The organism is Streptomyces sp. NPDC048411 (assembly GCF_040704695.1).
In the GTDB taxonomy this organism is placed as follows: domain Bacteria; phylum Actinomycetota; class Actinomycetes; order Streptomycetales; family Streptomycetaceae; genus Streptomyces.
In genome coordinates, this window is the sequence record NZ_JBEZKL010000040.1 from 1 (window position 1) to 53,096 (window position 53,096).

At 70.5% G+C, this 53,096-nt stretch carries 60 protein-coding genes and 2 pseudogenes; 19 read left to right on the forward strand and 43 right to left on the reverse strand.

Annotated elements, in window-relative coordinates; genetic code table 11:
• Positions 1–316: 316 nt before the first annotated feature.
• From ispF to AB0915_RS16545, 3 genes are all read right to left on the reverse strand, one after another.
• Positions 317–814 carry a 2-C-methyl-D-erythritol 2,4-cyclodiphosphate synthase gene (ispF, locus tag AB0915_RS16535; RefSeq protein ID WP_366691762.1) on the reverse strand — a complete coding sequence of 166 codons (498 nt, stop codon included), beginning with the start codon at positions 812–814 and terminating at the stop codon, positions 317–319.
• Positions 804–1,550, reverse strand: a complete 747-nt coding sequence (gene ispD, locus AB0915_RS16540) for a 2-C-methyl-D-erythritol 4-phosphate cytidylyltransferase (RefSeq protein WP_366691763.1) — start codon at positions 1,548–1,550, stop codon at positions 804–806. The genes ispF and ispD overlap by 11 nt, the downstream gene beginning before the upstream one ends.
• A 290-nt stretch (positions 1,551–1,840) precedes the next feature.
• Positions 1,841–2,323, reverse strand: coding sequence for a CarD family transcriptional regulator (locus tag AB0915_RS16545; RefSeq protein ID WP_006380568.1), 483 nt, complete (start codon positions 2,321–2,323; stop codon positions 1,841–1,843).
• 611 nt (positions 2,324–2,934) lie between these two features.
• Here AB0915_RS16545 and AB0915_RS16550 point away from each other — a divergent pair.
• A complete protein-coding gene (locus tag AB0915_RS16550; RefSeq protein WP_366691764.1) occupies positions 2,935–3,591 on the forward strand; it encodes a DUF461 domain-containing protein in 657 nt (218 codons plus the stop codon).
• 93 nt (positions 3,592–3,684) lie between these two features.
• On the opposite strand, the gene AB0915_RS16555 is transcribed toward AB0915_RS16550, so the two are convergent.
• Positions 3,685–4,365: a response regulator transcription factor gene (locus AB0915_RS16555; protein WP_030977814.1), complete on the reverse strand. Its 681-nt coding sequence runs from the start codon at positions 4,363–4,365 to the stop codon at positions 3,685–3,687.
• Positions 4,362–5,633: an ATP-binding protein gene (locus AB0915_RS16560; protein ID WP_366691765.1), complete on the reverse strand. Its 1,272-nt coding sequence runs from the start codon at positions 5,631–5,633 to the stop codon at positions 4,362–4,364. Before AB0915_RS16560 ends, AB0915_RS16555 begins: the two co-directional genes overlap by 4 nt.
• A 196-nt stretch (positions 5,634–5,829) precedes the next feature.
• On the opposite strand from AB0915_RS16560, the gene phoU reads away from it, so the two are divergent.
• The gene (phoU, locus tag AB0915_RS16565) at positions 5,830–6,507 is read left to right on the forward strand and encodes a phosphate signaling complex protein PhoU (protein ID WP_358860341.1); all 678 of its coding nucleotides are present in this window, start codon (positions 5,830–5,832) and stop codon (positions 6,505–6,507) included.
• A 537-nt stretch (positions 6,508–7,044) separates the two neighbouring features.
• On the opposite strand, the gene AB0915_RS16570 is transcribed toward phoU, so the two are convergent.
• Together AB0915_RS16570 and AB0915_RS16575 are read right to left on the reverse strand one after the other, a co-directional pair.
• Positions 7,045–7,746, reverse strand: a complete 702-nt coding sequence (locus AB0915_RS16570) for a response regulator transcription factor (protein ID WP_366691766.1) — start codon at positions 7,744–7,746, stop codon at positions 7,045–7,047.
• Positions 7,746–8,960 (reverse strand): sensor histidine kinase, encoded by a 1,215-nt coding sequence (locus AB0915_RS16575; RefSeq protein ID WP_366691767.1) that lies wholly within the window; start codon positions 8,958–8,960, stop codon positions 7,746–7,748. Before AB0915_RS16575 ends, AB0915_RS16570 begins: the two co-directional genes overlap by 1 nt.
• A gap of 188 nt (positions 8,961–9,148) precedes the next feature.
• On the opposite strand from AB0915_RS16575, the gene AB0915_RS16580 reads away from it, so the two are divergent.
• Together AB0915_RS16580 and AB0915_RS16585 are read left to right on the forward strand one after the other, a co-directional pair.
• The gene (locus tag AB0915_RS16580; RefSeq protein ID WP_366691768.1) at positions 9,149–10,090 is read left to right on the forward strand and encodes an ATP-binding cassette domain-containing protein; all 942 of its coding nucleotides are present in this window, start codon (positions 9,149–9,151) and stop codon (positions 10,088–10,090) included.
• Positions 10,087–10,872, forward strand: a complete 786-nt coding sequence (locus AB0915_RS16585) for an ABC transporter permease subunit (protein ID WP_366691769.1) — start codon at positions 10,087–10,089, stop codon at positions 10,870–10,872. The genes AB0915_RS16580 and AB0915_RS16585 overlap by 4 nt, the downstream gene beginning before the upstream one ends.
• Positions 10,873–11,022: 150 nt before the next feature.
• Here AB0915_RS16585 and AB0915_RS16590 read toward each other — a convergent pair whose 3' ends face one another.
• Positions 11,023–12,330 (reverse strand): MFS transporter, encoded by a 1,308-nt coding sequence (locus AB0915_RS16590; RefSeq protein WP_366691770.1) that lies wholly within the window; start codon positions 12,328–12,330, stop codon positions 11,023–11,025.
• Between the two features lie 206 nt (positions 12,331–12,536).
• Between AB0915_RS16590 and AB0915_RS16595 the strand changes: the two genes are divergently transcribed.
• Positions 12,537–13,295 (forward strand): phosphoglyceromutase, encoded by a 759-nt coding sequence (locus tag AB0915_RS16595; protein ID WP_366691771.1) that lies wholly within the window; start codon positions 12,537–12,539, stop codon positions 13,293–13,295.
• 82 nt (positions 13,296–13,377) lie between these two features.
• Here the strand turns inward: AB0915_RS16595 and AB0915_RS16600 are convergent.
• Positions 13,378–13,927, reverse strand: a pseudogene (locus AB0915_RS16600) (site-specific integrase); the annotation flags it as partial.
• Here AB0915_RS16600 and AB0915_RS16605 point away from each other — a divergent pair.
• On the forward strand, positions 13,913–14,191 hold the full coding sequence (locus AB0915_RS16605) for a hypothetical protein (protein ID WP_366691820.1): 279 nt from the start codon (positions 13,913–13,915) through the stop codon (positions 14,189–14,191). The pseudogene AB0915_RS16600 and the gene AB0915_RS16605 sit on opposite strands and share 15 nt — an antisense overlap.
• 184 nt (positions 14,192–14,375) lie before the next feature.
• On the opposite strand, the gene AB0915_RS16610 is transcribed toward AB0915_RS16605, so the two are convergent.
• A complete protein-coding gene (locus AB0915_RS16610; RefSeq protein ID WP_366691772.1) occupies positions 14,376–16,586 on the reverse strand; it encodes a VCBS repeat-containing protein in 2,211 nt (736 codons plus the stop codon).
• A gap of 371 nt (positions 16,587–16,957) precedes the next feature.
• Here AB0915_RS16610 and AB0915_RS16615 point away from each other — a divergent pair.
• Positions 16,958–17,122, forward strand: a pseudogene (locus tag AB0915_RS16615) (leucine zipper domain-containing protein); the annotation flags it as partial.
• 131 nt (positions 17,123–17,253) lie between these two features.
• On the opposite strand, the gene AB0915_RS16620 reads toward AB0915_RS16615, so the two are convergent.
• The 3 genes from AB0915_RS16620 to AB0915_RS16630 form a co-directional block, all read right to left on the reverse strand.
• Positions 17,254–17,811, reverse strand: a complete 558-nt coding sequence (locus AB0915_RS16620) for an AAA family ATPase (protein WP_366691818.1) — start codon at positions 17,809–17,811, stop codon at positions 17,254–17,256.
• Between the two features lie 552 nt (positions 17,812–18,363).
• Positions 18,364–18,804, reverse strand: coding sequence for a hypothetical protein (locus AB0915_RS16625; protein WP_366691773.1), 441 nt, complete (start codon positions 18,802–18,804; stop codon positions 18,364–18,366).
• A gap of 75 nt (positions 18,805–18,879) precedes the next feature.
• Entirely contained in the window at positions 18,880–19,581 is a 702-nt protein-coding gene (locus AB0915_RS16630; protein WP_366691774.1) for an AAA family ATPase, read from the reverse strand.
• 135 nt (positions 19,582–19,716) lie between these two features.
• Here AB0915_RS16630 and AB0915_RS16635 point away from each other — a divergent pair, with 135 nt between their 5' ends.
• Positions 19,717–19,965, forward strand: coding sequence for a hypothetical protein (locus AB0915_RS16635; protein WP_366691775.1), 249 nt, complete (start codon positions 19,717–19,719; stop codon positions 19,963–19,965).
• Positions 19,962–20,204, forward strand: coding sequence for a hypothetical protein (locus AB0915_RS16640; protein ID WP_266983174.1), 243 nt, complete (start codon positions 19,962–19,964; stop codon positions 20,202–20,204). The genes AB0915_RS16635 and AB0915_RS16640 overlap by 4 nt, the downstream gene beginning before the upstream one ends.
• 10 nt (positions 20,205–20,214) lie before the next feature.
• Here the strand turns inward: AB0915_RS16640 and AB0915_RS16645 are convergent, their stop codons facing one another.
• The 3 genes from AB0915_RS16645 to mshA all read right to left on the reverse strand — a co-directional run bounded on the left by AB0915_RS16645 (position 20,215) and on the right by mshA (position 23,223).
• A complete protein-coding gene (locus AB0915_RS16645; protein ID WP_366691776.1) occupies positions 20,215–21,003 on the reverse strand; it encodes a hypothetical protein in 789 nt (262 codons plus the stop codon).
• Between the two features lie 278 nt (positions 21,004–21,281).
• Positions 21,282–21,791: a YbjN domain-containing protein gene (locus tag AB0915_RS16650; protein WP_366691777.1), complete on the reverse strand. Its 510-nt coding sequence runs from the start codon at positions 21,789–21,791 to the stop codon at positions 21,282–21,284.
• A 79-nt stretch (positions 21,792–21,870) separates the two neighbouring features.
• Positions 21,871–23,223 (reverse strand): D-inositol-3-phosphate glycosyltransferase, encoded by a 1,353-nt coding sequence (mshA, locus tag AB0915_RS16655; protein ID WP_366691778.1) that lies wholly within the window; start codon positions 23,221–23,223, stop codon positions 21,871–21,873.
• Positions 23,224–23,407: 184 nt separating this feature from the next.
• On the opposite strand from mshA, the gene AB0915_RS16660 reads away from it, so the two are divergent.
• The 3 genes from AB0915_RS16660 to AB0915_RS16670 all read left to right on the forward strand — a co-directional run bounded on the left by AB0915_RS16660 (position 23,408) and on the right by AB0915_RS16670 (position 27,140).
• Positions 23,408–24,193, forward strand: coding sequence for a class I SAM-dependent methyltransferase (locus AB0915_RS16660; protein WP_366691779.1), 786 nt, complete (start codon positions 23,408–23,410; stop codon positions 24,191–24,193).
• A 217-nt stretch (positions 24,194–24,410) separates the two neighbouring features.
• On the forward strand, positions 24,411–25,472 hold the full coding sequence (locus tag AB0915_RS16665; RefSeq protein WP_366691780.1) for an NlpC/P60 family protein: 1,062 nt from the start codon (positions 24,411–24,413) through the stop codon (positions 25,470–25,472).
• A gap of 327 nt (positions 25,473–25,799) precedes the next feature.
• On the forward strand, positions 25,800–27,140 hold the full coding sequence (locus AB0915_RS16670) for a fused response regulator/phosphatase (protein WP_366691781.1): 1,341 nt from the start codon (positions 25,800–25,802) through the stop codon (positions 27,138–27,140).
• Here the strand turns inward: AB0915_RS16670 and AB0915_RS16675 are convergent.
• From AB0915_RS16675 to AB0915_RS16690, 4 genes are all read right to left on the reverse strand, one after another.
• Positions 27,122–27,457, reverse strand: coding sequence for a DUF2516 family protein (locus tag AB0915_RS16675; RefSeq protein WP_366691782.1), 336 nt, complete (start codon positions 27,455–27,457; stop codon positions 27,122–27,124). The genes AB0915_RS16670 and AB0915_RS16675 overlap by 19 nt on opposite strands.
• A 113-nt stretch (positions 27,458–27,570) precedes the next feature.
• Positions 27,571–28,209 (reverse strand): hypothetical protein, encoded by a 639-nt coding sequence (locus AB0915_RS16680; RefSeq protein ID WP_366691783.1) that lies wholly within the window; start codon positions 28,207–28,209, stop codon positions 27,571–27,573.
• Positions 28,210–28,236: 27 nt separating this feature from the next.
• Entirely contained in the window at positions 28,237–28,677 is a 441-nt protein-coding gene (locus AB0915_RS16685; RefSeq protein ID WP_366691784.1) for a helix-turn-helix transcriptional regulator, read from the reverse strand.
• 364 nt (positions 28,678–29,041) lie between these two features.
• Entirely contained in the window at positions 29,042–30,166 is a 1,125-nt protein-coding gene (locus tag AB0915_RS16690) for an NAD(P)/FAD-dependent oxidoreductase (protein ID WP_366691785.1), read from the reverse strand.
• A gap of 53 nt (positions 30,167–30,219) precedes the next feature.
• Between AB0915_RS16690 and AB0915_RS16695 the strand changes: the two genes are divergently transcribed.
• The 3 genes from AB0915_RS16695 (at position 30,220) to AB0915_RS16705 (ending at position 33,666) form a co-directional block, all read left to right on the forward strand.
• A complete protein-coding gene (locus tag AB0915_RS16695) occupies positions 30,220–30,912 on the forward strand; it encodes a TetR/AcrR family transcriptional regulator C-terminal domain-containing protein (protein ID WP_366691786.1) in 693 nt (230 codons plus the stop codon).
• A 359-nt stretch (positions 30,913–31,271) separates the two neighbouring features.
• Positions 31,272–32,477, forward strand: a complete 1,206-nt coding sequence (locus tag AB0915_RS16700; RefSeq protein ID WP_366691787.1) for an FAD-dependent oxidoreductase — start codon at positions 31,272–31,274, stop codon at positions 32,475–32,477.
• A gap of 292 nt (positions 32,478–32,769) precedes the next feature.
• Positions 32,770–33,666: an RNA polymerase sigma-70 factor gene (locus AB0915_RS16705; RefSeq protein ID WP_366691788.1), complete on the forward strand. Its 897-nt coding sequence runs from the start codon at positions 32,770–32,772 to the stop codon at positions 33,664–33,666.
• On the opposite strand, the gene AB0915_RS16710 is transcribed toward AB0915_RS16705, so the two are convergent.
• The 8 genes from AB0915_RS16710 to AB0915_RS16745 all read right to left on the reverse strand — a co-directional run bounded on the left by AB0915_RS16710 (position 33,649) and on the right by AB0915_RS16745 (position 38,382).
• On the reverse strand, positions 33,649–33,816 hold the full coding sequence (locus AB0915_RS16710; protein WP_366691789.1) for a hypothetical protein: 168 nt from the start codon (positions 33,814–33,816) through the stop codon (positions 33,649–33,651). The two genes, AB0915_RS16705 and AB0915_RS16710, sit on opposite strands and share 18 nt — an antisense overlap.
• A gap of 70 nt (positions 33,817–33,886) precedes the next feature.
• Positions 33,887–34,339: a pyridoxamine 5'-phosphate oxidase family protein gene (locus AB0915_RS16715; protein ID WP_366691790.1), complete on the reverse strand. Its 453-nt coding sequence runs from the start codon at positions 34,337–34,339 to the stop codon at positions 33,887–33,889.
• Between the two features lie 211 nt (positions 34,340–34,550).
• Positions 34,551–35,177 (reverse strand): glyoxalase, encoded by a 627-nt coding sequence (locus tag AB0915_RS16720; protein WP_366691791.1) that lies wholly within the window; start codon positions 35,175–35,177, stop codon positions 34,551–34,553.
• Between the two features lie 5 nt (positions 35,178–35,182).
• Positions 35,183–35,647: a helix-turn-helix transcriptional regulator gene (locus tag AB0915_RS16725; protein WP_366691792.1), complete on the reverse strand. Its 465-nt coding sequence runs from the start codon at positions 35,645–35,647 to the stop codon at positions 35,183–35,185.
• 183 nt (positions 35,648–35,830) lie between these two features.
• A complete protein-coding gene (locus tag AB0915_RS16730; protein WP_366691793.1) occupies positions 35,831–36,241 on the reverse strand; it encodes a VOC family protein in 411 nt (136 codons plus the stop codon).
• A 290-nt stretch (positions 36,242–36,531) separates the two neighbouring features.
• The gene (locus tag AB0915_RS16735) at positions 36,532–36,948 is read right to left on the reverse strand and encodes a VOC family protein (RefSeq protein WP_366691794.1); all 417 of its coding nucleotides are present in this window, start codon (positions 36,946–36,948) and stop codon (positions 36,532–36,534) included.
• Between the two features lie 10 nt (positions 36,949–36,958).
• Positions 36,959–37,393: a helix-turn-helix transcriptional regulator gene (locus AB0915_RS16740; RefSeq protein ID WP_366691795.1), complete on the reverse strand. Its 435-nt coding sequence runs from the start codon at positions 37,391–37,393 to the stop codon at positions 36,959–36,961.
• A 104-nt stretch (positions 37,394–37,497) separates the two neighbouring features.
• Entirely contained in the window at positions 37,498–38,382 is an 885-nt protein-coding gene (locus AB0915_RS16745) for a sigma-70 family RNA polymerase sigma factor (protein ID WP_366691796.1), read from the reverse strand.
• Between the two features lie 103 nt (positions 38,383–38,485).
• Between AB0915_RS16745 and AB0915_RS16750 the strand changes: the two genes are divergently transcribed.
• Positions 38,486–39,253 (forward strand): NAD(P)H-binding protein, encoded by a 768-nt coding sequence (locus AB0915_RS16750; protein WP_366691797.1) that lies wholly within the window; start codon positions 38,486–38,488, stop codon positions 39,251–39,253.
• A 294-nt stretch (positions 39,254–39,547) separates the two neighbouring features.
• Here AB0915_RS16750 and AB0915_RS16755 read toward each other — a convergent pair whose 3' ends face one another.
• Positions 39,548–40,198, reverse strand: a complete 651-nt coding sequence (locus AB0915_RS16755) for a TetR family transcriptional regulator (RefSeq protein ID WP_366691798.1) — start codon at positions 40,196–40,198, stop codon at positions 39,548–39,550.
• 96 nt (positions 40,199–40,294) lie between these two features.
• On the opposite strand from AB0915_RS16755, the gene AB0915_RS16760 reads away from it, so the two are divergent.
• Complete coding sequence (locus AB0915_RS16760; protein ID WP_366691799.1) at positions 40,295–40,507, forward strand: hypothetical protein; 213 nt, start codon at positions 40,295–40,297, stop codon at positions 40,505–40,507.
• Positions 40,508–40,824: 317 nt separating this feature from the next.
• On the opposite strand, the gene AB0915_RS16765 is transcribed toward AB0915_RS16760, so the two are convergent.
• The 3 genes from AB0915_RS16765 to AB0915_RS16775 all read right to left on the reverse strand — a co-directional run bounded on the left by AB0915_RS16765 (position 40,825) and on the right by AB0915_RS16775 (position 43,788).
• Complete coding sequence (locus tag AB0915_RS16765) at positions 40,825–42,075, reverse strand: GNAT family N-acetyltransferase (RefSeq protein WP_366691800.1); 1,251 nt, start codon at positions 42,073–42,075, stop codon at positions 40,825–40,827.
• Between the two features lie 72 nt (positions 42,076–42,147).
• A complete protein-coding gene (locus AB0915_RS16770) occupies positions 42,148–43,122 on the reverse strand; it encodes an asparaginase (RefSeq protein ID WP_366691801.1) in 975 nt (324 codons plus the stop codon).
• A gap of 48 nt (positions 43,123–43,170) precedes the next feature.
• On the reverse strand, positions 43,171–43,788 hold the full coding sequence (locus tag AB0915_RS16775; RefSeq protein WP_366691802.1) for an ABC transporter substrate-binding protein: 618 nt from the start codon (positions 43,786–43,788) through the stop codon (positions 43,171–43,173).
• Between the two features lie 117 nt (positions 43,789–43,905).
• Between AB0915_RS16775 and dtd the strand changes: the two genes are divergently transcribed.
• On the forward strand, positions 43,906–44,355 hold the full coding sequence (gene dtd, locus AB0915_RS16780) for a D-aminoacyl-tRNA deacylase (protein ID WP_366691803.1): 450 nt from the start codon (positions 43,906–43,908) through the stop codon (positions 44,353–44,355).
• 46 nt (positions 44,356–44,401) lie between these two features.
• Here dtd and AB0915_RS16785 read toward each other — a convergent pair whose 3' ends face one another.
• The 3 genes from AB0915_RS16785 to AB0915_RS16795 form a co-directional block, all read right to left on the reverse strand.
• Positions 44,402–45,367: a folate-binding protein gene (locus tag AB0915_RS16785; RefSeq protein ID WP_366691804.1), complete on the reverse strand. Its 966-nt coding sequence runs from the start codon at positions 45,365–45,367 to the stop codon at positions 44,402–44,404.
• Positions 45,368–45,425: 58 nt separating this feature from the next.
• On the reverse strand, positions 45,426–45,908 hold the full coding sequence (locus AB0915_RS16790) for a Fur family transcriptional regulator (protein WP_366691805.1): 483 nt from the start codon (positions 45,906–45,908) through the stop codon (positions 45,426–45,428).
• 65 nt (positions 45,909–45,973) lie between these two features.
• Positions 45,974–46,546, reverse strand: a complete 573-nt coding sequence (locus AB0915_RS16795; RefSeq protein ID WP_037695873.1) for an FABP family protein — start codon at positions 46,544–46,546, stop codon at positions 45,974–45,976.
• A gap of 608 nt (positions 46,547–47,154) precedes the next feature.
• Between AB0915_RS16795 and AB0915_RS16800 the strand changes: the two genes are divergently transcribed.
• Positions 47,155–47,517, forward strand: coding sequence for a DsrE family protein (locus AB0915_RS16800; protein ID WP_366691806.1), 363 nt, complete (start codon positions 47,155–47,157; stop codon positions 47,515–47,517).
• A gap of 31 nt (positions 47,518–47,548) precedes the next feature.
• Here AB0915_RS16800 and AB0915_RS16805 read toward each other — a convergent pair whose 3' ends face one another.
• The 8 genes from AB0915_RS16805 to AB0915_RS16840 form a co-directional block, all read right to left on the reverse strand.
• Complete coding sequence (locus tag AB0915_RS16805) at positions 47,549–47,809, reverse strand: DUF3099 domain-containing protein (protein ID WP_366691807.1); 261 nt, start codon at positions 47,807–47,809, stop codon at positions 47,549–47,551.
• 146 nt (positions 47,810–47,955) lie between these two features.
• Complete coding sequence (locus tag AB0915_RS16810) at positions 47,956–48,243, reverse strand: DUF1416 domain-containing protein (protein ID WP_018490348.1); 288 nt, start codon at positions 48,241–48,243, stop codon at positions 47,956–47,958.
• 49 nt (positions 48,244–48,292) lie between these two features.
• Positions 48,293–49,138: a sulfurtransferase gene (locus tag AB0915_RS16815; RefSeq protein ID WP_366691808.1), complete on the reverse strand. Its 846-nt coding sequence runs from the start codon at positions 49,136–49,138 to the stop codon at positions 48,293–48,295.
• Between the two features lie 137 nt (positions 49,139–49,275).
• On the reverse strand, positions 49,276–49,383 hold the full coding sequence (locus tag AB0915_RS16820) for a putative leader peptide (protein ID WP_358860293.1): 108 nt from the start codon (positions 49,381–49,383) through the stop codon (positions 49,276–49,278).
• 216 nt (positions 49,384–49,599) lie between these two features.
• Positions 49,600–50,289: a DUF2993 domain-containing protein gene (locus AB0915_RS16825; RefSeq protein ID WP_366691809.1), complete on the reverse strand. Its 690-nt coding sequence runs from the start codon at positions 50,287–50,289 to the stop codon at positions 49,600–49,602.
• Positions 50,290–50,425: 136 nt separating this feature from the next.
• Entirely contained in the window at positions 50,426–51,841 is a 1,416-nt protein-coding gene (locus tag AB0915_RS16830; protein WP_366691810.1) for a hypothetical protein, read from the reverse strand.
• Positions 51,842–51,851: 10 nt separating this feature from the next.
• Positions 51,852–52,106, reverse strand: a complete 255-nt coding sequence (locus AB0915_RS16835) for a MoaD/ThiS family protein (protein ID WP_030925031.1) — start codon at positions 52,104–52,106, stop codon at positions 51,852–51,854.
• A 41-nt stretch (positions 52,107–52,147) separates the two neighbouring features.
• Positions 52,148–53,041: an alpha/beta fold hydrolase gene (locus AB0915_RS16840; RefSeq protein WP_366691811.1), complete on the reverse strand. Its 894-nt coding sequence runs from the start codon at positions 53,039–53,041 to the stop codon at positions 52,148–52,150.
• Positions 53,042–53,096 lie beyond the last annotated feature (55 nt).

A 53,096-nucleotide genomic window follows, 5' to 3' on the forward strand; every position in this document is an offset into this window, starting at 1 on the left:
TCCGCGTTGCCGGCTTCCGCGCCAGTCCCGAGGAGACGCCCCGGAGGGGCCCCACCCACCCCACCACCCGGCGGACGCGGCGGCACCCCCGGGGCACGGCACCGAAAATCCAGCCCGTCCGGCGATTGAGGACGGAACCGGTCACCCCGGACCCGGGGACGAGAACCGCACCGCCCGCCAGGGCGACCCCTCACCCCGGACCCGGGGACGAGAACCGCACCGCCCGCCAGGGCGACCCCCCACCCCGGACCCGGGGACGAGAACCGCACCGCCCGCCGGGGCAACCCCCCACCCCGGACCCGGGCGCCGCACCCGGTCAGCCCGCCCGGTAGACCAGCGCCGTCGCGAGCCCCGCGAGCCCCTCCGCACGGCCGGTGAATCCGAGCCCGTCCGATGTGGCGGCGGAGAGCGAGACCGGGGCGCCCACCGCCGCCGACAGCACCTTCTGCGCCTCGTCGCGCCGCTTGCCGATCTTCGGTCGTACGCCGATGACCTGTACGGCGACGTTCCCGATCTCGAACCCCTCGGCCCGTACGATCCGCGCCGCCTCGGTCAGCAGCGTGACGCCCGCGGCGCCGGACCACTCGGGGCGCCCCGTCCCGAAGTGCTGTCCCAGGTCACCGAGCCCGGCGGCCGAGAACAGCGCGTTGCAGGCGGCGTGCGCCACGACGTCGGCGTCGGAGTGGCCGGCGAGACCGGGGCCCTCGTCCTCCCAGAGCAGGCCCGCGCACCACAGCTCGCGGCCCTCCTCGAAGGCGTGGATGTCCGTGCCGATGCCGACCTGCGGAATCACCGGCGCGTGCTCAGAACCCATCGTTCGCCCTCCTGCGTGCGAGAACCGCCTCGGCCAGCACCAGGTCGAGCGGCCGGGTCACCTTGAATGCCTCTTCGTGCCCGGGTACGACCACGACGGGCGCCCCGAGCTGTTCGACCATGCCCGCGTCGTCGGTGGCACCCTCGCCGTCGACGGCGGCGGTCTCGTGAGCGCGGACCAGGGTGTCCCGGTCGAAGCCCTGCGGGGTCTGCACGGCGCGCAGCCTGGCCCGTACGGGCGTGCCGAGCACGGGCTCCGGGTCGCCGGGCGCGCCGGGCTCGACCTCCTTGACGGTGTCGGCGAGCGGCAGCGCGGGGACGACGGCGGGTGCACCGTCGCGCACGGCCTCGATCACCGCGTCCACGGTGTCGACCGGCACCAGCGGGCGTGCCGCGTCGTGGACGAGGACGGCGGAGATGTCCTCGGGGAGCGCGGCGAGGCCGAGGCCGACCGATTCCTGGCGGGTGTCACCGCCCGGCACGACGAGGTAGTCGGTGCGCTCGGGCAGGGCGTGTTCGTCCAGCAGGTTCTTGACCTCGGGCGCGCCGTCCGGCGGGGCGACGACGACGACGAGGGAGACGGACCGGGACGCCGCCATGGCCCGTACCGCGTGGATGAGCATGGGCGTGCCGCTCAGCGCACGGAGCGCCTTGGGGGCGCCCGGGCCGAGCCGTACGCCTCGGCCGGCGGCGGGAATCACCGCGGCGGTGCGGTACGGACGCGATTGATCAGACATCGGTTGCACTCCGAAGCATCAGCATGTTTGTTTCCACGGCCGACATGGGTATGGCCACAAGCGAGCCGGGCGCGACGCCTTGACTCGGCCGGGACCCTTTCCGTGACACCCGGTCGAGTTGGGGCAGACCGCAGCGGCTGCTCGGGGTCGGCCTTGCAAGATCGCGAGCAAAGTATCGATGGGATAGCCGGATCCGAATCCGGACATGCCGCAGCGCCCGACGACACACCGTGAATACGGCTGGTCAGCGGGCACCGCGGCACATTTATTTACGACCGGTGCGATCCGGGTCAGGACGCGAGGACCTCGTCGAGCAGAGCCTCGGCCTTGTCTTCGTTCGTGTTCTCCGCGAGAGCGAGCTCACTCACCAGGATCTGGCGAGCCTTGGCGAGCATCCGCTTCTCACCTGCGGAGAGTCCGCGCTCACGCTCACGACGCCACAGGTCGCGAACGACTTCGGCGACCTTGATGACGTCGCCGGAGGCGAGCTTCTCCAGATTTGCCTTGTAGCGCCGGGACCAGTTCGTCGGCTCTTCGGCATACGGTGCGCGCAGCACCTCGAAGACCCGGTCCAGGCCTTCCTGCCCGACTACGTCGCGCACGCCCACGAACTCCGCATTGTCCGCCGGGACACGAACCGTCAAGTCACCCTGGGCGACCTTGAGCACCAAGTAGGTCTTGTCCACGCCTTTGATCTGGCGAGTTTCGATAGCCTCGATCAGCGCGGCCCCGTGATGGGGATAGACCACGGTGTCGCCAACCTTGAACGTCATGTGACAGGTACCCCTTCCGTGGCTATCAAGAGTAACACGAGAACAGCTTCTCCTGAATGGCGTTTTCGCAGGTCAGGGCATATCTCGGGGCTTGACAACAGCAACGCGGACGTGCTGCGGAAGGCTTCGGGAAGGTGGTATTCGCAGGTCGGAGCGGCTGTACGGGCAGGGTGAAACACCCGCGCCACACACGCCCGAACCCCCTCCGAAGTGACCGAACGTCCCGGTTTGCCGGATTCCAGATGGTGAACTTTCCGTACTCCGTTCGGAGACCGATCACCCGCACGGACGTAAGTGCCGATGACCAATGGAATTGATCAACGGCAGGGGTTGCGGAGATTATGCGCAAGGAATGCGCCACGGTCCGAGGAATTGATCAAGCCTGTTATGTGAACAGCACACGAATCGCGGGGGCGGGGCGGCATACCGCCGGGTCGGTGGCCCGACCGCGGACACGGCTCGTGATGCCCGGGGGGCGGTAGGGGCGGGTCGGGTGCGGGGCGGGGACGACGGCTCGGTAACCTAAGCCCGCTGACACACCCTTAGGGCGGCTTTACGTCGCTCGCCCCTCCAGTCCGTGAAGTCCGTACGTTCAAGGAGTTGCCGCAGCCGTGAGCCGCAGCCTTCGACGCGGCGCCCTTGCCGCCACTGCCATCGTGATCTCGATCGGTGCACTTTCCGCGTGTGGTGCCGGCAATGACGCGCAGACGCTCGGGATCAAGCCGGACAGCGCTGCCACCACCATCGGTGACATCCGGATCCAGAACGCGAACGTCATCACCCAGCCCGAGCGCAACGCCGCCGGTCCGGCCGTCGTCACCGCGACGCTGTTCAACAACGGTGCAGCACAGCAGACGCTGGACGCGATCACCCTGCCCGGCACCAGCGCGACGGTGCAGCTGCACGCCGCCAAGGGTGCGGGACCGATCGTCGTCCCGGCCGGGGGCAAGGTCGTCCTCGGCGGCAAGGGCAATGCCGCCGCCGTGATCGAGAACGGCCGCGAGGCCGCGCGGAACGGCAACGTGCAGTCGGTCGTCTTCAAGTTCAGCAGGACCGGCGACGTCCCGCTCGGCGTGTTCGTCGTCCCGGCCACCAGCTACTTCACGGGCTTCGGCCCGAGCTCGCTGCCGGCGGTGCCGTCCGAGACGCCCGCGACGACGCCGTCCGGGTCCGCGACGCCGGGCGCGCCGTCGGGCAGCCCGTCCGAGTCGGCGAGCGGCGCGGCAGGCCCGACGGACGCCGCGTCGGCTTCGCAGTCGGCCGGCTGACGTCCGCGGATCCGCACGACGGAGGCGCCTCCCGGGCGGGAGGCGCCTCCGTCGTATGTGATCCGCCCGGCCGCCTGCCGTACGGACCCGGGTTTACGGCTCGAACTTGTAGCCCAGGCCGCGCACCGTCACCAGGAAGCGCGGCGCCCCCGGGTCGGGCTCGATCTTGGCACGCAGGCGCTTGACGTGGACGTCGAGGGTCTTGGTGTCGCCCACGTAGTCCGCGCCCCAGACGCGGTCGATCAGCTGCATCCGGGTCAGCACCCGGCCCGCGTTCCGCAGCAGCATCTCCAGCAGGTCGAACTCCTTGAGCGGGAGGTCGACCTTGCCACCGGAGACCGTGACGACGTGGCGGTCCACGTCCATCCGGACCGGGCCCGCCTCCAGGGCGGCCGGGGTGACCTCCTCCGGCTCCCCGCGGCGGCGCAGCACCGCGCGGATGCGGGCGACGAGCTCCCGCGAGGAGAACGGCTTGGTCACGTAGTCGTCGGCTCCTATTTCCAGGCCGACGACCTTGTCGATCTCGCTGTCCTTGGCCGTGACCATGATCACGGGGACGTTGGACCTGCTGCGCAGCTGGCGGCAGACCTCGGTGCCGGGCAGGCCCGGCAGCATCAGGTCGAGGAGGACGAGGTCGGCGCCGTTGCGCTCGAACTCGTCGAGCCCGTCGGGGCCCGTGGCCGCGATCGCGACCTCGAAGCCTTCCTTGCGGAGCATGTAGGACAGGGCGTCGCTGAAGGATTCCTCATCCTCGACGACAAGCACTCGGGTCACGGAAGGACCTCCGGGGCAGTTGGTTCGAGAGTGTCGGGGTCGGCGGTCCGGTAGGTCCCGTCGTCACCGTTGACGATGAGCGGTCCGCCCGATGTGCGGTCTCGGTCCCGTACGGAACCCGCTTCGGGCAGCCGCAGGGTGAAGGTGGAGCCCTGTCCCTCCGAGCTCCAGACCGTGACCTCCCCGCCGTGCGAGGCGGCCACATGTTTGACGATGGCGAGGCCGAGACCGGTGCCACCAGTGGCCCGTGAGCGGGCCGGATCGACGCGGTAGAAGCGTTCGAAGACCCGCTCGCGGTCCTTCTCCGAGATGCCGATGCCCTGGTCGGTCACGGCTATCTCGATCTGGTCCCCGCCCGGTACGGCCAGGCGCCTCGCGGCGATGCCGACGCGGGTGCGGGCGGGGCTGTAGTTGACGGCGTTCTCCACGAGATTGCCGAGCGCCGCGGCGAGCTGGCCGCGGTTGCCCCAGATCCGGAGCGCCGCGGTGCCGCCGGCGGCCATGGTGATCTGTTTCGCGCCGGCCTGCTGCCGGCAGCGGTCGATGGCCTCGGCGACCAGTTCGTCGACCCGGACCGGCTCGGCGTCCTCCAGCGGGTCGTCGTTCTGAACCCGGGAGAGGTCGATGATTTCCTGCACGAGGTTGGTCAGCCGGGTCGCCTCGATCTGCATCCGGCCCGCGAACCGCTCGACCGCCTCCGGATCGTCGGACGCGTCCATGACGGCTTCGGAGAGCAGCGAGAGCGCACCCACCGGGGTCTTGAGCTCATGGCTGACGTTGGCGACGAAGTCGCGTCGTACCGCTTCGATACGGCGGGCCTCGGTGAGGTCCTCGACCAGCAGAAGCACCAGCCGGGAGCCCAGCGGGGCGACCCGTGCCGAGACTGCGAGAGCCTCGCCCCGGCCCGTACCGCGCCGGGGGAGGTCCAGCTCGACCTGCCGTATCTCCCCGTCCCGGCGGGTGTCCCTGGCCATGTGCAGCATGGGTTCGACGGCCAGCCGGCCGCCCCTGACCAGTCCCAGCGCGTACGCGGCGGAGCTGGCCTTGACGACACTGTCGCTCTCGTCGAGCACGACCGCGGAGGAGGAGAGCACGGAGAGCACCGTGTCGACCCCGGGGGGCAGTGCACCGTTGCTGTCGGGCCGCAGGGACGTGCGCGTGGGTCTCTTCAGGTCGCGCTCGCTCCAGCGGAACGCCAGCATGGCGATCACGCCGGTACACAACCCGGCGATCGCTGCAGCTGCGGCGACCGCCGCGTTCACGTCCATACGTCAAGGTTAAGCGGGTGCGGCAGCGCTCTCCCAGCCATCCGAGGGCGTACTCGAACACTCGTCGCCCAGAGTTCACCGAGGGGCAAGGGCCGGTTCACTTGGTCGGCCGGATCCGGACGCGTACGCCCCACAGGGTGAGAGCGTGGGGTCCAGATCTGGCCCCGGCCTTAGTGAGGACTGGAGAGGGACTTCCATGCGTGACGCTTACCACGAGGAACTCGACTCGATCGGAGAGGGCCTGGTCGAGATGGCCCGGCTGGTCGGATCGGCGATCGGCCGGGCGACGACGTCCATGCTCGACGCCGACCTCAAGCTCGCGGAGAGCGTGATCGCCGCGGACCAGAAGGTCGACGACCTCCAGCACGACCTGGAGGCGCGGGCGATCGCCCTCCTCGCGCGCCAGCAGCCCGTGGCGACCGATCTGCGGATCGTGGTCACCTCGCTGCGGATGAGTGCCGACCTGGAGCGCTCGGGCGACCTGGCCCAGCACGTGGCGAAGCTGGCCCGGCTGCGCTTCCCGCAGTCGGCGGTGCCGAACGACCTGCACGCCACCATTCTGGAGATGGGGCAGCTGGCGCAGCGCCTGATGGCCAAGGCCGCCGAGGTGATCATCACGAAGGACGTCGACCTGGCGCTCCAGCTGGAGCAGGACGACGACGAGATGGACCTGCTGCACCGCACGCTGTTCCAGCACCTGATGGACGACCGCTGGAAGCACGGCATAGAGACCGCCGTCGACGTGACGCTGCTCGGCCGTTACTACGAGCGCTTCGCCGACCACGCGGTGTCGGTCGCCAAGCGGGTCGTCTATCTGGTGACGGGTGAACACGCGGACGACATCCAGAATGCGGCGTCGGTAGAGGGCGCGTAACGGGTAGGGGGACGGCGCGTTTTGCGCGGGTGTGCCTTGGATGCGCCGTCTGTGCGCCGTTGATGGGGCAGCCGGAGTGGGCATGAATGGGGTGGGGCGGCAGGCGGTACGCCTGGTGGTACGCCCCGGTCGTACGTCGCTGTCGGTCGTACGGCCCTGCCGTACGCCTGGATGTACGTCCTTGAGGAGGAACGATGGCCGACTCCCCCATGACCGACCCACAGCGGGAGACACCCGCTGAAGTGGTCCATCTGACGGTGCTCGGTGCCTGTGGCTGCGGATCGGGCTGCGGGTGCGGCTGCCAGTCGGGCGCACCGTGCCAGTGCGGCGGCTGCTCCGGCTGACCGGACGCCATGGGACCGGCGCCCCGTGCGGGGCGCCGGTCCCATGCGTTTCAGGCAGTGCCGTTTCAGGCGATGACGGGCTCCGGGGCGCGGCGGATACGGGCCACCGCGTGGCCGACGGCAGCACCGCCGCCCCCGCGGGCAGCCGGCTCCGGTCATCCACGCAGCCGGCTTCGGCAGCTGACAACCGTGTTCAGCGCGGGGTGACCAGTCCGGCCCGGTAGGCGGTGATGACGAGTTGGACGCGGTCGCGTGCGTCGAGTTTGGTCAGCAGGTTCCCGACGTGCGTCTTGGTGGTACCGGGGGTGATGTGCAGCCGGGTCGCGATCTCCGTGTTGGTGAGGCCCTGGCCGATCAGGGTGAGCACTTCGCGCTCGCGTGGGCTGACGCCTCGTAGGTTCTCCTCCCGGCCGGGAGGCGCTGATGCCGGTGCTGCCGTGCCCGTTGAGGCGGGCCGGTCGGCGAACTCCTCGATGAGCCGGCGGGTGACCTGAGGTGCGAGCAGTGCCTCGCCGGAAGCGACGACCCGGATCGCGGTGAGGAGTTCGTCGGCGGGGGCGTCCTTGAGGAGGAAGCCGCTGGCGCCGCCGCGCAGCGCGGCGAAGATGTACTCGTCCATGCCGAAGGTCGTGAGCATCAGCACCCGCACGCCGGGGGCGGCGGCCGTGCGGCCGGCTTTGCCGGTGATGAGGCGGGTGGCCTCCAGCCCGTCCATGTCGGGCATGCGGATGTCCATCAGGACGACGTCGGGCCGCTCCCGCCGGGCGAGTTCGACTGCGGCCAGGCCGGTGCCGGCCTCGCCGACCACGGTGAAGCCCGGTGCGGCGGAGACGATGCCCTTGAAGCCCGTGCGGACGAGGGTCTGGTCGTCGGCGACCACGACGCGGACGACCATCAGGCGTTCCCTTCGGCTCCGGCCATGGGCAGCCGTGCGGCCACCCTGAATCCCCGCCCCGGCAGCGGCCCGGCGCTGAACTCCCCGCCGTACAGGCCCACCCGCTCACGCATCCCGGCCAGGCCCTGCCCGTTCCGGCTCGGGGCAGCCGCGCCCGCGCCGTCATCGACGACCTCCACCGTGAGTTCGCTCTCCTGGTATCCGACGGTGACTTGGCACTCCCCGGTGCCGGCGTGCTTCACGACATTGGTCAGCGCCTCCTGGACGATCCGGTAGGCGGACAGTTCGATCCCCGGGGGCAGCTCACGCCGTCGGCCGAGGACCCGCAGGTCGGCCTTGACGCCTGCCTCGGCCGTCCGGGTGATCAGCCGGCCCAGCTCGCCGAGCCTGGGGGCGGGCAGCACCGGCAGGCAGTCGTCGGTGCCGCCCTCGCGGAGCACGGAGAGCAGCCCGCTCAGTTCTCGCAGGGTGTCCCTGCCGACCGCCTGGATCGTGGTCAGCGCCGCCTTGGCCTCCTGCGGGTGGTCGTCGATCACGAAGTGGCCGTACCCGGCCTGCACGGTCACCACACTCATGCTGTGCGCGATCACGTCGTGCAGCTCCCGGGCCAGCCGCAGCCGCTCCCGGGTCCGCTCCGTCAATGCGTCGCGGGCCTGATACGCACGCAGCTCGGCCGCATAGGCGCGGTGCCGTCCGACGGCGTATCCGACCGCCCAGAAGGTGGTCTGGGCGGCCAGCGCGATGGGGATGTTGTGCCGCAGCTCGCCGGATCCGAAACGGGCGGCGGCCACGCCCGCCAGACCCGCGCCCAGTGCCAGCAGAGCGGTCCGGCGGTTGCGGGTGGCCGCGACGAGGTAGAGCAGCAGTGCGGAGGCCACCACGATCTGGGTGCCGACCACGCGGGCCATGGATGTCTGGCCGAGGACGGCGACGACCACGGTCCAGCACGCGAACACGGCGGCACAGACGGACAGCGGGAAGCGGCGGCGCAGCGCCACGGACACCCCCACGACCACTGTGGCGGCCAGCGCGACGACGAACATGGCCGCAGTGGGCCGGGGATACCCCCGGTGGTGTGGGTCGAAGACGCGGTAGGTGTCCCGTGCGCCCTGCCATGCGACGTACGTCAGCAGCGCTCCGGTGAGGGCGTCCAGGACGGTCCAGTGGCCGGGGCGCAGCCTCTTCGTCAGCGGCGGATGCGGCGCGTTGGGCATCGCCCCAGCGTAGCGACGGCCCGCTCGCACGCCCTCCGCCCGCGGGCATACGCCCCTGGTCGTAGACGGCCCGGCGGACGCGATGGATCTCCGACCGTGGCCAGAGGCCCGGCGGTGGCCGGAACGGCACGGTGGGGAGCGGCAAGCAAACAGCTGCCGGTCACCGCTCGCGGAGCGAAGGAGTGTTCATGATCGAGGTCGAAGGGCTGGTCAAGCGCTACGGGTCCACCACTGCCGTGGACGACCTCACGTTCGAGGCCGGTCCGGGACGGGTGACCGGCTTCCTCGGCCCGAACGGGGCGGGGAAGTCCACCACGATGCGGATGATCCTGGGCCTGGACGCGCCCACCGCCGGGCTGGCCCTGGTGGGTGGCCGCCCCTACCGTTCGCTGGCCCGGCCGCTGCGTGAGGTCGGCGCGCTGCTCGACGCGCACGCCGTGCACCGGGGGCGCAGCGCCCGTGCCCATCTGGCGAGTATCGCGGCGAGCAACGACATCCCCGCCCGGCGGGTCGGCGAGGTCCTCGAAATGACCGGGCTGGCCGACGTGGGCCGCCGCCGGGTGGGCGGGTTCTCGCTGGGCATGAAGCAGCGTCTGGGCATCGCCGTGGCACTGCTCGGCGACCCGCCGGTGCTGATGTTCGACGAGCCGGTCAACGGCCTGGACCCGGAGGGCATCCTGTGGATTCGCACCCTCATGAGATCGCTCGCCGCCGAAGGGCGCACGGTGTTCGTCTCCAGCCACCTGATGAGCGAGATGGCGCTCACCGCCGACCACCTCGTCATCGTCGGCGGGGGCAGGCTGATCATCGACACCAGCACCGAAGAGTTCATCCGCGGCAGCGCGCGCGGCGCGGTCCTGGTGCGCACGGCCGACAGCGCCGCGCTGACCAGGCTGCTCACCACCCACGGCGCCCAGGTCATCCCGGAACCGGACGGCGTCCTGGCCGTGGCCGGACTTCAGCCCCAGGACATCGGCGACCTGGCGGCCGCCAACCGCCTGACGATCCACGAACTGTCCACCCGGCAGGCCTCGTTGGAGGAGGCCTTCATGGACATCACCGCCGACAGCGTGCAGTACCGGGCCGGCGCCACCGCCGGCACCTCCCGCCGAAAGGACCAGCACCAGTGACACCCCTCGGCCCAGGCCTGCTCACCTCCGAGTGGATCAAGCTCCGCAGCGTCCGCTCCACCTACCTGACCCTGCTCGTCGCGATGGCTGCGGCGACGGTCGTCGGCATCCTCGACTACCATTCCCTGGACGGCAGTTGGGACACCATGACCGCCCCGGAACGGGCCCGCGTCGACCCGGTCCGCTACGGCTTCAGCGGCGGGTTCTACTTCGCCGTCCTCGCCCTCGGCACGCTCGGTGTCCTGGCGACCGGCTCGGAGTACAGCAGCGGCCTGATCCGCACCACCTTCACCGCCACCCCGCACCGTGGCGCCGTCCTGACGGCGAAAGCCGTCATCACCGGCGCGCTCACCCTGGCGGTGGGGGAAATGCTCGCCTTCACCACCTATCTCCTCGGCCGCAGCGCGCTGTCCGGCAGGCACCTCGCGATGGGGCTCGCCGACCCGGGCGTGTTCCGGGCGGTGGCATCCACTGGTCTGTTCCTCTGCGTCATGGCACTGCTGGGGCTGGCCCTCGGGGCGATCCTGCGCAGCCAGGCAGGCGCGATCACCACCCTGTTCGGCCTGTTCTTCATCCTTCCCATGCTCGCCTCCACGCTCGACAACTGGAGTACGACGCCCGGCACATGGACGCTGCAGTCGGCCTTCGAAGCGCTCAGCGGCACGGTGGCGCGCCCTGGCCCGGACTCCCACTCCGCGGGGCTCGCCTTCGCCGTCTGCGGGGTGTACCTCGCGGTCCTCGGGGGCCTGGCGGCGGTCATGGTGAAGCGTCGCGACGCCTGACAGGCGTCTTGCCGGTCCTGCCCCTGGACGCGGGCAAGCACCGCGCGGCGGGCTGCCAACGGGGGTCGGGGGCTGCCGGCCGTGCGGGCTCCCCGTACCCGGGCCGGGCTCCCGTGATCCAAGCCCTCCGCGCAGCTCGCCCCACCCCCGTCAGACCGCGCGCTCCACCGCACCCTGCGGGGCTCCCGAGGACGTGTCCGGCTCGGCCTCCGCAGCCGTCACCGTCACCACCTCGGTCACCTTCTCCTCCGCCGGAAGCCCGCGCATGAGCACCCAGTACCCGAGCGCCGCGACCGTCCCGAGCACCCCGCACATCCCCCACAGCCACGTCGCCCCGTAGTGGTCGATCACCAGACCGGACATCAGCGGAGCGACCAGCGCGGCCGCCGACCACGACAGCGTGTACATGCCTTGGTAGCGGCCTCTGCCGTGGGCCGGGGAGAGGCGGACGACCAGGCTGCTCTGGACCGGTGCGTTGATGATCTCGCCGACCGTCCAGACACAGATCGTCAGCGCGTACACGGCGACCGACCCGGCGAACGCGGTCAGCCCGAATCCGTACCCCGCCAGCAACGACGACACGACCAGCAGGCGGCGCGGGTCGCGCTTCTGGATGAAGCGGGTGGCGGGGATCTGGAGCGCCACGATCAGCACACCGTTGACGGCGATCGCGGTGCCGAAGTCGGAGCTGGAGAGCCCGTCCGTACCCATCGCCACCGGCAGCCCCACGTACCCCTGCTGGAAGATCAGCGCGACCACGAACGACAGTCCGACGACGCTCATGAAGCGGCCGTCGCGCAGCACGGTGGAGAGCCGGACCTCGGGCTCGGCCGCCGCGCCCTTCGCGATCCTCGGTGTCCGCTCCGGCCGGGACTCCGGCACCTTCAGGAAGACGACGAGCGCGCAGAACAGCGTCATCGCGGCCTCGGCCATGAACCCGGCCCGGTAGCTGTACTCAGCGATGAACCCCGCACCCGCGGACGACACCGCGAAGCCCAGGTTGATCGCCCAGTAGTTCAGCGAGAACGCGCGCACCCGGTCCTCGGGCCGGACGATGTCGGCCATCATCGCCTGCACGGCGGGCCGGGACGCGTTGCTCGTCATGCCGACGAGGAAAGCGACCGCGGCGATCGCGACCGGGTGGACCATGAACCCGAGCAACGCGACCGACGCGGCGGTCGAACTCTGCGCGATCAGCATGGTGGGCCGCCGCCCGAGCCGGTCCGTCATCACCCCCGCGCCGAGCGAGGAGACGACCCCGCCGAGCCCGTGCAGCGCGACGACAAGCCCCGCGTACGAGGCGGAGTAGCCCCGGTCCAGGGTCAGGTAGAGGGCCATGAAGGTGGCGACGAACGCCCCGAGGCGGTTGACCAGGGTGCTGGTCCACAGCCACCAGAACTCCCTGGGGAGACCGGACACGGACTCGCGTGCGGCCCGTCTGAGACCGGCGACAGACATAACGGTTCCCCCCGGGGACGTACGGAACGGGTTCGAGCGGTAAGTGGCCCGATGGCTATAAGGACATTACGAACCTCTGCTTCCGGACCGCCACTCGTTTGACGGCTGCCGTCAATCGAAGCCGCCCCACCCGCCACTCCCACGCCCCCTGTCCGCCCTGTGACCGGCTGCGCGAAGCCCGCACGGGTTCGATTACGCTCGGACTCATGGCCGACGCACCGTACAAGCTGATCCTCCTCCGCCACGGCGAGAGCGAATGGAACGCGAAGAACCTGTTCACCGGTTGGGTGGACGTCAACCTCACCGAGAAGGGCGAGAAGGAGGCAGTCCGCGGCGGTGAGCTGCTCAAGGACGCCGGTCTGCTCCCCGATGTCCTGCACACCTCCCTCCAGAAGCGCGCCATCCGCACCGCGCAGCTCGCGCTGGAGGCCGCCGACCGCCATTGGATCCCGGTCCACCGCTCCTGGCGCCTGAACGAGCGCCACTACGGCGCCCTGCAGGGCAAGGACAAGGCGCAGACCCTGGCCGAGTTCGGCGAGGAGCAGTTCATGCAGTGGCGCCGCTCGTACGACACCCCGCCGCCCGTCCTCGAGGACGGCGCCGCGTTCTCGCAGAGCGACGACCCGCGCTACGCGTCGATCCCGCGTGAGCTGCGTCCGCGCACCGAGTGCCTCAAGGACGTCGTCGAGCGCATGCTGCCGTACTGGTACGACGGCATCGTCCCGGACCTGCTGGCCGGCCGCACGGTCCTGGTCGCCGCCCACGGCAACAGCCTGCGTGGCCTGGTCAAGCACCTCGACGGCATCTCGGACGCCGACATCACGGGCCTGAACATCCCGACCGGCATCCCGCTCGCCTACGAGCTGGATGCTGACTTCCGCCCGCTGAAGCCGGGCGGCACGTACCTCGACCCGGACGCGGCGAAGGCCGCCATCGAGGCCGTGAAGAACCAGGGCAAGAAGTAGCTTCACACGTGATCAAGCCCCCTGCCTGCGGTTTCTCCGCCGACAGGGGGCTTGTCGTTGTTCTGGGGCCGTCTGTGGGCCGTCAGGGTGTCTCGGGAGGCGTCTTGGGCCCTGGGTAGATCGAGACGATGGCCTTCCGCGTGCGCTCGCGGCTGGTCGGCATCAAGTGGGCGTGCACCCGCAGCGTCAGGCCCGGGTCAGAGTGGCCCAGGTACTCCGCCAATGCCTTGATGTTCTCCCCGGCGTCCAGCAAGACCGAGGCGTAGAAGTGTCACAGGGCATGCATTCCGTGCTCGCGGGCCGCCACGTGGCTCTTCGCGCCTGCCTCCCGCTCGGGGATGACGCCTGCAACAACGAGGGCGGGCTTCCACTGGTCGGTGTTGAACATGTTCCGCCAGACGTGGTTGCCCAGGGGCGCCGTGAAGAGAAGTCGTTTCGTCACGAGCGGCCCGTTCGCCGTCTTCCACGGCAGTGTGATGTCCACCGGGCGGGAACTGCTTCATGTGAGCGCGTAGAGCATCCGCTACCGGACCCGGTAGGAGTACGTCCCTGAGCTTGCCGCCCTTGGGCGGGGCGAACACGGGCTTGCTGCGGCTCAGCTTGAGTTGCTGGACGACGTGCACGGTGTCCGCCCGAACCCGAGGCTGGACGAGCGGGAGGTGCTGTCGGCGATGCTGGACCGCGAACCGCACCTGGCCACCGACCGGCCAAGCCTGCTGGTGATCGCGGGCAAGGACTTCGCCTCCAAGGAGTTCGAGGCCGATCTGGCCTTCAGGGGCGCGGAGTTGCTGCGTCCTTCATTCAAGCGCGAGAAGAAGCGCAAGGGCGAGAGCCTCCTGAAGTCGGTGCGGCAGCTGATCGAGTCGGTCAACGTGCGGCCACGGCCACGGGCATAGGCGAGGAAGACCCCGCCTGGCGGTTCTCCGTCCGTCCCCCGGTTCCCGAGTACGGGCGTTGTACGCCCGCGGAGCGGACGATTGTGGCTGACATTCCCCGGGGCGGGGGATGTCTCGCGATACGGACGCGGTCCCGCCCCGACCGCGCCCCGGAGCGGGGGCGCGGCCAGGGCGGTCGGGGCTGTCAGGCGATGAGGTTGCCCCGGTCGTTCACGTACGGCAGGGACGCGAGCTGCCTGCGCCGCAAGGGAGCGCTCACGCTTCCCGTACCCCCGTAGAGGTACTGCGACGCCGCGCTGAAGGCGAGGAGGTCGGGGCGGCCGTCGCGGTCGCCGTCGCCGATGCCGGCGAGCTGGCCGTACTCGTTCCAGCCGGCGCCGACCTTCGTACGCGGCGCGAAGGTCCCGTCGCCCTTGCCCAGGTACAGCCAGAGGACACCGGCCTTGTCCCGGGCGAGGAGGTCGCCCGCCGGGGCGCCCGCGATGTTGCCGACGGCCGCGAGCTCGTTGTAGATCCCCCAGCCCGCGCCGATCTTCGTCCGCGCGGCGAACGGGGTGGTGGCGGAGCCGGTGCCCTTGTAGAGCCAGAGCACCCCGGCGGTGTCGGTGGCGAGCAGGTCGGGACGCCCGTCCCCGTTCAGGTCGCTGCCGCCCGCGATCTTGTCGTAGATCTGCCAGCCCGCGCCGACCTTCGCCCGGGTGGCGAAGCCGCCGCGGCCCGTCCCCTGGTAGAGCCACAGCACGCCGGCCTTGTCCCGGGCCACGAGGTCGCCGAACGCCGAGCCGCCGAGGTTCCCCGTCGCCTCGATCCGGTTGTAGATGTCCCAGCCGCCGCCGATCAGCTGGCGCGGCTGGGCCGTCAACTGGCCGTGCTCCTCGTAGAAAGTGGTGTCGCTCCGCCACAGGCGGCCGGAGCCGTCGCGGGAGAGCACGTCCGGGCTGCCGTTGTCGTCGAAGTCGTGCGGCGCGGTCTTGCGGGCGACGGTGAACGTGCCGAAGGCGGTCGCGGCCGGGCCGATGCCGTTGAGCGGCCGGGCGGTCAACTGCCAGGTGTAGTCACCGTTGTAGGCGCTCGCGTAGTCCGGTCCGATCTCACCGTCCCAGTGGAACGTCACGCTCGGGGCGTACGGGTGGCTGGTCGAGAACTCGCGGGTCTTCCCGGTCCGGACGTGGCGCAGGGTGACCTGCACGTCGACGTTGCTCCGGGACAGCCCCCAGGTGAGGTCCACCTCCCCGCCGTTCTTGTCGAGGTCGACAACGGCGGGGACGGTGTTGTCGGTGATGACGACGTGGGTGGGCTCGCCGGTGGTCGCCACCAGGGTGACGGACGGCACCCCGCCCGCACCGGGCACGATCTTGTAGAGGCCCTCGCCCTGGGCGAGGGTGCCTCCGCGTACGTACAGGCCGTCGGGGGCGGCCGCGGACGAGGTGAGGTGGTCGAGCAGCTTCACCTTCGTCCCGGTGGCCGGGTCGTACGCGGTGAGGGCGTGCAGCGGGTTCGTACCGCCGTCGGAGAGGCCGCCCGCCTCGCCGTACACCACCCAGCCGCCGACCAGGCCGATCTGGAGGTCGCCGGCCCACGCGTCCTCGACCGGGACCTCGCGGACGGTGCCGGTGGCCCGCTCCATGAGGAACACCGCCGGCTGGTCGGTGGCGTCGCCCTCGGTCCAGGCGACGTGCGTCTCCGAGACGGCGACATCGCCGTTGGAGGAGCCTGGCGTACGGTCGTGGATCTCGTCGACGACGCCCGTGGCGAGGTCGAGCAGGCCCCACTTCCCCACCGTGCCGACGGTGAACGTGACCAAGGCGTCCTCCGGGGTGCCCGGGGCGACTGCGATGCCGCTCGCACCCGCCGGGAGACCCGTGACGGTCACGGTGCCGTTCCCCTCCGAGGGGTGCGTGTGCTTCCGCAGCACCTTGCCGTCCGAGGACGTCGTGAAGACCGCGTTCGCCGCCGACCCGGCGTACACGGCACCGCCGAAGGCCGATCCGACGGGTACGTCGAGCACCGACATCGTGCTCAGGTTCCGGAGCGTGACCTGGTAGAGCATGGGAAAGACCAGGTAGTCCGTGGTCCGCGAGGACCGCAGGACGGCTCTGGACGACCCGTAGCCCTGCGAGGAACCGTTCGAGTACCGCGTCCAGGTCTTGTCGAACGTTCCCTCGGTCCGCGACAGGAAGCCGGTCAGTCCGGCATCGGTCAGCTTGGAGTTCTTCGGAAAGCTGATGACGTCGGCGGCGGTGTTCGCCGCGTCCGCCGTAGCCATCGCCGCCGCGTCCGACGTGGTGGTGGCGGCGTTCGCCGGGACGGACAGCGCGCCAGCACCGAGCGTGACGGCGAGAACGGCAGTGGTGGCGGCGAGGAGCCGCCGCCGGGTCGAGCGGGTGTGAACCACGTTCAGTTCTCCCTAAAAGCACCAGGCGCACCATGCGCCACACCTGTGTGACTCCTGATGGAGCGAAAAGTTGTACGAGAACCTGGCTCCCGTCCACCATGCCCCGAGGCTCGCCGCCCGGCGTGCTCCTCTTGCTTGTTCCGGCGGCCTTCCGGCAGCAGTCGGGGCCCGGTCTCTGGGCCCTCTCTGGGCCCTCCGAAGGCCACCAGGAACGACGGACAACGACCAGTGATGACCACCCGACGGCAGGTCAGTCAGGGTGCGTGGCCCTCTGACCAGGGGCAAATAATGGGCCCGCCAGACCCAGGGCAAGAAGAAGTAGCACGCCGAAAGCAAGCCCCCTGCCTGCGGTTTCTCCGTGGGTAGGGGGCTTGTTGCTGCCCTGGGGCCGTCGCTGGGCCGTCAGACGCCGTGTCGTGCAGGACCTGCGTCCTGTGGCGCATGTGGCCAAGGAGCTGGGAGTCTCGCGGCAGTGCGCCCACCGATGGGTGGCCCGCTTCCGGGCCGAGGGCTGGGACGGTCTGCGTGCCCGTTCCGAGGGGACGCAGCGGGGAGCCACAGGAAACGACGGGCCCGGCTGCGCTCTGTCCCAGGTCGGAGTCTCGGCAGGTCGGCCAGGGGCCGCATACGCCGTCTTCCGAACTGGGTACCTTTGAGCGGCGCTCGGTCACCGGATCAGGGCGACGACGGCTGCCTCGATGGGTTCGATGTCCGGATCACCATCAGCTGAGGTATCGACTTCAACGACGGCATCGACTCCACCCGGCGGATCGAAAATCGACCGCTTCATCTCGCCTCGCTGGAACTGAGATGAGAGCTGTCGGTCGACTCCCCCGCCTTTGGCCGCCCGGGCGCGGAGGCGCTCGCCGATGACCGAATCGCGGGCGACGACGTGAACAGCGAGCACTCGGGCGTCACATGCGAGTAGCGCATCCAGCAGCTTGCGCGACAACACGGAGGACTCCACGACGAAGCTCACCCCTGAGGAGGCGAGGAGCCGGGCTGCGTTGACCATCACGGCCTCAGCGCGGAGGCTCAAAGGACCGCCGGCGATGTGGAAGTCCGGGTTGAGCTGAACACCGCCGTCCTCGGCGACGGAAGCGGAGGACAGCCCGAGACCGACCTTGATCTCATCCCGGGTCAGGAACGGCACACCGAGGCGGCGCGCCGTTGCGCAGGCAACGGTGGTCTTTCCGGCCCCCGGGGACCCGCATACGGCGACCACCAACGGCCGTTCCGACCTCAACATCCGCCGATACTGCCGGATCTTGACCGTGCTGTCTACGAGCCGATCATGGCCGGCCGAGCAGCCCCCAGCGACCGCACCCGCCCGTAGTTCGCATCGAGGGAGCCCAAGGAACGGTGCTGTGGCCGTGCCACTCTCGCGCCAGAACGGACGGGGACTCACGGGGAACCGGGGTCCCCAGGGGTGAGTTCGGCCGGACTCTGCCCACGGTACGGAATCCGCAAGTCAAGCGCGTGATCGCCCCACCTCGTTCCTCAAGCGGTGATCGACCGCGGCCTGACCAGGCACCCGGGCCCCTGAAGTCTCCCGCTGCAAGCCCGATCCTCGCGGCCGGCGCCGCCTACGCGTCCGGATCCGGGAGCGACCGGCGCCACCGTCAACCGGAGGCCCGATACGCCCTCGTCACCAGATCCACCAAGTAGGTCCGCTCGGTCGAGCCCCCTGCCTGCGGTTCCTCCGCAGGCAGGGGGCTTGGTGCCGCACTGGGCATTTCAAGACCTCTGCCCGACGCCCGGCGAGTCGTTGGCCCGGTTATCGAACGCAGGAAATCTCAGCCAGCCATTCCGGGGCGTAGCACTTGACGAACGACCACTTCTGGTCCGAGTACTGGTCGTCCGTACTGTCGGTGTACACCTCAAGCCTGCCCTGCGGCGTCAAGCGGTAGTAGTCGCGGATCGAGTCTCCCTCCACGGTGGGATGGGTCACCTTCAGTTCTGCGCTCTCACCGCTCTCGAGGGCTCGCCGGAGGCAGACGATTTCCCGCACTGCCTCCTTCTGTATTTCCTCACCCTGATCCAGGCGCACCTCGCCACAACGCGAAAACTCGGTTCTGGACTCCCAGCGTTCCTTGACCGGATCGTTCACCATGCCGCAACCGGCAGCCAGCAAGGACATGGCCGTTACCGCGACGAGCCGCGCGCGGACCGAATCAGCTGCCGCACAGCGGCGATTGGCCCTTTTCTCACGTGTCATCCCGCGCCCCTTTCCGGCCGTTGGACGAGGCTCCGGAGAAACCGGTTCCGTGCGCTTGCGTGCCGGACCGAGCGGTCAGCCACGGTCGATCGGGGTGTGTGGTGACGCAGAGACCGCTGGTAGATCCGGCGCCCCTGTACGACAGTTGAACTGATCGGACAGCTCCCGCTCCGCTCCCTCCGCACCCAACGCCCGCCCGATGCGCGCCGCCAGCGTGTCCCACGGGCGGCAGGCGACCACCGGCAGAGCGTGCAGGCGGGCCTGGTCGCCGAGCCACCGCGAGTACTCCGCGCTGACCTGCGCCCGATGCCGCTGCTCTCCGCTGCCGGGCTCCCGGGAGGCGTAGTTGGCGGCGATCCGGTCCGGGTCCGCCTCGTGCAGGAACACCGCCCGCACGAGGCGGCCCGCCACCCGGCCCTCGTGGATCGCCGCCGCAGCGGCGGCCGGGGTGAGGTAGTCGCCCTCGACCACGGCTGGGACGTCGACGGTCAGGCGGTTGCGTACGACTCCCAACACCGCGGGCTCCAGGGCCCTGGCGGTGGCGATCTGGAGGTCCAGCACCTGCTCCGTGGCGAGTTGCGCGGTGTCGGGGATGTCATCGAAGTGGTGGAGAGCGGGGTGGTGTTCAGCCGTCGTCATGGCCTCGACGGCGCTCACTACGTCGTCGAACTCGACCACGAACCGCTTGGCCTCATCGGCCAGTTGCGCTGCGACCCGGCTCTTGCCGACGCCCGACGCCCCGCCGAGAAGCAATATGTCCCACGATGTTCCTGTCACGGGGCGAACGTATCGCGTGGGCTCCGTGTCGGCTGTGCGCCCTGGCGCTACCGTGGCGCGAGCACCGGCCCGCGCATGGACGGAGCCGACCGGACGGGCCGTGCGAAGAGAGCAAGGAGAGCGGGGAGAGCAATCATGGGCGAGCCCCTGAAGACCTACGTCGGCGGTGCCGAAGTCGACGTGCCCAACAGCATTCCGGACATCCGGGCCACGCTGCCCGAGGAGAGACGCGAGGAGTTCGACCGCGCCATCAATGGGGCCGGAGTGCACGAGATCCAGGCCGTGATGCGGCACTGGATGCTGGAGGCCGTGCCCGATCCCGAGGCCGAGCGGATCCTGGACCGGCTGGCGCGGGACGAGGCCGAGAGGCGGAGCGTCGCTTGAGCTTCCGTATTTCCTACGCCCCGCCCGCCGACGACACCCTGGCCAAGATGCGCGAAGGCGACACCTTCCGGGACGAGATGGCCCGCACCCTGGGGAGCGATCCGTACGGGCACGGGTCGTCCGCCGTCAAGAGTGAGCACGACCGGCGTGAGGCCACGGTCGCCGGGGCCATCGTGCTCTATTACGTCTCCGGGTCCGTCCTCACCGTTACCGTGGTGCGGCTGGTCCCGCTTCCCTGACTTCCGCCGCTCAGGCGAGCTTTGCGAGCTGCGCGTCGACCACCGCGGTCGGCAGTTCGAAGTCCTGGCCCGTGCCGGAAGCGGCCAGGTTGAGAGCGCTGAACGACGCGACCGTGGCGCCCTGGCGTGCCACGATCAGCTTGAGCGGGGCCTTCTCGCCGTCCTGTTCCACCGTCAGCGTCCAGGCGGCGGCCTCCTCACCGCCCGAGATCTTCTCCTCCTTGATCGTGACGACCTTCTGCTTCGTCCCGCCCGCGGTGAGGGTGAAGCCACCGGAGCACGCGGTCGCCGCGGTACGCAGGCTCCCGACGGTGTCCTGGGCGCCCTTGCCGTCGTACGAGGCGAGGGACGTCAGCGTCGTCGTGATGTCGAAGGCGGCGGTGAAGGCCTCGCCCGCGTCCGCGCTGTCCAACTTGTCCTTCTGGCCCTTCTTGGGCTCGCTGATCACCTTGCGCCGGTTGACCGCCGCGGGCGTGCCGAGCTCGGCGCCCATCAGCGCGTCGGCGAGAGGCTCACAGGCCTCCTTGTCCGCGGTGACGTCGGAGGCCGAGACCACATCGGCCTTGCCCGTATCGGCGACCTTGTACCCCTTGACGTCACCCTGGACCAGCGCGGCCTTGTCCAGCTCGGCGGCGGTCAGCGCCTTGGCAGCAGGCTGGGCCGCGGCGCTCTCCTTGCCCTTGCCGTCGGCGCCCTTGCTGCCGGAGTCGGAGTCTGCGCCACAGGCGGTGGCAAGCAGGGTCAGGGAGATCGCGCAGGCGGCGGCAAGGGCGGTACGGCGTATGGCAGTAGGTCTCATGTCGCAAACCCTATGAGCGAGCCATGGTTTGATGATCAACCAATGAGGGCACAGCCCTTGATCGTGATTGCGTTGTGATCATCCCGTGAAGGAGCTCTGTCCCCTGCCGAGCCGATCGGGAGCGGACGCTCCGGGACAACCCGGTCCCCGTGCACGGCGGTGATGCGGACGGGCCACCGCCACGCTCTCCGGCAGCGGCGACGGCACGGTTGAGTGCGGGGCGGCGTCGGCGGAGCCTTCGGGTACGGCGCCGTGGTGCAGGACGTCGGCGAGCGAGGTCAGTCGGCGGGCCGCTGAGTCAGGTGCGCGAACGCATCCAGGTTCCGCGTGGACTCGCCCCGCGACACCCGCCACGCGTACTCCTTGCGGATCGCGCTCGCGAAGCCCAGCTCCAGCAGCGTGTTGAAGGAGTCGTCGGCCGCTTCGAGGACCGTGCCGAGCAGCCGGTCCAGTTCCTCGGGCGTGACCACGGAGAGCGGCAGCCGGCCGACGAGGTAGATGTCGCCGAGCCGGTCGATCGCGTAACTCACTCCGAAGAGGCGGAGGTTGCGCTCCAGCAGCCAGCGGTGGACCGCCGCGTCGTTCTCGTCCGGGTGGCGGATGACGAACGCGTTGAGGGAGAGCGAGTGCTTGCCGACGATGAGCGAGCAGGTGGTGGACAGTTTGCGGGTACCGGGAAGCTTCACCACGTAGGTACCGCGGTCGGGGCTCTCCCATTCGAGCCCGGCGTCCTTCAGCGTCGCCTCGATGACCTGCGCTGTTGCCGCTTCGGCGGATACGTCAGCCATGGGGTGAGCGTACGTGAGGTGTGGTGCGGGCCTCCGTCGCCCCGGCGCGGGTGCGCGTCGGTCGTGGTGGGCGCGTACGTCAGACGTGGTGGCCGCGGACGCGACGGCGGTGTTCGTGCAGCGCCGCGGTGTACACGTCCGCGGTCGCGGACGCGGCCGTGCCCCAGCCGAAGCCCTGCGCATGCGCGGCCGCCGCCCCGCCCATCCGGGCGACGAGCTCCGGCGACTCGGCGAACCGGGCCAGCGCCTGCGCGTACGCCTCCGGGTCGTGTCCGGGGATCAGGAAACCGCTCGCCCCGTCCCGTACCGCCACCGGCAGCCCGCCCACGGCCGCCGCGACGACGGGGGTGCCCGCCGCCTGCGCCTCGATGGCGACCAGGCCGAAGGACTCGCTGTACGAGGGCATGACCAGCACGGACGCCGCCCGGAACCAGTCGGCGAGCTGGTCCTGGCCGACCGGCGGGTGGAACCGTACGACATCGGCGATCCCCAGCCGCGCCGCCAGCTTCTGCAGGCCCTCCGGCTTGGCGAGCCCGCTGCCGCTGGGGCCGCCGACCACCGGAACGACGATGCGGGAACGGAGCGAGGGGTTCCGGTCCAGCAGCACGGCCACCGCGCGCAGCAGCACATCGGGAGCCTTCAGCGGCTGGATGCGGCCCGCGAAGAGCGGTATGAGGGCGTCCTGGGGCAGTCCGAGGCGGGCCCGGGCGGCGGCCCGCCCGTCGGCGGGGCGGAAGCGGTCGAGGTTGACCCCGGGGTGCACGACGGCGACCGCCGCCGGATCGGCCTCGTAGAAGCGGACGAGCTCGTCCGCCTCCTCCGCGGTGTTCGCGATCAGCCGGTTCGCGGCATTGACGATCTGCGTCTCGCCGATGACCCGGGCGGCCGGCTCGGGGGTGTCGCCCTCGGCGAGCGCGGCGTTCTTCACCTTGGCCATGGTGTGCATGGCGTGGACGAGGGGAACGCCCCAGCGCTGCGCGGCGAGCCAGCCGACATGACCGGAGAGCCAGTAGTGGGAGTGGACCAGGTCGTAGTAGCCGGGCCGCTGGCCGGCCCAGGCCTGCATCACGCCGTGCGTGAAGGCGCAGAGCTGGGCGGGCAGGTCCTCCTTGGCCAGACCTTCGTACGGTCCCGCGTCGACGTGCCGGACCAGGACGCCGGACGACATCTCGACCGCCGGGGGCAGTGCGCCGGTGGTGGCCCGGGTGAAGATCTCCACCTCGATACCGATCGCGGCGAGCCGCTTGGCCAGCTCCACGATGTAGACGTTCATGCCGCCCGCGTCGCCCGTGCCCGGCTGGTGCAGCGGGGACGTGTGGACGGAGAGCATCGCGATGCGGCGGGGTTTGCGGTGGCTGCCGGGAAAGGTGCCGGGAAACCTGAGGCGCGGCGCCATACGGCTGCTGCCGAGCCGAGAGACGTACTGGCTCACGTCGTCCGGTCCTCCTCGCTCAGGGCATGACACCGAAGGGACACGGAGCCCCTTCGAAAAGCTGGAACAGCGGAATACGCCCTTTCATTTCCGCTTTACCAAATCATTACGCCCGACCACGGCGCGTCACCACGCATGCCCGGACGCGACGGCCCTGCAGGTCGCCACCGTTAGGCTCGCTGCCATGCGCCCCATCGGCACCGCGACCCGCGGGACCACCAACCCGAACCGGCTCCGCCGCATGGACCGCTGGATCGCCGCCACGCACGGTCCGGCCCTGCGCCGCTCCGACGCCCCCGTCGCCGTCGACCTCGGGTACGGGGCCGCGCCCTGGACCGCCGTGGAGCTGCTGCACCGCCTGCGCACCGCCGAACCGCGCACGGCGGTCGTCGGCATCGAGATCGACCCGGAGCGGGTCGCGGCGGCGAAACCGTACGAGGAAGAGGGGCTCACCTTCGTCCACGGCGGCTTCGAGATCCCGCTGGCCTGCCGCCCCACCCTCATCCGGGCGGCGAACGTGCTGCGTCAGTACGACGAGGGTGAGGTCGCCGCGGTCTGGCAGCGGCTCTGCGCCCGGCTCGGACCCGACGGGCTGCTGGTGGAAGGCACCTGCGACGAGATCGGGCGCCGCCATGTGTGGGTGGCGCTCGGCCCGGAGGGCCCGCGCACGGTGACGTTCGCGACCCGCCTCGGCTCCCTGGACCGCCCCTCCGATCTCGCGGAACGACTCCCCAAGGCGCTGATCCACCGCAATGTGCCGGGCGAACCGGTCCACGCGTTCCTGCGCGACTTCGACCGGGCGTGGGCCGCCGCGGCGCCGTACGCCTCGCTGGGCGCGCGGCAGCGCTGGATCACCGCGGTGCGTTCGCTTTCCGGCGACTGGCCGCTGACGGACGGGGTACGGCGGTGGCGGCAGGGTGAAGTCACGGTGAAATGGGCGGCTCTGCGGCCCGAACCCGGCCGTTTCTGAACGAGAGTGATTCGAGGGACACCCGGGAACGCGGACGGGGCGTCGTTCGTCCCAGACGAGGGGGAGCGATCCCGCACGGCCGGCATGACCCGTGTGACCCGAGTGCCCGTCAGGACAGGAGCTGTCTGCCTCTGTTGTTTTTCGGTACGGCATGGCACGATCTCGACGTCGCAAAAAGTTACTGACGGTAAATCAGATCCGTTCGGAGGGGGAGCTCGTGAACCGACGCCACTGTGCCGCTGCCGCGATCATTCTGGTCTGCACGCTGACCGTACTGACCGCGCCGACCCAGGCATTCGCGGCGCCCGCACCGCCCTCCCCCACCGCCTCTCCCGAAGCGCCGAAGAAGAGCCTCGAAGAGGTGCGCAAGGAGATAGACGCCCTCTACCTCAAGGCCGGGGCGGCCACCGATGCGTACAACCTCGCCGACGAGCAGGCCAAGAAGCAGTCCGGCGAGATCGTCGAACTGGCGAAGGCGATCGTCGACGGACAGGCGAAGATCGCCGACCTCAAGAGCAAGGCGGGCGCCCAGGCCCGCGAGCAGTACCGGACCGGCGGGCTGCCGCCGGGCGCGCAACTGATGCTCAGCGACGACCCGCAGATGTTCATGGACGGCATCAACCGGGTCTGGCAGGGCCAGCAGGCAGCCAAGGGAGTCCTCGGTGAACTGACCAGGACCCAGGCGGACTTGGAGATGTACACCAAGGACGCGAGCACCAACTGGAAGAAGCTCGAAGCCAACCGGATCAAGCAGGCCAAGGCCAAGAAGCAGATCAACGCGCAGATCGCCGCCGCGAAGAAGCTGGAATCACAGCTGGAGAAGGAGGAGCGGGCCCGTCTCCTCGAGCTGGAGCGGGAGGCGGCATACCGGGCACAGACCGCCTGGCTCGGCTCCGGCGCCCTCAAGGAGATCAACCGCGAGGCGAGCGAGCGCGGCACGAAGGCGGTGGCCTTCGCGACGTCGCAGATCGGCAAGCCGTACGAATGGGGGGCCGAAGGCCCGGGATCGTACGACTGCTCCGGGCTGACGTCCCAGGCGTGGGCGGCAGCAGGACGGCCGATCCCGCGCACCTCGCAGGAACAGTGGCGGCAGCTCCCGCACATCGCGATCAAGGACATGCGCCCCGGCGACCTGATCATCTACCACGGTGACGCCAGCCATGTGGGGATGTACATCGGCGACGGCGCGATCGTGCACGCACCGCGCCCGGGCCGGAATGTCACGCTGGCGGGCGCGGGCTCGATGGAGATCCTCGGGGTGGTCCGCCCGGACAAGTGAGGGCCCCCGCACCAGCCACCCGCGTCCAGTGACCCGGACCACGCAACCACGCAACGGCACCCGGTGACCGGGACCACGCGCGCGCCGTGAGCCACGCCACCCCCGGCCCCACCGCGGGGTGATGTTTGTCATGACTCCCCACCCGGTCCCTGGCGGGCACATCGCGCCGGATCCGTGACGGGACGCGGCTTATGGCTCCGCATATGCCAGGGGTCGGTTGCCGTTCGCCATTCCGTTCGTCTGTCCGGTACCGCTATCGTCCCGGTCTGGCGGGTCGTCGATCGTCGTTCCGCCGCGCCCTCGGGGGGAGGGAAGGAAACCGAACCGATGCCCGTACCCGTACCGCAGCAGCGCGCCGTTCCCGCTGTGGAAACCACCCACGTCACCGACCTCACCCTCCTGGTGATCGAGGACGACCCGGCGGGCACCTTCACCGTCCCCGAGCTCCCGGCCGCGGCCGGCACCCGGGTGCGCATCCGCACCGCCCGCAATCTGACCGAGGCGGGCCGCCTCCTCACGGACGACGTCGACTGCATCCTGCTGGACCTGGCTCTGCCGCCCAGCAGCGAGACACGCGCCGGCGAGGGCGCCGAGGGGCCTGCCGGGCTCGCCACCCTCACGCACGTCCTGCGCATCGCACCGCGCCACGCCGTCCTCGCGCTCACCGTGGAGGACGACACCGAGCTGGCCGCCGAAGCGGTGCGTGTCGGCGCCCAGGACTATCTCCTCCGCGGCGAACTCGACGGACGGCTGCTCACCCGCGCCATCCGCTACGCCGTCGAACGCAAGCGCGCCGACGTGGCGCAGCACCAGCTCACCGAGTCGAAGCTGCGCGCCCAGGAGAACGCCCGACTGGAACGCGGGCTGCTGCCCACCCCCCTGCTCCAGGGCTCCGACCTCCGCTTCGCCGCCCGCTACCGACCAGGACGCAGCCGCGCACTGCTCGGCGGGGACTTCTACGACACGGTGCGTACGCCCGACGGCACCGTCCACGCGATGATCGGCGACGTCTGCGGCCACGGCCCGGACGAGGCGGCGCTCGGCGTCGAACTGCGCATAGCGTGGCGGGCATTGACGCTCGCCGGGCTCTGCGGGGACGAGCTGCTCTCCACGCTCCAGCAGGTCCTGGAGCACGAGCGGGAGAGCGAGGAGATCTTCGCGACGCTCTGCACCGTCGACATCACCCCTGACGGGCGCCACGCAGGTCTCTGCCTGGCGGGCCACCCCGCGCCGCTGATCGCCCGCCATGGACGGGCGGCACAGCTGCTCCCGTACGAGAACGGCGGGCCGGCCCTGGGGCTGCTGCCGCGCGCCCGCTGGCCGCGCAGGCAGGTCGAACTCGGTGGCTCCTGGAGCCTGATGATGTACACGGATGGTCTGATCGAAGGCCGCGTCGGGGCGAACGAGACGCAGCGGCTCGGCCAGGACGGCATGGTCGCGATGATCAACCGTCAACTGGCGGAGGGGCTCACCGGAGAGGCACTGCTGGAAGCCGCCGTGAACGAGGTCCGGGAGCTGAACGGCGGCGAACTGACCGACGACGTGGCGATCCTGCTGCTCGACCGCGACCGGAGCGGCAACCGGGGCCGCAGCCGGAGCACGTCGCTCCCCCGCCCCCGACCCGGACCGGCGCCGTCACCTGCGAACGCTCAGCGCCCGCCGTTGTAGGGCCCGTACGGCCCGTCACTGCTGGAACCGCCGCGTCGGCCACCGCCGCCGGAGACCGCCTTGAGTGCGGGCCGTACGTCGACCATGAAGACGATCGACGCGACCGCGCCCGCGAGCTGCAGGAACAGCATCGGCACGAAGAGGTTCACGGCAACGGCGATGCCGAGAATGATCACCCAGAAGGACTTCTTCTGCTTGTCCGCGGCACGATAGGCGTCCTCGCGGGCCGTCGCGGCCAGGAGCAGTGCGACCACGGCCAGGACAAGCATGATCATGTAGAGCAGCCAGAAGAGCGTGCTGAATCCTGTGAGCAACATGGTGTGCACCGCCTAGTAAGTGGATGAGCGCCTCGCGGCCAAGGTACCGGGACAACGAGCCGGCCACCCCGAAAGGTGCCCGCCCCGCGCCCCGGTACACACCGTCCGCAGTGCTACTTGGCGGTCGGCGGCGTGGGCTTCTTCGCCGCGGGCTTGCGCGCGGGCGCCTCCACGGGCTTGCGCGCAGGCGCCTTCTTGGCGGGCGCGGCCGACGTGCGGGGCTCCGTCCTGGCAGCGGTCTTCGGCTCGCTCTTGGCGGCGGGCTCCGCCTTCGGCTTCGGCTTCGGCCCGGACTCCCGCCGCGGCTCGACGACGACAGCGATCTCGACGATCTCCTCGGCGGTCTCGCCGCGCCACGTCCGCACCGTCTGCTCGCCGCGCTCAGCAACCTTCTCGTACGTCTCCCGGGCCCGTACCGCGTACTCCGCGGCCACTCCCAGGCTGCGCAGCGCCAGGTCCTGGGCCGACTCGCTGAGCTTCTTCAGATCGGTGTCGAGCGACCCGAGCACCTCGGAGACCTTGGCCTGCACGGTGGCCTGCGCCTCCCTGGCCTGCGTGGTCACCTTCTCCTGGACGGCCTTGGGGTCCGCGTTGCGCACGGCCTCGATCCGCTCGGGCGCCTCGGCCCGCAGCTGCTCGATCAGGGCCGGAACCTTCCGCGCCTGCTCTACGGCGAGGTCCGCCGTACCGGCGGCGAAGTAGAGGGGGGTCGGGTCGGTGAGGGTCTTACGCAGGTCATCGGTGATGGCCATGACTGTGGTCCTCCCGGATCATCAGACTCAGTGTGAGGGTGGTGAAGGCTTTGAAGCTGTATCGGCATCCGTGCCGTCCGCGCTGAGGCCGGATTCGTCACCGGGGTCCCCCGGGACGGTCTCGAACCCGTTCTCCTTGCGGAAGGAGTCGTAGATCTGCAGCAACACGTTCTTCTGCCGCTCGTTTATCGAGGGATCGGCCAGAATGACCGCCCGGGTCTCCAGCTCCTCCCGCTCCCGCTCGTCCAGAATCCCGGCCCGTACATAGAGGGTCTCGGCGGAGATCCGCAGGGCCTTGGCGACCTGCTGCAGCACCTCGGCGCTCGGCTTGCGCAGCCCGCGTTCGATCTGGCTGAGATACGGATTGGACACTCCGGCGGCATCGGCGAGCTGCCGCAGCGACAGCTGCGCATTGCGACGCTGATCGCGCAGGTACTCACCGAGATTGCCGACGTTGAGTGATGCCATGACTCGATAGTGCGCCACCGCTGCTAACTATTGCAAGCACATGCTTGCAATAGTGTTCCGCGCCACGTGTGGCTCCGACCGTGAGGACTCCGCGCGCCTGTCCGTTCCCTGTTTTTCTGCGGTTTCCCGCCGGGTCTGCGGTGTGAAGTGAACGAGTCCCGGACAACCTGCGCAGCGAGCTGCCCCACCGGCCCGCGAGGAGGATCGGACCGGATTCCGGCGGGCGGTTTGAGGGTCGCGTTCAGCGCAGGCGTCCGTGCGTTCGCCTGACGGCGGTGGTTTTGCCGGAAGGGGCCGCGGCGGTGCCGTACTACCTCGTGGAACCGTGGCGAGCTGTTGGTGCCGGCACTCTCGCGCTTGGCAGTCAGGATGGCTGGACTTGGTCGAAGAGGGCGAGGGCTTCGGCGGGGTCCGGGCTCACGAGGCGTTCCAGACCGGCCGTCGTGATCTTCGCCCACCTGCCGGCCCGTGCCCACATCTGTTCCTCGAAGGCGCGGACGGTCTCATCCAGATCCCCAGGGCCGGTGGCGGTGGCTATGGACTCGGCGAGTTCGGCGCCTTCCAGCATCGCGAGGTTCGCGCCCGCTCCCAACGGAGGCATCAGATGGGCGGCGTCGCCCAGGAGCGTCACCCCGGGGACGTGGGTCCAGGTGTGGGACACGGGCAGAACGTAGAGAGGGCGGTGGACGAAAGCGGTGCCGGGGCGGAGGAGGCCGAGGACGGGAGCGGCCCAGCCGTCGAACAGAGCCAGCAGCCCCGATCGCACGGCCTCGACGTCGGCCAGGTTCAGGTTCGCGTGCCAGTCCAGCGGCGCGCGGAACTGGGCGTATACCTTGACGTGGCCGCCGCTGTTGCGCTGGGCGACGAGTGCTCGGTTCACGCCGTACACAGCCAAGGAACCGTCGCCGATCAATCGGGCGAGGTCCGGGTGGCGGGTGTCGACGTCGTCGAAAGAGGTCTCGACTGAGGTGACGCCGGTGTAGTGCGGCGTCACCGACGAGACTGCCGGGCGAACCCGGGACCAGGCGCCGTCCGCGCCGACCACGAGGTCGAACGCTTCCTGTCGCCCGTCCGCGAAATGGACCAGTATGCCGTCCCGGGTCCCCGGCACCACCTGCGTCACGCCCCGGCCCCACTGGACGTCGAGAGGGCCGAGCAGCAGGTCACGGAGTTGACTGCGGTCGATCTCGGGATTGGCCCGGTCATCTGGACGGGGTTGCCAGTCGCGCAGGACGGCTCCGTCCGTGTCCAGGATGCGCATGGCCTGCCCCTCGGGACGGGACAGCGCCCGGAACTCCGCCAGCAGCCCCGCCTTGTCCAGCGCGAGCTGGCCCAGCCCTTCGTGCAGGTCCAGCGTGCCGCCCGGGGGGCGGGCGTCGGGGGCGGGATCGCGTTCGAGGACGGCGGCAGGGTGGCCATGGCGGTGTAGGACACGGGCGAAGGTGAGGCCGGCAGGACCGCTCCCGACCACGGCGATACGAAGTCTCATGGCGATACACTGTATTTGTCCAATACGCTGCATCGCAACAGTACGATGTGACCATGACTGTGTGGGACCGGCCGGAGCCGCCGACTCGCCCCGTGCCGCTCGACCGGGAGCGGATCGTGGCCACCGCCATCACACTGGCCGACGAGGGTGGGTTGGAGGCGGTGTCGTTGCGCAAGGTCGCCGGCCGGCTGAACGCCGGACCGATGCGGCTGTACGGATACATCTCCACCAAGGAGGAGCTGTTCGACCTCATGGTGGACGAGGTCTACGCCGAGATTCTCCCCGAGGAGCAGCGCGCTGACTGGCGGGAGGCGCTGCGCGACCTCGCCCACCGCACCAGGCAGGCAGCTCTCCGTCACGAATGGCTGGCCGACCTGCTCGGCCGCCGCCCGGCCCTGGGCCCGAACGGCCTCGCCGTGACCGAGGCCACGCTGGCCGCCCTCGACGGCCTCACCGACATCGACACCGTCATGCGGGCCGTGGAGACGGTCAGTGCCTACTTCACCGGCGCGATCAGGCGCGAGATCACGAACCTGCGGGCCGAGCGCGCCACGGGCCTGTCCAAGCACGACTGGCAGCGCGCCCACGGCCCGCATGTGACAAGAATGCTGGCCACGGGCCGCTTCCCGGCACTGGCCAAGGCCGTGTACGACGGCACGGATGTGGACGCCGAGACATCCTTCGCGACCGGCTTGGACTGGGTCCTCGACGCCGTGGCCGCCAAACTCACCCGGCCGTCGACGTGACGCTCAGCTCCTGCCGAATGTGAGCGAGGTCGGAGGTCGGTGTCCACGGGCCGTGCGGGACTTGCCCCGCCACCACTTCATAACACTGCCCAGCGACGGGGGATCGCGCCGGACTGGGTAATCCACCCCAGCTCGCCCACAAGCAGGCTCACCACCGTTCAGATGAGCAGGGCCGCCCGGCTTCGGAGCCGTCCCAGCAGAACTGACAAGGCCCAGCTCGGAGACACCTCATCCATTCAGGTCTCTTGGGAACGGACAGCGCCGAGCCCACGCCTGCAGAGTGATCTGCCTCACAGGCAGTCACGGCGATCGGTCACGCGGTGTCTTGAGGCCGACCCCCTGGAATCGGAGGAGACACCATGGCTGAGAACACCGATGTGGTCGTGATCGGCGGCGGATACGCAGGCGTCATGGCGGCCAATCGCCTGACGCAGCGCGACGGCGTGACCGTGACGCTGATCAACCCGCGCCCGACGTTCGTCGAGCGGATCCGCCTGCACCAACTGGTGGGCGGGTCCCACGACGCGGTCGTCAACTACCGAGACGTCCTGGCCGAGGGCATTCGGCTGGTGGTCGATACCGTGACCCGGATCAACGCTTGCGAGCGCAGCGTGACGTTGGCGACCGGCGGCACGGTCGGCTACGACTACCTGATCTACGCAGTGGGAAGTGGCAGCGCCGACCCAGGTGTGCCCGGGGCGGCGGAGTTCGCCTACCCGCTTGCCACCTTCGAGGAGGCGGGGCGGCTGCGGCCGGTCCTCGACGCCGCGCCCGCGACGGCGGCGGTGACGGTTGTCGGAGCCGGTCCGACCGGCATCGAGACCGCCGCCGAGCTGGCGGAGTCGGGCCGCGCCGTGACCCTGGTCTGCGGAGGGGTGCTCGGCCCGTACCTGCACCCTCGGGGCCGACGCTCGGTCGCCAAGCGGCTGGCCGAACTCGGTGTGACCGTGCTCGACGGCCCCGGCGCGTTGGTGAAGGCTGTGGCCCGCGATGCCGTGCAGCTTCGCGACGGCCGCAAGCTGCCGAGCAAGGTGACCGTCTGGACCGCCGGATTCGGCGTGCCGGACCTGGCCGTGCGCAGCGGGCTGAGCACCGACGCCCTGGGCCGCCTGCTCACGGACGAGACGTTGACCAGCGTGGACGACGCACGCATCGTCGCGGCCGGCGACTCGGCGGCACCGTCGGACCTACCGCTGCGGATGAGCTGCCAGGCCGCGATGCCTCTGGGCGCGCGGGCCGCCGACACGGTGCTCAGCCGGATCGCGGGTGAGCAGCCTTCGACCCTCAACCAGGTGTTCCGCGGCCAGTGCATCAGCCTGGGCCGGCGTGCCGGTATTTTCCAGTTCGCCCACAGGTACGACGTCGCGCTGTGGTTCCACATCGACGGTCGCCCTGGCGCGAAGCTCAAGGAGTTCGTGTGCAAGGTCATCGTCAAGCATCTGGCCGATGAGGCGGGCAAGCCCGGTTCGTACAGCTTGCACCGCGTCTCAGGAGGTGCCAAGCGCCAGCAGCTGCTGCAGGCCGAGCGCAGCGAGGCGCCGGCCACCGCTGAACGGGCAGCCTAACCGGGCACTCGTGGGCGATCCGGTCCGGCCACAACGGATCCGGAGCACATGGCGTGCGGCGACGCCCTATCGCGGGGCGCCGCCGCACGACATGCGTTCATCAGCGGCCCTTCGAGCAGCGAATCGCAGTCAACTTGGCCTGTCACAGCCGTACGCCGGGTGGTGCCACACTCCCGGTGGAAGGGAACAGGTGGGTCGGATCGAACGGCTGCCAACGAAAGGACCTTGCCGTGGAGGCACGCTTGAAGTCCGTCGGTAACCAGGGCCGGCCGCGAAGGAGAGGGGTCGAGACATGAGCGACCACGCCACTGACCCGGCGACCGAGGCTTTCGTCGCGCATCGCAACCTGCTCTTCACCGTCGCATACGAGGTGCTCGGATCGGCGGCCGACGCCGAAGACGTCCTCCAGGAGACCTGGCTGCGATGGGTCGAGGTCGACTTGGCGCAGGTGCGCGACCAGCGCGCCTACCTGGTCCGGATCACGACCCGGCAGTCACTCAACCGGCTGCGCACCATGAAGCGCCGCAGGGAGGCGTATGTCGGCCCGTGGCTGCCCGAGCCGCTGCTCACCACGCCGGACGTGGCCGAGGATGTCGAGCTCGCCGAGAGTCTGTCGATGGCGATGATGCTCGTGCTCGAGCGGCTCTCGCCGACCGAGCGAGCGGTGTTCGTGCTGCGCGAGGTGTTCGAGGTCAGCTACGACGAGATCGCCGAGGCCGTCGGCAAGAGCCCCGCGGCCGTCCGCCAGATCGCGCACCGCGCCCGCCGGCACGTCGATGCCCGCCGCCCTCGCAGGGTGGTCTCCCCGAGCGAGACCCGGGCGGTTCTGGAGTCGTTCCAGCGCGCGCTCGAAACCGGAGATCCACAGGGCCTCCTCGACATACTCGCCCCGGAGGTCGTCCTTGTGAGCGATGGCGGCGGCGTCAAGCGGGCTGCGCTGCGGCCGGTCATCGGCGCCGAGAAGGTGGTCCGCTTCTACCTTGGCACCTCCGGCAAGACCGGAGGCACGATCACCTGTGACCCCACCGTGGTCAACGGCAACCCGGCACTCCTCGTACGCCTGGACGGCGAGTTCGACGGCATCATGGCGATCCACGTCGAGGACGCCCGCATCACCGGCCTCTACTATGTCCGCAACCCGGAGAAGCTGAACCGCGTCGCATCCGAGACCTCACTCACGCTGCGATGAACACCGGTGCCGGAACAGCCATTTGGGCATCAGGCGCACCGCCCGGCCAGGCTGGCAGGACTCAGCGAGTACGTCGCTCTCCGCGTCCGCCTTGGCCGCCCGCGGGCTGCGGCGCGCGACCGTCCTCAGCTCCTGGGCGCGCTCCTTCATCGCGCCTCGTTCCTCGTCCGTGATTCCGTCGTCAGGCCGGAGGTACGGAGTCCGCGTTCCCGTGCGGCGGTCAGCCGAGCCAGCGGCCGTCGCGCATGAGGTCTCGTCCCTGCAACTCGTTCGCCTCCCGCCAGGCCTGGATGCGCCGCGGCCGGATCAGGAAGTACTGATAGGGCTCGTCGAGTTCACGCGGGTCGAAACCGGTCTTGGCCGCGAACGCGTCGCCCGTCCCCGGCGCGAGGTCGGCGATGTCCACCGGCTCGGCGGTGCCGTCGACGACGACGACGTCGCGCGTCGGCCCGAGGCCGAGTCGCACCCGGCCGTCCGCCAGCAGGTTGCGGCCGGTGACCGAGGCACGCGGGGTCGAGATGAGGAACGCGGTCCCGTCCCAGCGGTACGAGAGCGGGATGAGGTGGACGCCCGGGGAGCCCGGCGTCGCGACCCAGAGATCGACGTCGCTCTCCAGTTTCGCGCGAGTGTCCCGCAGCCTCTCCTCGAGCCCACGCGGCGGCGTGCCAGTCATGCTTCCTCCAGTCACATGGTGGAGAGCCCTACCTCCGAGGGAGGGGCTCCGTCGGTCATCGGTCGGTCCAACGAGGCCGCGGGCTTCGTAGGCGGCGTGGCCTCCAGCGCCCTCATGGCCTCGCGCACACCGCCCGTCTTGTGGGCCCGGTGGACACGCGACGTACGCATCCGTTCCGCGGCGACAGCACCTGAACCCCAGCGGTGACGGATCAGGGCGTGCCTGTCAGCGCTGCGGCCTCCCAGGCGAACCCGTCCGGGTCGGTGAAAGCCCCGGCGTCGCCGCCGAGCACGAGCCGGTGCGATCCGGTGCCGTCGGCAGGGACGCCGGCGTCCTTGGCAAGGGCACGGCGCTTGTACAGCGCCAGCTTGACGGGACCCGAACCAGCGGCGAACTCGACGTACTTGCTGCCGAAGCTCCTCGCCACGGCGAGGCCGCGGTCGACGTAGAACCGCTTGCTCGCGGCCATGTCGGCGACTCCCAGCAGGAGCACCATCTCGTCGATCTCCCGGGTGGCCGGGCCGGTGTCCTTCTTCGCCGAGGTCGCGACCTTCCAGATCGTCCCGTCCGGGGCCTGTACGACGCCGCCGTAGCCCCAGAGCGACTTCGAGGCCGGCTTCAGCGGCGTGGCACCGGCGTCGAGGGCGGCGTCGACGAGGCTGTTGACGGTGGACGGCTGGGACACCGTGAGCGACAGCGTGAACCCGCGGAAGCCTGTCGTCGGCGCCTCGGAGGCCCGCAGGCGCAGCTGAGTGCCCAAACCGAAGGCGGTGGTGCAGAAGCGGTTGGCGGCCGTGGGGTCGGCCACCTCAAGGGTGATGGACTCGATGGAGGTCATGTCCGTCACGCTAGTTGCGGCTCGGCCGCCGGTGCTTCTCGATTCCTGACCGGTCTGGTCACCTGTTTCGTCACGCACGACGGCATCCCCTCCGCAGCGCCCGCAGCGCGGCGCCGGTAGGCACTGGGCGGCATGCCGACCAGCTCGGTGAAGCGGGTGCTGAAGGTGCCCAGCGATGAGCAGCCGACCGCGAAGCAGACCTCGGTGACGCTGAGGTCGCCGCGCCGCAGCAGCGCCGTCGCGCGCTCGATGCGACGCGTCATCAGATAGGCGTACGGCGACTCGCCGTAGGCGAGGCGGAACTGCCGGCTGAGGTGCCCGGCCGACATGTTCGCGCCGCGGGCGAGCGCCTCGACGTTCAGCGGCTGCGCGTACTCCCGGTCGATCCGGTCGCGGACGCGGCGCAGTCGTGCGAGGTCGCTCAGGCGTTGCGCAGCGGTGAGTGCGCGCATCCACGCGGGGTGACACATGAGAGAGCTCCTTTCATCCATGTGTGCGAGGGCCCGGGTACATGCTGGGGGTGGAGCGGGCGGCGGCCAGGTGGGGGCCGGTGGTCGGCTCGCCGGGACGCAGGAGCAGGGAAGCGCCGACCGCCGCGTTCTTCGCAGTGGTCGCGACACCGGCCACCGAGGGCAGATCGATGACCGAACGGCTCAGCGAAGCTCTTGGATGCGGATCAGGTTGCCCGCGGGATCGCGGAAGGCGCAGTCGCGAACGCCGTAGGGCTGATCGGTCGGCTCCTGGACGACCTCGGCGTCGCCGGCCTGCACCTTCTCGAAGGTGCCGTCGAGGTCCCGGGTGGCCAGCAGGATCCAGCCGTAGGTGCCCTTGGCCATCATCTCGACGATGGTGCGGCGCTCGTCCTCGGTGACCCCGGGGTCGGCGGCCGGCGGCGCCAGGAGGATGGAAGTGCCGGGCTGATCGACGGGGCCGACCGTGATCCAGCGCATCTTGCCGTGTCCGACGTCGCTGCGGACCTCGAAGCCGAGGGTGTCGCGGTAGAAGGCCAGGGCGGCGTCCGGGTCGTCATGCGGGAGGGAGGCCGTGTGAATGGTGATGTCCATGACCGTCACGTTAGCTGCGGCTCAGTGACCGACGCTTCTCGATTCCTGCTCGACGGCGCGCGCCTCGCGGCCCTGCCCGGCCGAGCGCTCGATCACCTCCAGATGCTGCGGACGGCCGACCGGTGGACGGACTGCGATGGACGGCGCGAGCGGGCGCGGATGGCCCGGGCGCAGACTGCGAGTCCGCCGTGGCGTCGGGTGCGAACGCGGGTCGCACGCGTGCCTTGCGGCCGTCGGAACGGGACGCCGGAGACGGCAGGAGCTGAAGCGCGCTCCAGGGCGAGCGGACGTCACCGGCCGCGCGGCTGGGTGAAGCGCAGCATGTTGCCGGCCGGGTCGCGGAAGGCGCAGTCGCGGACACCGTAGGGCTGGTCGACCGGCTCCTGGAGTACCTCGCCGCCTGCGGCCCGGAGGCGCTCGAAGGTGGCGTCGCAGTCGTCGGTGGAGAAGATCACGCCACGCAGCATGCCCTTGGCCAGCAGCTCGGCCATCGCCTGCTTGTCGGCCGGCGAGGCGTTCGGGTTCGCGGCCGGCGGTTCGAGGACGATCTCCACGTCCGGCTGCGCGGGTGAGCCGACGGTCACCCAGCGCATCCCCTCGAACGCCACGTCGTTGCGTACCTCCAGGCCGAGAACGTCGCGGTAGAAGACGAGCGCCTTGTCATGGTCGTCGACCGCGATGAAGCACTGGGACAGCTTGATGTTCATGCCTTCGACGCTACGGGCGGTCGGCGGTTTCCGCTTCCCCGATCCTGACCGGTCCGTTCCTGACCGGCCGCGTGAGGACCTTGGCGACGCACGCCGGAATGGCCGCGCCCTGGTCGTGGCGGCGGGCCCGGTACGCGCTCGGGCTCTCGCCGACCAGCTCGGTGAAGCGCGAGCTGAACGACCCCAGCGACGTACAGCCGACCGCGAAACAGACCTCCGTCACACTCAGGTCTCCCCGCCGCAGCAGCGCTTTGGCCCGCTCGACACGGCGGGTCATCAGGTAGCTGTACGGGGTCTCCCCGTAGGCGGCCCGGAAGCTGCGGGAGAAGTGCCCGGGCGACATGAGGGCGACGCGCGCCAGTGCCGGGACGTCGAGGGGCTGGGCGTAGTCGCGGTCCATCACGTCCCGGGCCCGGCGCAGCCGTACGAGATCCTCAAGGGTCACCGGGCCAGCCTAACGGCCTCCCCCGTCACATCCCGGCCCGGCGCCGTTGCCGTTCCCGCGTCTCGCGCGGGCGACTCGGTACGGCACCGGGCGTTGACATCGGGTCAGGCGTCGAGCACGGCGATATCGACCTGGCTGAGGAGGCCCCGGTCCGCGATCACGTCGATCTCGGTGATCCCGTCCGCCGTGACCGTGAAGCCGAGTACCAGGGCCAGGCGGCCGAGCGGAGCCATGATGAGACCCACCGCGCCATTGACCAGCCCCGGCTGGGTGAACCTGGCCCGGCCCATGGCGGCCATCGCGCCCTGGGCGACGGTGCGGGCACCGCGGACGACGACAGGTTCGGGGGTCGGCACGACCGCCGGGTCGGCCCGGAGAACGACGTCCGGGTGGAGCAGCCGGACCAGTGCGTCGAAGTCCCCGCCACGGGTGGCGGCGAGGAAGGCATCGACCACCTGACGCTGGCGGGCCAGGTCGGCGTCGGGCACCGGGGTGGCCCCTTTGACCCGGCGGCGGGCGCGGCTCGCAAGCTGTCGGGCCGCTGTGGGGGAACGCTCGATCATCGGGCCGATCTCGTCGAAGGGCACGGCGAACAGGTCGTGCAGCACGAAGGCGATTCGCTCGGCCGGTGCCAGTGTGTCGAGCACCACCAGCAGCGCCAGTCCGACCGAGTCCGCGAGCAGCGCTTCCTCCTCGGGATCGCGCCCGTCCTCCCGGTCCACGACCGTTTCGGGCAGGAGTGCGGCGAGGGGATCCTCGCGCCGGGACTCGCGCGCCCGCAGCATGTTCAGACAGACCCGGGCCGTCACGGTCGTCAGCCAACCACTGAGGTTCTCGACGCCGCTGGTGTCGGTGCGGTTGAGGCGCAACCAGGTTTCCTGAACAGCGTCATCGGCCTCACTCACCGAGCCGAGCATCCGGTACGCCACGGCTCGCAGACGGGTCCGGTCCACCTCGAAACGCTCGGTCAGCCCTGCGCTCTCGTCCATCCGGTCACATTCCTTCCCCATGACGGGTCATACCAACAGACCCACAAAACACCGCTGATTGTGACGGGAGTTCGACTCCCGGACGAACGAATTGGAGACGATCATGGCCACCTCCCCCCTGCTGGTCACCGGCGGCACGGGCACGCTCGGCCGCCTCGTCGTGCCGCTCCTGCGGGACGCCGGGTGTCAGGTACGGGTCATGAGCCGGCACAGCCACGAGCCCGAGGACGGCATCGAGTACGTGACCGGCGACCTGCTCAAGGACGAGGGCGTCGAGTCCGCGGTGGCCGGGGCCGGGACGGTGCTGCACCTCGCGGGCGGTCCCAAAGGAGACGACGAAGCGACCCGGAACCTGGTACGGGCCGCGTCGCGAGCCGGAGTCCGGCACCTCGTGTACATCTCGGTCATCGGGGCGGACCGGATGCCGATCGGCTACTTCAAGTCCAAGCTGGGCGCTGAGCAGGCCGTGGCCGACTCGGGCCTGCCGTGGACGACGCTGCGTGCCGCCCAGTTCAACAACCTGGTCCTGACCGTCGTGGAGAAGATGACGAAACTGCCGGTGATACCGGTGCCCGGCGGACTCCGGTTCCAGCCGGTCGACGCGCGCGAGGTGGCGGCCCGGCTGGTGGAGCTGGCGCTCGGCGAACCGGCCGGCCTGGTACCCGACCTGGCCGGGCCGAACGTGTACGGAGTGGCCGAACTGAGCCGCGGATACCTGCAGGCGCGCGGCAAGCACCGGCTGATGATGCCGGTCCGGGTTCCGGGGAAGGCCGGGCTCGCCTACCGGGCGGGCGAGAATCTGTCGCTCGGCGAGGGGACGTCCGTAGGTACGCGGACATGGGAGGACTTCCTGACGGAGCGGGTGGCCTGACTTCCGGAAACGCTCAGGACGCCGTCGTGGCGAGGGCGGACAGGAGTGTGTCGATCCTCCGGCGCAGTTCGGGTGCGCGGGCGCCGCCGACGACCACGGACAGCACGTCGCTTCCGACCGCGTTCGATCGCAAGGCGGCCGGACACCCTTGTGGCGGAGCTACCAGGACTTGTGGCCAACGCGGCGAGCGGGCGTGCCGGGCGGTGCGACGGGGCAGAGCCTGCCGGGAGGGGCACCGGTGCCGTGACCGGCGGCGTTTGCCCCGCGACGGCGGGCCGGGCGGGGCCGCCCGCCCTACCGGTCCCCCTCGATCCCCGACCTCAGCTGCACGAAGGCGAGTTCGGCCGCTCGCACCGCGTCCCCGTACACCTCGTCCGCACTCTCCCCGGCGTCGATCCGCCGCCAGCTCTCCATCGCCAGGATTCGTTGCACGGCGATGATCTGCCCCGCCGCCAGCCGGTCCCGCACTCCGTCGCCCAGCGCACGCGCGAGCGCCGCCTCCGAGCGGCTCTGGTACCCGTGCAGGCGGGCCACCAGCGACGGCGTCCCGTACAGCATCCGGTGGAACGCCAGCACCTCCGGCGCATCGCAGAGCCCCGTCACCGGGTCGCGCCGCTCCAGGCCGTCGAGGAAGTGGCGGCGCAGGGCGTCCAGCGGCGATTCGCCCTCCGGGCGGGCCGCGATCACCCTCGCCGCCTCGTCCTCGTGATCGGCGAACCGGTGCAACGCCAGGTCCTCCTTGGTCGGGAAGTACCGGAACAGCGTGGGCTTGGAGATGTCGGCGGCGGCCGCCACCTCCGCCACCGAGACCTTGTCGAAGCCCCGCTCCAGGAACATGGCGATCGCGGCATCGGAAACTGCCTGGTACGTCAGCTGCTTCTTCCGCTCCCGCAGGCTGATCAGCGGCTGAGCCGCGGTCCCGGGTCGGGCCTTCTCTCCGTTCATGACCACGAAGCGTACGCCGTTGACCTCGACCGGACTCGGCGTCCGAGGGTGGGAACACGGGCACCGGACCGGCCGGCCGCCGGAACGCGGAGGGGTGTGATCCGCATGCGTGTGGCGCTGGTCAGGGAGCTGGGCGCTCCGGAGGTACTGGGTCCGGCCGAGCGGCCCGACCCGGTGGCGGGGCCCGACGAGGTGGTGATCGACGTGAGTGACGTTGACACGCTCGTGGAGACCCAGATCCGGTCGGGCGCGTTCCGGGACAACTTCCCGGTCGTCCCGCCGTACGTGCCGGGCGGCTGCGCCCGGTGACCGGGCAGGTCCACCCACTGGAGAAGGCGGCGCAGGCGCAGGTGGCGATCGCGAGGGGCGCGGCCTGGTCGGCAAGGTGCTGCTCAGCACGCGAAAGGCGTGACAGGCCGGGGATCCGGAACCTCCGCGTCCATGCTTCAGGCGGCTTCGATGCTGGCCGGCAGGCCCGTCCCGCCCGACGAACCGTATGTTCCAGTCACCTGAACCACCTTCCGCGCCGCCCCCGGACCGCGGCCCCCGGGCCTGCGACGACGTCCCCCACCCGGGGCGGAGATCCGCCCCGGAATCCATCCCAGGAGGGGGTACGTGGCACGCGGTCAGAACACATCCGGGCACCAAGCGCGCCGTCCCGCCCGGAACACCCCGTCCGCCACCGCCGCAGCGCCCGGCGTGAGTTCGTCGATCCGGCCCAGTGCCGCGAGCCGGAGCACCGATTCGTCGCCGAGGTAGAGCGTCCCCAGCTCCCGTACGTCCAGAGCCAGATCGGCGCGCTCCGTGGTCGGCGTGCAGGACGCGCCGTCCGGGGAGGCGTCCAGGCGGAAGCGGCCGCCGCTCAGGCCGGCCGGGTCGTGGACGTCCAGGGTCAGGGTGGCCGGCGCGGCGTAGGTGCGCGCCTCCAGGGCTCGTACGACATCCAGGACGCGCACCCACATCCAGTCGGCCTGCGTGACGACGCGGGCCGCGCGCGGGTCCGGGAGGAGGAGGGGAAGCAAGTCGTCGGGGGCGCGGTAGCCGGAGCGGACCGTCGTGACCCAGTCGATGGAGCAGACGAAGTGCCACAGCGCGCGTTCCGCCGCCGGGGTCTCGGCGATCAGACCGAGGACGGACGCCCGGTTCAGCGGCTGCTTCGCGTCGCTCCACTTGTCGTCGGCGCGGTAGGCGAGCAGGCCGTCGGCCTCGCCGTCCGCGTTGCGGTACACCGCGTAGAACGGTTCCGTCCATGAACCCGGGATGGGTACGTCCTCGCCGGTGTTCAACTGCCACCAGCGGTCTCCGCGGCTGACCACGCCGTGCTGCCGGGCGCGCAGCCGGTCGTGCAGGGCGGGGCCGAGCTTGCGCACCTCCGCCCCGTCCACCAGGTCGATCCGGCCGCCGTCCGCCGCGGACGGGCCCGACCAGCGCGGGTCCAGGCCGGCCCGGGGGACGTCGATCTCCCACTCGGTGGTCCAGGTGGCCGGGCCGAACCCGTACCGCCCGTAGATCGGGTACTCGGCGGCGATCAGCGTCGCGACCACGTCGCCGCGCTCCTTCGCCGCCGCCAGGTCCGTGGCCATCATCCGGCTGAGCAGCCCGCGCCGGCGGTGCGTGGGCGACACCGTGACGTTGGTGACCGCGTCGGACGGCACCGCGGCGCCGCCGACGACCGTCAGCTCCTGCGCGAACGACCGGAACGACGCCACGCACCGCTCGCCGTCGAACACCCCTTGGGTACGGGCCAGATCCGTGTGCGGGAGGCGGCTCGCGACCTCCCCCTCCGTCACCGTCGGCGGGCGCAGAAAGCCGGTGTTCACGGCACGCAGCCAGCTGGGGTACTCGGATTCGGTGACGGTACGGGCCTCAAGACTCATGCACCCCACGCTAGGCGTACGGGACGGGCCATGTCGCCAGGTTTTCCGGGCCTCCCCGGGGGAGCCGGACGGTCAGAACGCCGCCCGGATCACGCCCACTTCCGCGCCGCCGCCCAGCAGCGGCGCCCGGCCGATCCGGTCCACCACCGGGGCGTCGATGCCGAGCAGCTCCAGCGCCCTGGCCAGCACCGGGCCGAGCGCCCGCCCGCCGCCGTCGTCGATCTTGAATGCCAGCGCCCGGCCGTCCGCCAGCGCCACCGCCTGGACCGCCTCCGCGCCCATCTTGGAGAGCGTGCCCGGCACTTCGCGCATCAGCCAGGTGTCGGGGCGCCGGGTGCCCGCGACGTACTCCGGGTGGGCGCGCATCGCATCCGCCACCCGGCGCTCCGCGGTGCCCGCCTCGGCCAGCACGAACGAGCGGAACGCCCGCGCCAGACCGACCAGGCTGATCGCCATCAGCGGGGCCCCGCAGCCGTCCGTCCCCACCGCCGTGACCGGTTCGCCCGCCGCGTCCTCGACCGCCTGGTGGACCAACTGCTGGAGCGGGTGGGCGGGGTCCAGATAGGTCGCCGGGTCCCAGCCGTTGAGTGCGCACACCGCGAGCATCGCCGCGTGCTTGCCGGAGCAGTTCATGGTGATCCGCTCGCGGACGCCGCCCGCGGCGAGATAGGTCTCCGCCTCCGCCGGGTCCAGCGGCAGATCGGGCGGGGTCTGCAGATCGTCCGGCGTCAGTCCGTGCTCGGCGAGCATCTTGCGTACGAGATCGAGGTGGAACCCCTCGCCCGAGTGGCTCGCGGCGGCCAGCGCCAGCCGTTCCCCGGAGAGGTCGAGCCCGGCCCGCAGCACGGCGGCGGCCTGCATCGGCTTGTTCGAGGAGCGCGGGAAGACCGCTGCGGCCGGGTCTCCCAGCGCCTGCTCCACACTGCCGTCGGCGGCCAGCACGACCAGCGAGCCCCGGTGGTGGCCTTCGACGAAGCCGGACCGTACGACCTCGGCCAGAACGGGCAGCTCAGGGGCCGCCGGGGATATGAAGGGGGTGGAGCTCATCGCGGCGGCCTTCCGGGGCTGTGCGGGACCCGCCCCGGAAGGATCGCTTCAGGTGAGCAGGTCGTCTACTTGTGCTTCCCCATCACGGTACCTGCGGGCGATCTCCGCACTGCAATCGTCCGTGGTGCACTGCAGCTGGTGACGGCGGCGGGAGACCTGTTGTTCGTACCGGACGAGCCGTCCCATCGCGGTGTGCAGCTCCGCGTCCGTGCGGGCGTCGAGGTCGGAGAGTTCGACCTCGGCGAGTGTCTCGGCGGCCAGCCGGCGGAACTCGTCGCTCCGCGGCGTGGTCAGCGTCACGTGCCGGGCGGACGAGCGGTGCCGCGACGGGGTGTCGGCGAGGATCTCGGAGAGCCGGTCCACGACCGGTGTCTCGGGGTCCCGGCGGCGGGCCAGCTCGGCCCGCAGAATGTCGATCCGCCCCTGGACCAGACGGCGTACGTAACTGAGGTCTGCCTCATCGCGCTGCGCGTCGCGGCGCATCGCGCGCAGTTCCGGCAGCCGCAGGGCGCCCAGCTCCGGCTGCGAGGGCCCGGGCAGGCCGCCCCCCGGGCCGGGACCGGTCCGCTGCACGGGCGGACGCATGGTGCTGGTACTCGTACTGGTACCGGCGGCGCGCGTGACCGGTACGACACCGGGGGACTGCCCGGTTCCATATGTACTCATGCTCTGTCCATCCCCTCGACCGGTGCGTCGGCACACCGCCTCCCGTGCATGGTGCCACCCCACACCGCGCCTATGCAGATGCTCTGTACCCGTTCAGCCCAAGATAGGTTGGTCTGTATGCGTGCGGTGATACAGAGAGTGGACGGCGCGAGCGTCACGGTGGCCGACGGCGCGAGCGACGGAAACGGGCCCGAGGTGGTCGGCGAAATCGTCGGCGAAGGACTGTGTGTGCTGGTCGGAGTGACCCACGGGGACACCACGGAGAAGGCGGCGCAGCTCGCCCGCAAGCTCTGGTCGGTGCGCATCCTGGAGGGTGAGAAGTCCTGCTCCGATGTGAATGCACCGCTTTTGGTGATTTCGCAGTTCACTCTCTACGGGGACGCCCGTAAGGGGCGCAGGCCCACCTGGAACGCCGCGGCGCCCGGCGAGGTCGCCGAACCGCTGGTCGACGAGGTGGTGGCACAGCTGCGGGCGCTGGGCGCGCAGGTGGAGACGGGCCGGTTCGGAGCGGACATGCGGGTCTCGCTCACGAACCATGGCCCGTTCACCGTACTGATCGAGGTCTGAGCCGGGTTCGGCCGTGCGCGTCCGTAGACGGCCGCGCGTAGCGGATCTACGGCTCGACGACCGTCTCCTGGGCCGCCGCGGTGTCCCCCGCGAGTAGTTCCGCGTCCACCGCCACGTTCCGCTTGACCAGCGCCAGCGCGATCGGCCCCAGCTCGTGGTGGCGGGCGGACGTCGTGATGAAGCCGAGCTGACGCCCCTCCACCCCGTCCGCTGCGAGCCGCACCGGGGTGCCGTGTCCGGGCAGGATCACGTCGCTGCCGTCCAGATGCAGGAAGACCAGCCGGCGCGGCGGCTTCCCGAGGTTCTGCACCCGGGCCACGGTCTCCTGACCGCGGTAGCAGCCCTTCTGGAGATGGACGGCGGTGCCGATCCAGCCCAACTCGTGCGGGATGGTGCGGTGGTCGGTCTCGAAGCCGAGCCGGGGGCGGTGAGCCTCGACGCGCAGCGCCTCGTAGGCCAGGATGCCGGCCACCGGGCCGTTCTCGGCGGCGTAGGTCTCCAGGTCGGCGCGGGGCAGGAACAGGTCACGGCCGTGCGGTGCCTCCCGTACGGTGACGCCCTCGGGGACCTCCGCGATGGAGCCGGCCGGCAGGTGCACGACGGCGAAGTCCTCGGTGCGGTCGGTGACCTCCACCCGGTAGAAGAACTTCATCGAGTCCAGATAGGCGATCAGGTCGCCCTGGGTGCCCGGTTCGACGTGCATCCACACCGTCTCGCCGTCGTCGACGAGATAGAGAGCGTGCTCGATGTGCCCGTGCGAGGTGAGGATCAGCGCCTCGGTGGCCTCCCCCGGGGCGAGTTCGCTGACGTGCTGGGTGATCAGCAGGTGCAGCCAGGCCAGCCGGTCGCTTCCGGTGACGGTGACGACGCCGTGGTGCGAGAGGTCGACGAGGCCGGTGCCGTCGGCGAGGGCTCGCTGCTCGCGGAACAGGTCGCCGTAGTGCGCGGCGACACCTTCGTCGCGGCCCTCGGCGGGGACGGCGCCGGGCAGGGACAGCAAGGGGCTCTTCATGCGACCAGCGTACGACTCGGTTTACGGCCTCCCCCACTCCCTGTCGTGGGGGAGGCCGTTACTGCGCGGACGCGGGCGGCCGGGGTCGATCGGCCGCCCGATCGCCCGGCTCACCGTCCGCCGCCTTCGCCGTGCAGCCGGCGCAGCGGCCGAAGATCGCGAAGTGCTTCATGTCGGTCTCGAAGCCGAAGCTGTCCCGCAGCTTCGCGGTGAATTCGGCGACGACGTCGACATCGGCCTCGATGATGCCCTCGCAGTCCCGGCAGACCAGATGGATGTGGTGGTGGCGGTCGGCCAGGTGGTACGTCGGCGCCCCGTGCCCCAGATGGGCATGGCTGACCAGCTGGAGCTCCTCCAGGAGCTCCAGGGTCCGGTAGACGGTCGAGATGTTCACACCGGACGCCGTCCTGCGTACCTCGGCGAGGATGTCGTCGGGCGTCGCGTGTTCCAGTGTGTCGACGGCTTCCAGGACAAGCTGCCGCTGCGGCGTCAGCCGATAGCCGCGCTGCCGAAGATCGGTCTTCCAGTCGGTGCTCACCACAGGCCCAGTGTAGGACCGGGTGAGCATCTGACCGCTGGTCGTGCGCGTACCTGGGAGGCGTACGGCTACTTGAAGAACGCGATGCCGTCGTCCGGCAGGTCGCCGAGGCTCTTCGCCATCGCCTCGACCTCTTCCGGGGTGACGACCTTCTTCAGATGCGCCGACATGTACGGGCGCAGCTCCACGTCGGGGGTGGCCTTCTCCCCGACCCACATCAGGTCACTGTTCACATAGCCGTAGAGGCGCTTGCCACCGTTGTACGGGCCGGAGGCCGCGGTCCGGGCCACCGCGTCGGTGACCAGGTCGATCTGCGGCTTCTGGTGGGCGAGCTCGCCGTACCAGATCTCGATGACCCCCTGGTCGCGGACCATGACGACCTCGACCTTGCGGTCCTTGTCGATGCGCCAGTAGCCGGACTCGGTCTCCAGCGGCTTGACCTTGTTGCCCTCGGCGTCGAGCACCCAGGAGTGCGAGACGTACTCCAGGAAGTCCCGGCCGTCGTGGCTGAAGGAGACTTCCTGGCCGAAGTTGCACTTCTCGGCGCCGGGGAAGTCGGACACACCCGCGCCCGCCCAGTTGCCGAGCAGGAAGGCAAGCGGGACGAGGTCCGGGTGGAGGTCGGACGGGATCTCGATCATGAGCGGCTCAGGCGATCTGTGAGGGAGTGGTAAGTGGTGCGGACTCGGGTCAGCGCTGGCCCTGGTACAGCTTCTTCACGGTCAGCGCCGCGAAGGCAAGAACGCCGACGCAGACCAGAACCAGCAGGGTGGTGAAGAATGCCTCAAGCACGGGAGCTCCTCGGACGAGCGATAACGAGCGGTATGGCGGCAATACGGGGCCGGGCCCCAGCCTAATGGGTAGAGCCCCGGCGCGACGGTTCGGGGCGTGCCGAGGGAAGGGGCTTCCCGGGCGTGCGGGTCAGCCCAGCAGCTGGTTCCGCAGGATCAGCGTCTGGTCGAACGGGACGCGTTCCGCGCCGGCCCTGGTAGACGGAGAGGTACTGCGCCGCGCTCACCCACCCACCGGTGAGTTCCTTGTCCGCCGTTGCTCCGGCCGGGGCCGGCAGCAGGAGCGGGAACGACTGCGGGTGGTGCTGCGGTCGGCTCTATGACCTGATCCGCCATCTCGACCTGGTTCCCGGATGAGTCCCCTCACGAGACCTGAGGCGCAGACTCCATTACCTGCGCACCCAACTGACCCATGGCGGTGGGGTGGGGTTGTGCGGCCGACGATTACAGTTCGGCCTATGCCGAAGAAGCTCGTGATCAAGGTGACCGCAGGTGCCGATTCCGCCGAGCGCTGCTCGCAGGCGTTCACGGTGGCGGCGGTCGCCGTCGCCAGCGGTGTCGAGGTCTCGCTCTGGCTGACCGGCGAGTCCAGCTGGTTCGCCCTGCCGGGCCGCGCCGCCGAGTTCGACCTTCCGCACGCCGCACCGCTGCCGGACCTGATCGAGTCGATTCAGGCCGGCGGCCTGATCACCCTCTGCACCCAGTGCGCGGCTCGGCGCGACATCACCGAGAACGACGTACTGGAAGGCGTACGGATCGCGGGTGCCCAGGTCTTCGTCAGCGAGGTCATGGCCGACGGCGTCCAGGCCCTCGTCTACTGACGGTTCTTCCTGCCGATGGCGGACAGTTCTGCTACTGGCGGCGCTTCTTGCCGTCGAGCTCGTCCCACCACTCGTCCGACTGCGGGTCGCCGGACGGATCGTCCCACCAGCGGTCCTCCGGCCCCCGCCGGTTGGCGACCATCGCCGCGACGGGCGGGATGACCATGGCGACCACGCACATTCCGACGGCGACGGGCATCGACCAGAGCCGCACGAAGGCCCAGGCGGAGACGAAAAGGACGATGCATCCGCCCATCATCAGGAAGTAGCGGCGACGACGCCGGGCGTACATAACTCAAGCGTAGGCCCGATCCCGGCCTGTGCACCCGGCACGAACGGGCCCGCGCACACCCTGTGGACGGCGCGAAGGGCCGTACCCCGGTTCAGAAGGCGTCCAACCCCCTGGGGTACGGCCCTCCGGCCGATCTGTGCCGCGGATCAGACGGCGATGGCCACCTCGGAGAGGCCACCGGTCTGCGCGACGACCGTGCGGTCGGCGCTGCCGCCCGGGACGAGGGCGCGCAGCGTCCAGGTGCCCTCGGCCGCGTAGAAGCGGAACTGTCCGGTCGCCGAGGTCGGGACCTCAGCGGTGAACTCGCCGGTCGAGTCCAGCAGACGGACGTAACCGGTCACCGGCTCGCCGTCGCGGGTCACGCTGCCCTGGATCGTGGTCTCACCGGGCTTGATGGTCGAGGCGTCGGGGCCGCCGGCCTTTGCTCCACACATGGTGTTCTGTCCTTCTGGTCGGGGTCGCGCTGGTCCAGGTCGGGCGGAGTTACTTGTTGGCGCCGAGCTCGATCGGCACACCGACGAGGGAGCCGTACTCGGTCCACGAACCGTCGTAGTTCTTGACGTTCTCCTGACCGAGCAGCTGGTGCAGCACGAACCAGGTCAGGGCGGAGCGCTCACCGATGCGGCAGTACGCGATGGTGTCCTTCGACAGGTCGACCTGCTCGTCCTCGTAGAGGGCCTTGAGCTCGTCGTCCGACTTGAAGGTGCCGTCGTCGTTGGCGTTCTTCGACCACGGGATGTTGCGCGCGGTCGGGATGTGGCCCGGACGCTGCGACTGCTCCTGCGGGAGGTGCGCCGGGGCGAGCAGCTTGCCGCTGAACTCGTCGGGCGAACGCACGTCGACCAGGTTCTGGTTGCCGATCGCCGCCACAACCTCGTCGCGGTAGGCGCGGATCGACTGGTCCTGTGCCTGGGCCTTGTACTGGGTGGCCGGACGGGACGGGATCTGGTCGCCGTCGACCAGGTCGCGGGAGTCGAGCTCCCACTTCTTGCGGCCGCCGTCGAGCAGGCGGACGTCCTGGTGACCGTAGAGCTTGAAGTACCAGAACGCGTAGGACGCGAACCAGTTGTTGTTGCCGCCGTAGAGCACGACCGTGGTGTCGTTGCCGATGCCCTTCCCGGACAGGAGCTTCTCGAAGCCGGCCTGATCGATGAAGTCTCGGCGGACCGGGTCCTGGAGGTCCTTGGTCCAGTCGATCCGGATCGCGTTCTTGATGTGGTTCTTCTCGTACGCCGAGGTGTCCTCGTCAACCTCGACCAGAGCAACCTTCGGGTCGTCGATGTGGGCCTCGACCCAGTCGGCGTCTACGAGGACGTCACTGCGGCTCATTCTTTTCTCCTCCGGGGCAGTCTGCGGCGAGATGGTGCGGATGTACGGGGGCGCATTTCTGCGCGTACACACGTGCACGGAAATGGGCCCTGACAGCGGTCGAAGGGCCGGGGTAATGCGGGATGCGACGATCCCGCTCAGACAGTGCGACAGAGCATGGCGGCGACGCGGCACAGGTCTACTGCCCGCCGCTTCGTGAGATCCGCGTGGCCCCGCTGACGGAGGCCGCTGATAGAGCACTGCATGGCACCGATCGTAGGGACGTACGGGCGGACATGTCACCGGCATGTCGCATTGTGAGACGCGATCGTCCGCAATGCGGGACAGTCGAGCGATCGCTGTGCCGCCGGGAGTCGCGCCGGGAGGAGCGCGCCGTTCGGTCATCTGCGGATCGGACGGGCCCGTCTCACTATGTGGCGCGGCGACTGTGGAATGCCCTACCCAGCCTGCACGCGGTTCAGCTATCCCGCGAGCCGGACGTCCGAACCCGTCACCGAGATCTCCAGACCGTCCTTCGTCGGCTCGATCCGCTGCAGCTTCAGCCCGCTCGGCAGGGCGCCGATCTCCCGCTCGAAGTCGGTCTTCCTGCGCACCAGGCCCTCGAGTCCGGGAATGCCCTCGCCCGGCACCCTGTCCGCGTGCACCCGCACGGTGCGGCCGTCGACGAGGGTGACGGTGGAGGTCACGCTGCGCGTGAGAGTGCGGCCGAGGATGTCGATGGCGCCGGTCACCTTCACCTTGCCGTTGCCGCCGTACTCGACGACGACGCCGTCGCCGGCCGCGTGCGTCAGATCCTCGTACGAGATGGTCGCCGTGCCCGTGGCCCGGGCGGCGGTGGCGCTGGAGAAGCCGTCGGCCAGCGTGACGTCGTGGAGTTCGGCGCTCATCTCGCTGATCCGGATCCTGCGCCCGCCGGCGGCGGTCTCGATGCCGGTGAGCTTGATGTCGACCTGGTCGAGTGCCGATCCGGCGACCTGGGTCAGAAAGGGGAAACCCTTGATGGAGACGTCCGTCGAGTCGACCGTGCCCCCGGTGACCTCGACCCGGCCTGCCGCCTCGGACTCGGCCAAGTACACCGCGACCCGGTCGACGACGATGAAGATGCCCCCCAGGGCCACCACGATGACCAGCAGTGTTCGCAGTGCACGCATGCCCGTTCTTCCCCCCACCCTGCGTCCGCCCGGACCCCCTGGCGCCCGTGAGCCTGCTGCGGCTGCACGGCACGCCCGGGGTGATCGACGAGCCGGGGCCCCTCCGCGGTTCCCGGTCCGCGGCGGGTCCCGCGGGTCAGGAGACCGCGTGGCCGATCAGATACACGGCGGGGGCCGCGGCGGTGAGCGGCAGCGCCACCCCGGCCGTCATGTGCACAAAACGTGACGGGTAGTCGTAGCTCGCCACCCGCAGCCCGATCAGCGCGCAGCCACCGGCCGCGAGCCCGAGGAAGGCGCCCTTCGCGCCGAGGTCGGTGAGCCCACCGACCGTGACGCCGGCACCCGCGGCGGCGAGCAGCGCCACCACGACCGAGGCGGGTCCGGGCAGCGGCAGCGCCCGGACGAGCACGGCGACCGCGACAGCCACACAGCCGGCCGTCACGGCGTCCGGCGCCGCCGCGAGATGCCCGGCGGCGAGGATCGCCAGGGCGGCCGAGGCGACGGTGGCCATCAGCCCGTACATCCGCTCATCGGCGCCCGCGTGGCTGCGCAGCTGCAGGACGACGGTGAGCAGCACCCAGATGCCGAGGGTGCCGAGGATCGCCGCCGGTGCGTTCTCCCGGCCCGCGACGAGCAGCACGACATCGGCGACGAACCCGCCGGCGAAGGCGAGCGCGATGCCCTGCCGGGCGGGCCACATGCCGTTGAGCCGGAACCAGCCGGCGGCGGTCACGGCCTGGAGGAGCACCAGCGGTACGAAGAGCGCGTACGGCCCGATCGCGGCACCGAGGGCGAGCAGCAGCCCGAGCCCCGCCGTGATCGCCGCCGGCTGCATCCCCGGCGCGATGATCGGCGAACGGCCCTCGGCGCGGGCGCGCTGGGCGTCGGTGATGCGGCTGTTGCCCAGCGTGGTGGGCGCGCTGTAGCCGGAGGCGTCGGGCGCGGCCGCCGCGTCCGGTGCCGGTGCGGCCGGGGCGGCGGCCGGGACCTCGGGGGGCAGCGGGTACGAGCCGGAGGCGCCCTGCGGGATCGGATATCCGGCAGGGCCGGTGGTGGCCGCGACGGGCTGCTGCGGCGCCTGCGCCGGGTACGGCTGCTCGTACTGGGGCTGCTGGGGCTGCTGGGCCTGGGGCTGCTCGTACTGGGCCTGGGGCTGCTCGTACTGGGCCTGCTGGGCCTGCGGCTGCTCGTACTGGGCCTGCTGGGCCTGCGGCTGCTCGTACTGGGGCTGCTCGTACTGCGGCTGCTCGTACTGCGGCTGCTCGTACTGCTGGGCGGCGTAGGGCTGCTGTGCATACTGCTGCGGCTGCTCGTACTGGGGCTGCTGCGGCTGCGGCGTCGACGGGACGGCCGGCTGGTACTGGGTGTCCCAGGTCTGGCCCTCCCAGGTCTGTGCGACCCCGAGGTCCTGGAACGCAGGGTTCGGGTCGTACGGGACCTGCTGCCCGTACGGCTGCGGTTCCTGGCCGTTTCCGTATCCGTTGCCGTACCCGTGACCGGTCCCGGTCCCGGGCTCCTGTCCGTACGGATGCTGCTGATCTCTGTTGCTCATGTGCTGCGGTTCACCCTCCTGCGAACGGCGGGAGCACCTCGACCGTGCCGCCCTCGGCAAGGCGTACGGTCTCATGGCTGCGGGTACCCACGGGGTCACCGTCGATCAGGAACGAGCACCGTTGCAGCACTCGGGTGAGCTCACCGGGGTGCCGCTCGCGCACCGCGTCGAGCGCCTCGGCGAGCGTCGCGGCTGCGTACGGCTCCTCCGCGGTCCCGGCGGCGGCCTTGGCGGCGGCCCAGTAGCGGATGGTTCCCGCTGGCATGGCGACGTTCCCTTCGTCTCGCGTCAGCTGTCCATGATGAATCACTCCGCCACCGCCCAGTCCGCGATCCGGGTGAGCAAGCTCTCGTCCGCCGCATTCTCGGCGTGCCCCATGCCGTGCCGCAGCCACAGTTCCGCACCGCCCTGTGCCGCGTCGGCCAGCATGCGGGGGTGGTCGAGCGGGAAGTAGGGATCCTGGTCGCCGTGCACGATGAGCAGCGGCGCCGGGGCGATCAGCGGGACCGCCTCGACCGGGGAGAGCGGCACGGGGGCCCATTCCTTGTGGTCGATCCGGGTGCGGAAGGCCCACCGGCCGACCAGCCGGCCGGTGGGCCGGGTCACCACCCAGTGCAGGCGCCGCATCGGGGCCGTACCCCGGTAGTACCAACGGGCCGGAGCACTCACAGCCACCACCGCGTCCGCGTGCGCTTCGATCCGCCCCCCGCGCGCGGGAACCGGAGGCGCGAGCCGTGCTGTGTCCGGAGAGGTCCCGGGAGCCGTGTACAGCGCCCCGTGCCGGAGCACCACGGACCCGCCCATCGAGAACCCGACCGTCACCACTCGCCGGTGTCCGAGCGAGCGCGCCCACGCCACCGCGGCCGCCAGATCCAGCACCTCACGGTCACCGACCGTCGACCGGCCACCGGAACCTCCGTGCCCCCGGAAGGAGAACGTGATCACGGCAGCACGCTGGGCGAACACCCCTGCCGCGCGCCGCACGGCGGGCCGGTCCAGCGAACCGGTGAATCCGTGCGCGACCACGATCGCCGGGCCGGCGTCCCCGGCATCGGCGCCGGGGGCGGCACCCGTCGTACACGGTTCGTACACCGCCTCGATCGGCAGCCCGTCATCCGTCCGCAATGTGGTGCGCCGGGCTCCCGGCGTGATCAAGCAAACAGAAGAACTGCGAAACGAACTCTCGGACACAGAACTCATGTGGGCTATTCTGCTGGGAAGAGGATCCGGGCAATGCAGCCCCCGGGTCCTTTTG

Bases quoted from the DNA above. Each gene is read 5' to 3' on its own strand.
- ispF (WP_366691762.1), bottom strand. From the start codon at position 814: ATGGGTTCTGAGCACGCGCCGGTGATTCCGCAGGTCGGCATCGGCACG.
- ispD (WP_366691763.1), bottom strand. From the start codon at position 1,550: ATGTCTGATCAATCGCGTCCGTACCGCACCGCCGCGGTGATTCCCGCC.
- AB0915_RS16545 (WP_006380568.1), bottom strand. From the start codon at position 2,323: ATGACGTTCAAGGTTGGCGACACCGTGGTCTATCCCCATCACGGGGCC.
- AB0915_RS16560 (WP_366691765.1), bottom strand. From the start codon at position 5,633: ATGGACGTGAACGCGGCGGTCGCCGCAGCTGCAGCGATCGCCGGGTTG.
- phoU (WP_358860341.1), top strand. From the start codon at position 5,830: ATGCGTGACGCTTACCACGAGGAACTCGACTCGATCGGAGAGGGCCTG.
- AB0915_RS16570 (WP_366691766.1), bottom strand. From the start codon at position 7,746: ATGGTCGTCCGCGTCGTGGTCGCCGACGACCAGACCCTCGTCCGCACG.
- AB0915_RS16575 (WP_366691767.1), bottom strand. From the start codon at position 8,960: ATGCCCAACGCGCCGCATCCGCCGCTGACGAAGAGGCTGCGCCCCGGC.
- AB0915_RS16580 (WP_366691768.1), top strand. From the start codon at position 9,149: ATGATCGAGGTCGAAGGGCTGGTCAAGCGCTACGGGTCCACCACTGCC.
- AB0915_RS16590 (WP_366691770.1), bottom strand. From the start codon at position 12,330: ATGTCTGTCGCCGGTCTCAGACGGGCCGCACGCGAGTCCGTGTCCGGT.
- AB0915_RS16595 (WP_366691771.1), top strand. From the start codon at position 12,537: ATGGCCGACGCACCGTACAAGCTGATCCTCCTCCGCCACGGCGAGAGC.
- AB0915_RS16625 (WP_366691773.1), bottom strand. From the start codon at position 18,804: ATGACACGTGAGAAAAGGGCCAATCGCCGCTGTGCGGCAGCTGATTCG.
- AB0915_RS16635 (WP_366691775.1), top strand. From the start codon at position 19,717: ATGGGCGAGCCCCTGAAGACCTACGTCGGCGGTGCCGAAGTCGACGTG.
- AB0915_RS16645 (WP_366691776.1), bottom strand. From the start codon at position 21,003: ATGAGACCTACTGCCATACGCCGTACCGCCCTTGCCGCCGCCTGCGCG.
- AB0915_RS16650 (WP_366691777.1), bottom strand. From the start codon at position 21,791: ATGGCTGACGTATCCGCCGAAGCGGCAACAGCGCAGGTCATCGAGGCG.
- AB0915_RS16660 (WP_366691779.1), top strand. From the start codon at position 23,408: ATGCGCCCCATCGGCACCGCGACCCGCGGGACCACCAACCCGAACCGG.
- AB0915_RS16670 (WP_366691781.1), top strand. From the start codon at position 25,800: ATGCCCGTACCCGTACCGCAGCAGCGCGCCGTTCCCGCTGTGGAAACC.
- AB0915_RS16675 (WP_366691782.1), bottom strand. From the start codon at position 27,457: ATGTTGCTCACAGGATTCAGCACGCTCTTCTGGCTGCTCTACATGATC.
- AB0915_RS16680 (WP_366691783.1), bottom strand. From the start codon at position 28,209: ATGGCCATCACCGATGACCTGCGTAAGACCCTCACCGACCCGACCCCC.
- AB0915_RS16685 (WP_366691784.1), bottom strand. From the start codon at position 28,677: ATGGCATCACTCAACGTCGGCAATCTCGGTGAGTACCTGCGCGATCAG.
- AB0915_RS16690 (WP_366691785.1), bottom strand. From the start codon at position 30,166: ATGAGACTTCGTATCGCCGTGGTCGGGAGCGGTCCTGCCGGCCTCACC.
- AB0915_RS16695 (WP_366691786.1), top strand. From the start codon at position 30,220: ATGACTGTGTGGGACCGGCCGGAGCCGCCGACTCGCCCCGTGCCGCTC.
- AB0915_RS16700 (WP_366691787.1), top strand. From the start codon at position 31,272: ATGGCTGAGAACACCGATGTGGTCGTGATCGGCGGCGGATACGCAGGC.
- AB0915_RS16705 (WP_366691788.1), top strand. From the start codon at position 32,770: ATGAGCGACCACGCCACTGACCCGGCGACCGAGGCTTTCGTCGCGCAT.
- AB0915_RS16710 (WP_366691789.1), bottom strand. From the start codon at position 33,816: ATGAAGGAGCGCGCCCAGGAGCTGAGGACGGTCGCGCGCCGCAGCCCG.
- AB0915_RS16715 (WP_366691790.1), bottom strand. From the start codon at position 34,339: ATGACTGGCACGCCGCCGCGTGGGCTCGAGGAGAGGCTGCGGGACACT.
- AB0915_RS16720 (WP_366691791.1), bottom strand. From the start codon at position 35,177: ATGACCTCCATCGAGTCCATCACCCTTGAGGTGGCCGACCCCACGGCC.
- AB0915_RS16725 (WP_366691792.1), bottom strand. From the start codon at position 35,647: ATGTGTCACCCCGCGTGGATGCGCGCACTCACCGCTGCGCAACGCCTG.
- AB0915_RS16730 (WP_366691793.1), bottom strand. From the start codon at position 36,241: ATGGACATCACCATTCACACGGCCTCCCTCCCGCATGACGACCCGGAC.
- AB0915_RS16735 (WP_366691794.1), bottom strand. From the start codon at position 36,948: ATGAACATCAAGCTGTCCCAGTGCTTCATCGCGGTCGACGACCATGAC.
- AB0915_RS16745 (WP_366691796.1), bottom strand. From the start codon at position 38,382: ATGGACGAGAGCGCAGGGCTGACCGAGCGTTTCGAGGTGGACCGGACC.
- AB0915_RS16750 (WP_366691797.1), top strand. From the start codon at position 38,486: ATGGCCACCTCCCCCCTGCTGGTCACCGGCGGCACGGGCACGCTCGGC.
- AB0915_RS16755 (WP_366691798.1), bottom strand. From the start codon at position 40,198: ATGAACGGAGAGAAGGCCCGACCCGGGACCGCGGCTCAGCCGCTGATC.
- AB0915_RS16765 (WP_366691800.1), bottom strand. From the start codon at position 42,075: ATGAGTCTTGAGGCCCGTACCGTCACCGAATCCGAGTACCCCAGCTGG.
- AB0915_RS16770 (WP_366691801.1), bottom strand. From the start codon at position 43,122: ATGAGCTCCACCCCCTTCATATCCCCGGCGGCCCCTGAGCTGCCCGTT.
- AB0915_RS16775 (WP_366691802.1), bottom strand. From the start codon at position 43,788: ATGAGTACATATGGAACCGGGCAGTCCCCCGGTGTCGTACCGGTCACG.
- dtd (WP_366691803.1), top strand. From the start codon at position 43,906: ATGCGTGCGGTGATACAGAGAGTGGACGGCGCGAGCGTCACGGTGGCC.
- AB0915_RS16785 (WP_366691804.1), bottom strand. From the start codon at position 45,367: ATGAAGAGCCCCTTGCTGTCCCTGCCCGGCGCCGTCCCCGCCGAGGGC.
- AB0915_RS16795 (WP_037695873.1), bottom strand. From the start codon at position 46,546: ATGATCGAGATCCCGTCCGACCTCCACCCGGACCTCGTCCCGCTTGCC.
- AB0915_RS16800 (WP_366691806.1), top strand. From the start codon at position 47,155: ATGCCGAAGAAGCTCGTGATCAAGGTGACCGCAGGTGCCGATTCCGCC.
- AB0915_RS16805 (WP_366691807.1), bottom strand. From the start codon at position 47,809: ATGTACGCCCGGCGTCGTCGCCGCTACTTCCTGATGATGGGCGGATGC.
- AB0915_RS16810 (WP_018490348.1), bottom strand. From the start codon at position 48,243: ATGTGTGGAGCAAAGGCCGGCGGCCCCGACGCCTCGACCATCAAGCCC.
- AB0915_RS16815 (WP_366691808.1), bottom strand. From the start codon at position 49,138: ATGAGCCGCAGTGACGTCCTCGTAGACGCCGACTGGGTCGAGGCCCAC.
- AB0915_RS16820 (WP_358860293.1), bottom strand. From the start codon at position 49,383: ATGCAGTGCTCTATCAGCGGCCTCCGTCAGCGGGGCCACGCGGATCTC.
- AB0915_RS16825 (WP_366691809.1), bottom strand. From the start codon at position 50,289: ATGCGTGCACTGCGAACACTGCTGGTCATCGTGGTGGCCCTGGGGGGC.
- AB0915_RS16830 (WP_366691810.1), bottom strand. From the start codon at position 51,841: ATGAGCAACAGAGATCAGCAGCATCCGTACGGACAGGAGCCCGGGACC.
- AB0915_RS16835 (WP_030925031.1), bottom strand. From the start codon at position 52,106: ATGCCAGCGGGAACCATCCGCTACTGGGCCGCCGCCAAGGCCGCCGCC.
- AB0915_RS16840 (WP_366691811.1), bottom strand. From the start codon at position 53,041: ATGAGTTCTGTGTCCGAGAGTTCGTTTCGCAGTTCTTCTGTTTGCTTG.